The 45,638-nt window shown below is 42.7% G+C and carries 56 protein-coding genes, 2 tRNA genes and 1 pseudogene (1 of these 59 cut by a window edge); 13 read left to right on the top strand and 46 right to left on the bottom strand.

Annotation, left to right across the window (positions count from 1 at the left end; translation table 11 throughout):
* Nucleotide 1 precedes the first annotated feature (1 nt).
* Both F993_RS00375 and F993_RS00380 read right to left on the bottom strand, forming a co-directional pair.
* Nucleotides 2-78, bottom strand: a tRNA-Arg gene (locus F993_RS00375).
* A gap of 11 nt (nucleotides 79-89) precedes the next feature.
* Nucleotides 90-179: transfer RNA gene (locus F993_RS00380), tRNA-Ser, on the bottom strand.
* Between the two features lie 260 nt (nucleotides 180-439).
* On the opposite strand from F993_RS00380, the gene rnr reads away from it, so the two are divergent.
* Nucleotides 440-2,875 (top strand): ribonuclease R, encoded by a 2,436-nt coding sequence (rnr, locus tag F993_RS00385; protein ID WP_004657759.1) that lies wholly within the window; start codon nucleotides 440-442, stop codon nucleotides 2,873-2,875.
* Nucleotides 2,876-2,928: 53 nt separating this feature from the next.
* On the opposite strand, the gene F993_RS00390 is transcribed toward rnr, so the two are convergent.
* The gene (locus F993_RS00390) at nucleotides 2,929-3,384 is read right to left on the bottom strand and encodes a WapI family immunity protein (RefSeq protein WP_004657756.1); all 456 of its coding nucleotides are present in this window, start codon (nucleotides 3,382-3,384) and stop codon (nucleotides 2,929-2,931) included.
* 143 nt (nucleotides 3,385-3,527) lie between these two features.
* On the opposite strand from F993_RS00390, the gene F993_RS00395 reads away from it, so the two are divergent.
* Genes F993_RS00395 through F993_RS00405 form a run of 3 tightly spaced genes read left to right on the top strand, consistent with a single transcriptional unit; the run spans nucleotide 3,528 to nucleotide 6,278 of the window.
* A complete protein-coding gene (locus F993_RS00395) occupies nucleotides 3,528-5,567 on the top strand; it encodes a M3 family metallopeptidase (protein ID WP_032812791.1) in 2,040 nt (679 codons plus the stop codon).
* A gap of 38 nt (nucleotides 5,568-5,605) precedes the next feature.
* On the top strand, nucleotides 5,606-5,812 hold the full coding sequence (locus F993_RS00400; protein WP_004657752.1) for a YheV family putative metal-binding protein: 207 nt from the start codon (nucleotides 5,606-5,608) through the stop codon (nucleotides 5,810-5,812).
* Between the two features lie 10 nt (nucleotides 5,813-5,822).
* Nucleotides 5,823-6,278 (top strand): hypothetical protein, encoded by a 456-nt coding sequence (locus F993_RS00405; protein WP_004657749.1) that lies wholly within the window; start codon nucleotides 5,823-5,825, stop codon nucleotides 6,276-6,278.
* 47 nt (nucleotides 6,279-6,325) lie between these two features.
* On the opposite strand, the gene F993_RS00410 is transcribed toward F993_RS00405, so the two are convergent.
* Nucleotides 6,326-7,240, bottom strand: a complete 915-nt coding sequence (locus F993_RS00410; protein WP_004657747.1) for a DMT family transporter — start codon at nucleotides 7,238-7,240, stop codon at nucleotides 6,326-6,328.
* Between the two features lie 117 nt (nucleotides 7,241-7,357).
* On the opposite strand from F993_RS00410, the gene F993_RS00415 reads away from it, so the two are divergent.
* Nucleotides 7,358-8,137, top strand: coding sequence for an AraC family transcriptional regulator (locus F993_RS00415; RefSeq protein ID WP_004657746.1), 780 nt, complete (start codon nucleotides 7,358-7,360; stop codon nucleotides 8,135-8,137).
* A gap of 89 nt (nucleotides 8,138-8,226) precedes the next feature.
* On the top strand, nucleotides 8,227-9,114 hold the full coding sequence (locus F993_RS00420) for a DMT family transporter (RefSeq protein WP_004657744.1): 888 nt from the start codon (nucleotides 8,227-8,229) through the stop codon (nucleotides 9,112-9,114).
* A 2-nt stretch (nucleotides 9,115-9,116) separates the two neighbouring features.
* Here F993_RS00420 and F993_RS00425 read toward each other — a convergent pair whose 3' ends face one another.
* The 8 genes from F993_RS00425 to F993_RS00460 all read right to left on the bottom strand — a co-directional run bounded on the left by F993_RS00425 (nucleotide 9,117) and on the right by F993_RS00460 (nucleotide 17,762).
* Complete coding sequence (locus F993_RS00425) at nucleotides 9,117-9,425, bottom strand: hypothetical protein (protein ID WP_004657730.1); 309 nt, start codon at nucleotides 9,423-9,425, stop codon at nucleotides 9,117-9,119.
* Between the two features lie 64 nt (nucleotides 9,426-9,489).
* The gene (locus tag F993_RS00430) at nucleotides 9,490-11,694 is read right to left on the bottom strand and encodes a TRAP transporter large permease subunit (RefSeq protein ID WP_004657728.1); all 2,205 of its coding nucleotides are present in this window, start codon (nucleotides 11,692-11,694) and stop codon (nucleotides 9,490-9,492) included.
* Nucleotides 11,695-12,196: 502 nt separating this feature from the next.
* The gene (locus tag F993_RS00435; RefSeq protein ID WP_004657726.1) at nucleotides 12,197-14,407 is read right to left on the bottom strand and encodes a TRAP transporter large permease subunit; all 2,211 of its coding nucleotides are present in this window, start codon (nucleotides 14,405-14,407) and stop codon (nucleotides 12,197-12,199) included.
* Between the two features lie 156 nt (nucleotides 14,408-14,563).
* Nucleotides 14,564-15,133 (bottom strand): rhombosortase, encoded by a 570-nt coding sequence (gene rrtA / locus F993_RS00440; RefSeq protein WP_004657724.1) that lies wholly within the window; start codon nucleotides 15,131-15,133, stop codon nucleotides 14,564-14,566.
* 76 nt (nucleotides 15,134-15,209) lie between these two features.
* Nucleotides 15,210-16,349: a hypothetical protein gene (locus tag F993_RS00445; RefSeq protein WP_004657723.1), complete on the bottom strand. Its 1,140-nt coding sequence runs from the start codon at nucleotides 16,347-16,349 to the stop codon at nucleotides 15,210-15,212.
* Between the two features lie 359 nt (nucleotides 16,350-16,708).
* A complete protein-coding gene (locus tag F993_RS00450) occupies nucleotides 16,709-16,915 on the bottom strand; it encodes a hypothetical protein (RefSeq protein ID WP_004657716.1) in 207 nt (68 codons plus the stop codon).
* A 207-nt stretch (nucleotides 16,916-17,122) separates the two neighbouring features.
* Nucleotides 17,123-17,512 (bottom strand): protein YgfX, encoded by a 390-nt coding sequence (locus F993_RS00455; protein WP_004657714.1) that lies wholly within the window; start codon nucleotides 17,510-17,512, stop codon nucleotides 17,123-17,125.
* The gene (locus F993_RS00460) at nucleotides 17,505-17,762 is read right to left on the bottom strand and encodes an FAD assembly factor SdhE (protein ID WP_004657712.1); all 258 of its coding nucleotides are present in this window, start codon (nucleotides 17,760-17,762) and stop codon (nucleotides 17,505-17,507) included. The genes F993_RS00455 and F993_RS00460 overlap by 8 nt, the downstream gene beginning before the upstream one ends.
* Before the next feature lie 188 nt (nucleotides 17,763-17,950).
* On the opposite strand from F993_RS00460, the gene F993_RS00465 reads away from it, so the two are divergent.
* The gene (locus F993_RS00465) at nucleotides 17,951-19,123 is read left to right on the top strand and encodes an acyl-CoA dehydrogenase family protein (RefSeq protein WP_004657709.1); all 1,173 of its coding nucleotides are present in this window, start codon (nucleotides 17,951-17,953) and stop codon (nucleotides 19,121-19,123) included.
* 44 nt (nucleotides 19,124-19,167) lie between these two features.
* Here the strand turns inward: F993_RS00465 and F993_RS00470 are convergent, their stop codons facing one another.
* From F993_RS00470 to F993_RS00620, 32 genes and pseudogenes are all read right to left on the bottom strand, one after another.
* A complete protein-coding gene (locus F993_RS00470; RefSeq protein ID WP_004657706.1) occupies nucleotides 19,168-19,668 on the bottom strand; it encodes a DUF2059 domain-containing protein in 501 nt (166 codons plus the stop codon).
* Nucleotides 19,669-19,792: 124 nt separating this feature from the next.
* The gene (locus F993_RS00475) at nucleotides 19,793-21,283 is read right to left on the bottom strand and encodes a flavin-containing monooxygenase (protein ID WP_004657704.1); all 1,491 of its coding nucleotides are present in this window, start codon (nucleotides 21,281-21,283) and stop codon (nucleotides 19,793-19,795) included.
* A 330-nt stretch (nucleotides 21,284-21,613) separates the two neighbouring features.
* The gene (locus tag F993_RS00480; protein WP_004657702.1) at nucleotides 21,614-22,111 is read right to left on the bottom strand and encodes a GNAT family N-acetyltransferase; all 498 of its coding nucleotides are present in this window, start codon (nucleotides 22,109-22,111) and stop codon (nucleotides 21,614-21,616) included.
* A 159-nt stretch (nucleotides 22,112-22,270) separates the two neighbouring features.
* Nucleotides 22,271-22,636 carry a 50S ribosomal protein L17 gene (gene rplQ, locus F993_RS00485; RefSeq protein ID WP_004641032.1) on the bottom strand — a complete coding sequence of 122 codons (366 nt, stop codon included), beginning with the start codon at nucleotides 22,634-22,636 and terminating at the stop codon, nucleotides 22,271-22,273.
* Between the two features lie 18 nt (nucleotides 22,637-22,654).
* Complete coding sequence (locus F993_RS00490) at nucleotides 22,655-23,662, bottom strand: DNA-directed RNA polymerase subunit alpha (RefSeq protein WP_004657700.1); 1,008 nt, start codon at nucleotides 23,660-23,662, stop codon at nucleotides 22,655-22,657.
* A gap of 18 nt (nucleotides 23,663-23,680) precedes the next feature.
* The gene (rpsD, locus tag F993_RS00495) at nucleotides 23,681-24,307 is read right to left on the bottom strand and encodes a 30S ribosomal protein S4 (protein ID WP_004657698.1); all 627 of its coding nucleotides are present in this window, start codon (nucleotides 24,305-24,307) and stop codon (nucleotides 23,681-23,683) included.
* Between the two features lie 12 nt (nucleotides 24,308-24,319).
* Nucleotides 24,320-24,706 carry a 30S ribosomal protein S11 gene (gene rpsK / locus F993_RS00500; protein ID WP_004281491.1) on the bottom strand — a complete coding sequence of 129 codons (387 nt, stop codon included), beginning with the start codon at nucleotides 24,704-24,706 and terminating at the stop codon, nucleotides 24,320-24,322.
* A gap of 19 nt (nucleotides 24,707-24,725) precedes the next feature.
* Nucleotides 24,726-25,082, bottom strand: a complete 357-nt coding sequence (rpsM, locus tag F993_RS00505; RefSeq protein ID WP_004657696.1) for a 30S ribosomal protein S13 — start codon at nucleotides 25,080-25,082, stop codon at nucleotides 24,726-24,728.
* A 107-nt stretch (nucleotides 25,083-25,189) separates the two neighbouring features.
* Entirely contained in the window at nucleotides 25,190-25,306 is a 117-nt protein-coding gene (gene rpmJ / locus F993_RS20300; protein ID WP_000867907.1) for a 50S ribosomal protein L36, read from the bottom strand.
* Between the two features lie 21 nt (nucleotides 25,307-25,327).
* Nucleotides 25,328-26,647 (bottom strand): preprotein translocase subunit SecY, encoded by a 1,320-nt coding sequence (secY, locus tag F993_RS00510; protein ID WP_171066090.1) that lies wholly within the window; start codon nucleotides 26,645-26,647, stop codon nucleotides 25,328-25,330.
* A 45-nt stretch (nucleotides 26,648-26,692) separates the two neighbouring features.
* Nucleotides 26,693-27,133: a 50S ribosomal protein L15 gene (gene rplO / locus F993_RS00515; protein WP_004657691.1), complete on the bottom strand. Its 441-nt coding sequence runs from the start codon at nucleotides 27,131-27,133 to the stop codon at nucleotides 26,693-26,695.
* 3 nt (nucleotides 27,134-27,136) lie between these two features.
* Nucleotides 27,137-27,313, bottom strand: coding sequence for a 50S ribosomal protein L30 (gene rpmD, locus F993_RS00520; RefSeq protein ID WP_003653652.1), 177 nt, complete (start codon nucleotides 27,311-27,313; stop codon nucleotides 27,137-27,139).
* A gap of 6 nt (nucleotides 27,314-27,319) precedes the next feature.
* Nucleotides 27,320-27,817: a 30S ribosomal protein S5 gene (gene rpsE, locus F993_RS00525; protein ID WP_004657688.1), complete on the bottom strand. Its 498-nt coding sequence runs from the start codon at nucleotides 27,815-27,817 to the stop codon at nucleotides 27,320-27,322.
* Nucleotides 27,818-27,819: 2 nt separating this feature from the next.
* The gene (rplR, locus tag F993_RS00530) at nucleotides 27,820-28,170 is read right to left on the bottom strand and encodes a 50S ribosomal protein L18 (protein ID WP_004641044.1); all 351 of its coding nucleotides are present in this window, start codon (nucleotides 28,168-28,170) and stop codon (nucleotides 27,820-27,822) included.
* 14 nt (nucleotides 28,171-28,184) lie between these two features.
* On the bottom strand, nucleotides 28,185-28,718 hold the full coding sequence (gene rplF, locus F993_RS00535; RefSeq protein WP_004657685.1) for a 50S ribosomal protein L6: 534 nt from the start codon (nucleotides 28,716-28,718) through the stop codon (nucleotides 28,185-28,187).
* Nucleotides 28,719-28,731: 13 nt separating this feature from the next.
* Nucleotides 28,732-29,127 (bottom strand): 30S ribosomal protein S8, encoded by a 396-nt coding sequence (rpsH, locus tag F993_RS00540; protein WP_004657684.1) that lies wholly within the window; start codon nucleotides 29,125-29,127, stop codon nucleotides 28,732-28,734.
* 11 nt (nucleotides 29,128-29,138) lie between these two features.
* Entirely contained in the window at nucleotides 29,139-29,444 is a 306-nt protein-coding gene (rpsN, locus tag F993_RS00545) for a 30S ribosomal protein S14 (protein ID WP_004641050.1), read from the bottom strand.
* Between the two features lie 9 nt (nucleotides 29,445-29,453).
* Complete coding sequence (rplE, locus tag F993_RS00550) at nucleotides 29,454-29,990, bottom strand: 50S ribosomal protein L5 (RefSeq protein ID WP_004657683.1); 537 nt, start codon at nucleotides 29,988-29,990, stop codon at nucleotides 29,454-29,456.
* Nucleotides 29,991-30,005: 15 nt separating this feature from the next.
* A complete protein-coding gene (rplX, locus tag F993_RS00555; RefSeq protein WP_004657681.1) occupies nucleotides 30,006-30,323 on the bottom strand; it encodes a 50S ribosomal protein L24 in 318 nt (105 codons plus the stop codon).
* A 9-nt stretch (nucleotides 30,324-30,332) separates the two neighbouring features.
* Nucleotides 30,333-30,701 (bottom strand): 50S ribosomal protein L14, encoded by a 369-nt coding sequence (rplN, locus tag F993_RS00560; RefSeq protein WP_004657680.1) that lies wholly within the window; start codon nucleotides 30,699-30,701, stop codon nucleotides 30,333-30,335.
* A gap of 92 nt (nucleotides 30,702-30,793) precedes the next feature.
* On the bottom strand, nucleotides 30,794-31,051 hold the full coding sequence (gene rpsQ / locus F993_RS00565) for a 30S ribosomal protein S17 (protein ID WP_004657679.1): 258 nt from the start codon (nucleotides 31,049-31,051) through the stop codon (nucleotides 30,794-30,796).
* A complete protein-coding gene (gene rpmC, locus F993_RS00570) occupies nucleotides 31,048-31,245 on the bottom strand; it encodes a 50S ribosomal protein L29 (protein WP_000849927.1) in 198 nt (65 codons plus the stop codon). Before rpmC ends, rpsQ begins: the two co-directional genes overlap by 4 nt.
* Nucleotides 31,245-31,658 carry a 50S ribosomal protein L16 gene (gene rplP / locus F993_RS00575; RefSeq protein WP_004657678.1) on the bottom strand — a complete coding sequence of 138 codons (414 nt, stop codon included), beginning with the start codon at nucleotides 31,656-31,658 and terminating at the stop codon, nucleotides 31,245-31,247. The genes rpmC and rplP overlap by 1 nt, the downstream gene beginning before the upstream one ends.
* Nucleotides 31,598-32,414, bottom strand: a pseudogene (rpsC, locus tag F993_RS00580) (30S ribosomal protein S3). The gene rplP and the pseudogene rpsC overlap by 61 nt, the downstream one beginning before the upstream one ends.
* A 1-nt stretch (nucleotide 32,415) precedes the next feature.
* Nucleotides 32,416-32,745 (bottom strand): 50S ribosomal protein L22, encoded by a 330-nt coding sequence (rplV, locus tag F993_RS00585; protein ID WP_004657676.1) that lies wholly within the window; start codon nucleotides 32,743-32,745, stop codon nucleotides 32,416-32,418.
* An 11-nt stretch (nucleotides 32,746-32,756) separates the two neighbouring features.
* The gene (rpsS, locus tag F993_RS00590; RefSeq protein WP_004641066.1) at nucleotides 32,757-33,032 is read right to left on the bottom strand and encodes a 30S ribosomal protein S19; all 276 of its coding nucleotides are present in this window, start codon (nucleotides 33,030-33,032) and stop codon (nucleotides 32,757-32,759) included.
* A 13-nt stretch (nucleotides 33,033-33,045) separates the two neighbouring features.
* Nucleotides 33,046-33,870, bottom strand: coding sequence for a 50S ribosomal protein L2 (gene rplB / locus F993_RS00595; RefSeq protein WP_004657675.1), 825 nt, complete (start codon nucleotides 33,868-33,870; stop codon nucleotides 33,046-33,048).
* An 11-nt stretch (nucleotides 33,871-33,881) separates the two neighbouring features.
* Nucleotides 33,882-34,202, bottom strand: coding sequence for a 50S ribosomal protein L23 (gene rplW / locus F993_RS00600; RefSeq protein WP_004641070.1), 321 nt, complete (start codon nucleotides 34,200-34,202; stop codon nucleotides 33,882-33,884).
* The gene (rplD, locus tag F993_RS00605; RefSeq protein ID WP_004641072.1) at nucleotides 34,199-34,801 is read right to left on the bottom strand and encodes a 50S ribosomal protein L4; all 603 of its coding nucleotides are present in this window, start codon (nucleotides 34,799-34,801) and stop codon (nucleotides 34,199-34,201) included. The genes rplW and rplD overlap by 4 nt, the downstream gene beginning before the upstream one ends.
* An 11-nt stretch (nucleotides 34,802-34,812) precedes the next feature.
* Complete coding sequence (gene rplC, locus F993_RS00610) at nucleotides 34,813-35,451, bottom strand: 50S ribosomal protein L3 (protein WP_004657674.1); 639 nt, start codon at nucleotides 35,449-35,451, stop codon at nucleotides 34,813-34,815.
* Between the two features lie 63 nt (nucleotides 35,452-35,514).
* Nucleotides 35,515-35,826, bottom strand: coding sequence for a 30S ribosomal protein S10 (gene rpsJ, locus F993_RS00615; protein ID WP_000070912.1), 312 nt, complete (start codon nucleotides 35,824-35,826; stop codon nucleotides 35,515-35,517).
* 228 nt (nucleotides 35,827-36,054) lie between these two features.
* Nucleotides 36,055-36,783, bottom strand: coding sequence for a type 1 glutamine amidotransferase (locus F993_RS00620; protein ID WP_004657673.1), 729 nt, complete (start codon nucleotides 36,781-36,783; stop codon nucleotides 36,055-36,057).
* Between the two features lie 167 nt (nucleotides 36,784-36,950).
* Between F993_RS00620 and F993_RS00625 the strand changes: the two genes are divergently transcribed.
* From F993_RS00625 to F993_RS00650, 6 genes are all read left to right on the top strand, one after another.
* On the top strand, nucleotides 36,951-38,144 hold the full coding sequence (locus F993_RS00625; RefSeq protein ID WP_004657672.1) for a PLP-dependent transferase: 1,194 nt from the start codon (nucleotides 36,951-36,953) through the stop codon (nucleotides 38,142-38,144).
* Between the two features lie 19 nt (nucleotides 38,145-38,163).
* Nucleotides 38,164-39,711: a helicase HerA-like domain-containing protein gene (locus F993_RS00630; RefSeq protein WP_004657671.1), complete on the top strand. Its 1,548-nt coding sequence runs from the start codon at nucleotides 38,164-38,166 to the stop codon at nucleotides 39,709-39,711.
* Between the two features lie 142 nt (nucleotides 39,712-39,853).
* A complete protein-coding gene (gene hmpA, locus F993_RS00635; RefSeq protein ID WP_004657670.1) occupies nucleotides 39,854-41,065 on the top strand; it encodes an NO-inducible flavohemoprotein in 1,212 nt (403 codons plus the stop codon).
* Nucleotides 41,066-41,144: 79 nt separating this feature from the next.
* Nucleotides 41,145-41,597 (top strand): RrF2 family transcriptional regulator, encoded by a 453-nt coding sequence (locus F993_RS00640; RefSeq protein WP_004657669.1) that lies wholly within the window; start codon nucleotides 41,145-41,147, stop codon nucleotides 41,595-41,597.
* An 85-nt stretch (nucleotides 41,598-41,682) separates the two neighbouring features.
* Nucleotides 41,683-42,459: a ribosome biogenesis GTP-binding protein YihA/YsxC gene (gene yihA / locus F993_RS00645; RefSeq protein ID WP_004657667.1), complete on the top strand. Its 777-nt coding sequence runs from the start codon at nucleotides 41,683-41,685 to the stop codon at nucleotides 42,457-42,459.
* 129 nt (nucleotides 42,460-42,588) lie between these two features.
* Nucleotides 42,589-43,533 carry a metal-dependent hydrolase gene (locus F993_RS00650; protein WP_004657664.1) on the top strand — a complete coding sequence of 315 codons (945 nt, stop codon included), beginning with the start codon at nucleotides 42,589-42,591 and terminating at the stop codon, nucleotides 43,531-43,533.
* A gap of 53 nt (nucleotides 43,534-43,586) precedes the next feature.
* Here F993_RS00650 and F993_RS00655 read toward each other — a convergent pair whose 3' ends face one another.
* Together F993_RS00655 and F993_RS00660 are read right to left on the bottom strand one after the other, a co-directional pair.
* Nucleotides 43,587-44,828 (bottom strand): dicarboxylate/amino acid:cation symporter, encoded by a 1,242-nt coding sequence (locus F993_RS00655; RefSeq protein ID WP_004657662.1) that lies wholly within the window; start codon nucleotides 44,826-44,828, stop codon nucleotides 43,587-43,589.
* A 130-nt stretch (nucleotides 44,829-44,958) separates the two neighbouring features.
* Nucleotides 44,959-45,638, bottom strand: the 3' portion of a protein-coding gene (locus F993_RS00660) for an acyl-CoA thioesterase (RefSeq protein WP_004657660.1). The gene runs 193 nt beyond the window's last position; only the last 680 of its 873 coding nucleotides appear in the window; its start codon lies off the right edge, out of view — the gene reads right to left on this strand; the stop codon is at nucleotides 44,959-44,961.

Genomic DNA, 45,638 nt, shown 5'->3' with positions numbered 1-45,638 from the left:
TTGGTGCGCTCAGAGAGATTCGAACTCCCGACCCCTTAGTTCGTAGCCAAGTGCTCTATCCAGCTGAGCTATGAGCGCTTTAAGTAAAGTGGCGGTGAGAGAGGGATTCGAACCCTCGATACAGTTACCCGTATGCATCCTTAGCAGGGATGTGGTTTCAGCCACTCACCCATCTCACCGTAACACGAGCGCAATAATACAAACTAAAACCGCATTACACAAGGGATGTTCCTGTTTTTTTCTGCTTTTTCAGTTCAATCAAATACTTTTTAATCAATTTCCGCATATTTTCAGCATTTTTTAACGCTACGCTTGTTAATATAGGCTTATCTCCTTTATTTAGATCGGCACAATAAACAGAATCTTGCAATCTTTGACGTGCAGTTAGAGTTTGGATGACTTATGCTAAACCGATCTGCCAGATGTGAAATGAAACGATATGACTAAAAATTGGGCCGATCCCGAAGCAAAAGCAGAAGCGCAACGTTACGATAATCCTATTCCTAGCCGAACTCTTATTCTAACTACACTAGAACAATTAAAAACTGCACAATCACATGCAGAGCTGGTTGACCACTTTAATATCCCCGATCAAAAAAGTATTGATGCCTTGAATCATCGCTTAAGTGCCATGGTTCGCGACGGACAATTGATGAAGGATGGTTTTAAATACCAGCCTGCAACCGATTTACCGAGCCATGAAGCAACGGTCTATATCAATAGTAAAGGTCTAGGTACAGCCAATATCTCAGGTCAGGATGATATCTTGTTACCTGAACGTGAGTTACGTCTGGTGTTTAATGGCGATCGCGTTAAAGTCCGTCAAACCTCTGTAGACCGTAAAGGTAAAGCTTGGGGCTTTATTACTGAGGTGGTACAACGTCGCGTCAAACAGATTATTGGTAAAGTTGCGGAACATGAAGGTGAATACTTTATTCAGCCGAGCAATCCGAATCAGCATCAACCGATTACCCTCGAAAAAGAATTAATTCAACACGCCAATGCCAAAGTGGGCGATATGCTGCGTGTTGCGATTGATGACTATCCGACCCGCGAAGAGCTGGCGACAGGTCACATCGTTCAATCGATGGCAGACAAAGCCGATACCGAGATTATTATTCCACAGACCATCTTAGAGTTTGGTCTACCTTATGAATTCCCTGAGGCCGTCATTAAAGAAGCTGAAAGTTTTAAAGAACCTTCGGCGAAAGATCTTAAAGGCCGTGTCGATTTACGAGACTTGCCATTGGTCACCATTGATGGTGAAGATGCGCGAGACTTTGACGATGCCGTATTCGCAGAGAAACGCGCAGGCGGTGGTTACCGTGTCGTGGTCGCGATTGCAGATGTAAGCCATTATGTTCGTTTAGACTCACCTTTAAATGAGGAAGCTGAAGAACGTGGTACATCGGTTTATTTCCCACACTTTGTTTTGCCAATGCTGCCAGAAGCATTGTCGAATGGGTTGTGTTCTCTCAATCCACATGTTGATCGCTTGTGTATGGTCTGCGATTTAAAACTGTCACGTGCAGGTAAAGTCACAGGCTATGAGTTCTACCCTGCGGTGATGCATTCAAAGGCACGTTTGACCTATACTCAAGTAGGACAATATTTTGAGGGGGCAACCCATGCCATCCCTGAAGATAAGACCATTCATAAATCACTGAATACCTTATTCCAACTGTATCAAACGCTAAAAGAATTGCGCGCCAAACGTCATGCAATGGAATTTGAAACCATTGAAACCTACATGACCTTTGATGAGTTAGGCGGCATCAAAGAAATCTTGCCACGTACTCGTAATGATGCGCATAAACTCATTGAAGAATGCATGTTGTTGGCCAACGTTGCCGCAGCTGAATACTCGTTAGAACATGATATTCCAATGTTATATCGTGTGCATGAGGCACCTGAATTCTCACGTATTCAAAAAGTACGTGATTTTGTCAAATTGCTCGGTTTGCCATTCCCAGAACAACCTACTCAAGCCGATTATCAAGCGGTGATTGAAGCGACCAAAGATCGTTTAGATGCGCCAAGTATCCATGCGGTGCTGTTACGTTCAATGATGCAAGCCTATTATGGTGCAAACAATGCCGGACATTACGGTCTTGCTTATGAAGCCTATACGCATTTCACTTCACCAATTCGTCGTTACCCAGATTTATTGTTACACCGTGCCATTAAAGCCTATCTCGCTAAGAAACCTTACCCATTGTCTGGTGCTGCTTTAGATGATGCGGGCGAGCATTTCTCACAAACTGAACGTCGTGCCGATGAAGCTTCACGCAGCGTGACGACTTGGTTGAAGTGCCATTATATGCAACAGCATTTAGGTGATGAGTTTGTTGGTATCATTAGTGCGGTGACAGAATTTGGTCTATTCGTAACGCTCAAAGACCTGTATGTCGATGGCATGATTCATGTCAGCCAGCTCGGTGAAGACTTTTTCCTTTATGATCAAGCCAGCCAAAGTTTGATTGGTCAGAATCGTGGACAGTCATTCAGCCTTGGCGATGAAGTGAAGATCCAAGTAGCAGGCGTAAATCTGGAAGAACGTAAGATTGACTTTCAGTTGGTTCAGCAATTAACGCATTTAGGCCGTGTGATTCGTCAAAAAGCTCCACGTACTGCGAATCCTTCTAGCTCGAATCGTGCTTCAACAACTGAAGAAGTATTTGGCAAACAGCCCTCTACTCAATCTAAAGTCAGTGAAGATGGCGAAAAACCTGTGCGTAAGAAAAAGGATAAGAGCAAACCAAGTTCTTATAGCAAAAAGCCTGCGAAGAAAGCCTCGACTAAGCCTGAAAGCAAAGAGAAAGCCAAGAAAAAAGTGAAAAAGAAAAAGTCGAATGCGAAAGCTAAACAAGACTAATTCAGGTAAGGGCAAGTTCAGTCATGAACTTGCCCTATAATAAAACTATGTATTCAACCTAGTTTTAAAATATTAGCCAATTCTTTTTCTAAACCATCGATGAAGTCATTCAATAAAGAATCATTGATTACAAAAATTATTGCTTCTTCATAGCCTGCACTTTCTGCACCATAATATATTCCAGATGGAAATTTAACCGACCACTGTATGCCTATATCATCAGGAACATCAAATCGCTCTATCTCAAAAATGAAATACATATCTACGGGATAAAAGGAAACCTCTTTTACTTCTTTTAAATGTAATTGCTTTAGCTCATTCAGTAACGATTCTAATGCAATTTTCCACAAGATTAGATCAATATGATTTCTATAAAAATAAGTTCTATGAGGGGTAGTCACTTTAAAATCAATCTGGATGACTGTTTGCCCCAGATTTTCATCATAGAACGATTTAAGTAACTCCAAATTTAAAGAAATATTTTTAAACGTATTAAGCAATAAACTCATGACCTTCCCTCACCTCGATTAATTCATACAATATCGCTCTTTATCATTAGAAAATTATACAAACAATTAAACAAACCTTGATTTCCCCATCTCAAACCCCTACATCTATAACTATGTTTAAAGATGAATATGGCAAAAATACAATGACACTCCAGCAAGCGACACTTCCCGTTCCTCAATTTGATCAAATTCAACTTGCCGATTTAAAACAACAGATCGAACAAACCATTCAAAACGGTCAAAATTTCTTAAATCAACTCAATGAAGTTCCGCAAGGCACCGAAGCACAACTGGCGACCTTGAGTGAAGTCGATCAGCTTGAAAATAATATGAGTGAGTCTTGGGGTATTTTGTCACACCTCAATGCGGTCATGAACAATGCCGAAACCCGTGAAGTCTATCAAGCCCTGTTACCAAGTTTAAGTGAATACTATACGCAGCTTGGACAACACACGGCGCTGTATCAAACCTATCAACAGATCCATGACAGTGCCGTATTTCAAACCCTGAGCGAAGCACAACAAAGTGCCATTAAACTCGCACTACGTGATTTTAAACTGTCTGGTGTGGCTCTCGAAGGCGAAGCTAAAAAGCGTTATGCAGAAATCTCGGCACGTTTATCACAACTGTCTTCAGACTTCTCTAACCATGTACTCGATGCAACCCAAGCTTATTTCAAGCCACTAACAGAAGCGCAACTTAAAGGCCTTCCACAAAGCAGTGTTGAACTGTTAAAACAATATGGTCAACAGCGTGAGCTTGAGCAAGCCGTTGCCACACTCGACTTCCCGGCTTATTTTGCGATTATGACCTATGCTGAAGATCGTGAGTTGAGAGAAGAGCTGTATAAAGCCTATGTCACTCGAGCCTCAGAACAATCTGATAAAACTGAATTTGACAATACCCCAGTGATGGAGGAAATCCTGAGCTTACGTCAAGAAATGGCGCAACTGCTCGGCTTTAACAACTTTGCGGAATATTCACTGGCCAGCAAAATGGCGCCTGATGTGGAAACCGTAGATAAATTCTTGGTTGATCTGGCAGAACATGCGCGTACGCCTGCACTTGCTGAAATTGCAGAACTCAAGGCGATTGCACAACAAGAGGGTATTGAAGAACTCAAACCGTGGGATGCAACTTACTATTCTGAAAAGTTGAAACAACAACAGTTCAATCTTTCTCAAGAAGCACTAAAACCGTATTTCCCTGCACCGAAAGTGGTTCAAGGTTTATTCCAAATCGTACAACGCCTTTACGGTATCCAGATCATCGAACGCCAAGCGCCTGTGTGGCAGAATGATGTGCGCTATTTCGAAATTGAAGACCAAGGCCAAGTGGTGGGTGGTTTCTACTTCGACTTATATGCACGTAACGGCAAACGTGGTGGTGCATGGATGAGCGGTTTCCGTTCTCGTGTACAAACGGTCAATGGTCTACAAAAACCAATTTGCTACATGGTGTGTAACTTTACCCCACCGATTGGCGATCAACCTGCGCTGCTGACTCATGATGAAGTGATTACTTTGTTCCATGAGTTTGGTCATGGTTTACATCATATGCTTACCGAAGTGGATAACATCTCGGTTGCAGGTACTCACGGCGTGGCGTGGGATGCAGTAGAGTTACCAAGTCAATTTATGGAGTTCTGGGCATGGGACAATGAAAGTTTAGATGTACTCAGCGAGCACACTGAAACCAAACAGACCTTACCACAAGAATTGCTCTCTGCGTTACTCAATGCACGTTTCTTCCAATCAGGCATGCAAACCTTGCGTCAGATTGAATTTGCGTTATTTGACCTGAGCATTCACCGTCAAGCACCAGCTTTAAACAGTCAGCAAATCCAAGCTACACTGGACGATATTCGCGATAAATTTGCCGTGGTTCCTGCTGTAGCTTATAACCGTTTCCAACACAGCTTCAGCCACATTTTTGCAGGTGGTTATGCTGCAGGTTATTACTCGTATAAATGGGCAGAAGTTTTAGCCAGTGATGCATTTGATCGTTTCGAAAGCGAAGGGATTTTTAATACTGAGACTGGAAAAGAGTTTAGAAAGTTTATTCTAGCAGTTGGCGGAAAAGATACAGCGCTTGATGCGTTTCGCAATTTCCGAAAAAGAGAACCAAAAATAGATGCATTATTACGTCATCAAGGTTGGACGAACACCGATAAAACCGCTTAAACTACGTCATTATTGTTCACAGGGTGTAATTAACTGACATGAAAAGACAGTTCATCGCGGGCGCAAAATGCCCGAAATGCGGGGCCTTAGATCGTGTCGTTAAAATCATCACTGTGGATGACGAGTGGATTGAATGTATCGAATGTGCTTATAGCGAAAAACGCCCGACCCACGTGGAACAGGCGCAACCCGCTGAGCCAGATGAAATTGGGGTAATACAATTCAAACCTCGTCATTTTGACTAGAAGGTTAAAAATGATGTCCACATACCAAACAGAAAATTCCAAATTATTATGGATGATAATTGGTGGAATAAGTGTTGCCGTGGTGCTGTTCCTTGCTGTCCAATGGTTTTTATCCCAGAAAGATCAGCAACCAACAACATCTACACCCGCTCAGCCCGTTGCTGAAAAAACCGTTGCTCCAGTACCCACTGAGGCAACAGCTAAGGTTGATGAAGTGACGGCGGCGAGTAGTGATATCGATGCGCCAATCCAATTGGTTGAAGAATCGATTGTAAAAGATCCACTACCAGCAAATGACAGCTTGGCAAAAGAAGAAATTGCTAAACTGGATGATATTCATCAACAACTGCAAGACCAGCAACATGATCTAAAACAGCAAAATAGCGATGTGGATACGTTGCTCAAGCTCAAAGAAGATCAAATTAAGCTCTTGGAAGCCCAGATTGCTGCCCAGAGTAAATCTTAATAAGAAAAGCTTTAACTTCGGTTAAAGCTTTTTTGTTAGTGGCCTTTCTAATCTAAAATTTGCTTTGATGCTGGTTTGAATTGAATCGGCTTCTGAATAGTTTGTGCTATCAGAATTCCAATCAAGGTTAAACCACCGCCTATATAGTGGAACATCTGCAAATGCTCGCCCAGCAAAGCGACCGCAATCAGCGCAGTAAATAAGGGCAATAGATTCATAAAAATACTGTTGCGATTCGGTCCTAAATGTCTCACCCCTTCTATCCATAAATACGACAACAATACTGAAGAAAAAATACTAGCGTAAACGATCAGTGGAATTGTCTGTTGGTTCAGTTGCATCTGCGATGCTGGTAAAAATATAAAGAATGGCAGTACATAAACAATGGCGAAACAGGATTGTACAAAATTCGATTGCCACGCAGGGATCGGCATTTTCCAACGTTTCAGTAACACGCCATATAAGGCATACCCTGCCGCCGCAATCAACATTAAACCATCGCCCAAATGCACGCCTTGCTTCCAGATATTGGTAATTGAACCATGACTCAGCAAATACAAAATGCCATAGAAAGACAAAGCACCTCCGAACAACATGCCATAACTCAGCCGATCTTTCAGCATCACACTGCTTAAGATCATGGTCAGTAAAGGAATTAAGGCGGTGACAATCGCCATATTGGTGGCCGTCGTGGTGGATGCCGCCTGATAAGACAAGAACTGGAATAGAGACACGGACAGAAAACCACCCAATGCCAACTGTTTCCAATACTGCTTGATGGTATGTCGATTATTCCAAACTGGAATCAGCACAAAGGTACTCATCACAGCAAGCGCCAACACCAGTCGATAAAACGTAATCGCGACAGGCGAAATGGCATGACTGGCCATTTTAGACACCACCACATTGCCCGCCCAAAATAAAATCGCGAATAAGGGATAAAAATAAGCTTTCTGAAACATAGGCTAGACCTCTACATTGCGGTATCGATCATGCTAAAAAATAATCAACTTATTGTTTCTCGACAATAAGACGACTACTATCGAGAAATAGACAACTTATTTTTGGACATTGCACACATGGGGAAAAACTTTGAACATGGATTTGTAGATTATCCAGTCTATGCATTTTCAGAAAACTATCCCCATGCACATGTCGAAGACTGGCATAGTCATGATCGAATCCAATTGATTCATACCCTATCCGGTGTGATTCGGGTACAGACCCATGAGGGGATCTGGATTACGCCGCCTGGGCGGGGTGTTTGGATTCCTGCGCATAAACCGCATGCCTTACTCAGTAGTGGTGATGTCAAAGCCCGAGGGATTTTTATAGAAACCTCAGCACAAACCCATCTGAGTTCCGAATGCCGTGTTGTTGCCATTCCTGCTTTACTACGGGAGCTGATGAGTAGTGCGATGCAGATCAAAACAGCGATCCAACCGAATAGTCGTGATGAAAGACTATTGCAGTTAATCTTGGACGAAGTTCGGGTATTACCTGCCCTTGCCTTTAATTTGCCAGACCCTCAAAACCCACGCCTACAATCGCTCTGTCAGCAAATCAAAGACAATCTTAGTTTCAACTGGAATCTGGAAGATACAGCTGAACAACTGCATATCAGCAGTAAAACCTTGGCGCGACATTTTCAAAAAGAGACTGGACTGCATTTCTCCCATTGGGTTCGTCAAGCCAAACTGATGCAAGCCATGATTGATTTGGCTCTGAACAAACCGGTTTTAAACGTGGCCTTAGACTTGGGCTATGACAGCCCCAGTGCCTTTAGCGCTATGTTTAAGCGTGAAACCAGCATGACCCCGAGTGATTATCTCAAACAGTTTGCTGAAACAGCGGCCTAAGCAGCTAAATAGCATTGAGTTGAAAATCGCATTCCTTTCAGCCCTACAGAAGCATAAAATAAGCGCAATCTTCCAATACCCGAATCGCTATGGATGCTCAACCTACCAATCGCAACCTGATGAAGGCGATTGGTTGCCTTACCCTCTCTGCACTGCTTTTTTCTGTGATGGGCATTTGTATCCGTTACGCGTCACACACTGTAGATAACTACACTATTGTGTTTTTCCGCAATGTGGTGGGACTCATCCTGTTTTTACCTTTTATCTTCAAGCAAGGCACCAGTTTTGTAAAAACAGAAAAACTGTGGATGCATACATGGCGTAGTATTGTTGGGCTTGCTGCCATGTATGGTTTTTTCTATGCCATTGCACATTTAAAACTTTCCAATGCAATGGTGTTTACCTATTCTTCTCCCATTTTTATTCCTTTGATTGCTTGGCTGTTTCTCAAAGAAAAAGTCACGACGGCGATGCTTTGTGCCGCGGGACTCGGCTTTATTGGGGTGTTCTGTGTGGCTAAGCCTGATCAAGGTTTATTGAACTGGATTTCTATTGTCGGGATCAGTTCCAGCCTGTTGGCTTCAATGGCCTTTGTCACCGTGCGTGCCCTCACCCAAACCGAACCTCCTGAACGCATCGTGTTTTATTTCTGCTTGATTGGTTCTTTGCTGTCCGTGATTCCAATGTTTTGGGTATGGCGACCTTATCATTTACAGGAATTATTGTTTTTGATTGGTGCGGGTGTACTGGCCAATGTCAGCCAGATTTTTATGTCGCATGCCTACCGTCTTGCCCCTGCTGGACAGATTGCACCCGTCAACTATATCGCGATTATCTTCGCAGGGCTTTGGGGCTTTTTACTGTGGAATGAAGTGCCTGATTTATACAGTGTGATTGGTTTTGGCATTATTCTCTCAGCGATTTTGTTATGTAGCCCATTGATAAAAGGATCAAAGTCAAAAAGGTTAGTACTGTAAGCTCAATGCTTTGGGTAAGGGTGCAAATCTAGTACATAATGACCTAGAATTTCCCGTTTTGGCTTATCAACAACGATAACAAGATAAGTGTTATCTAAGGGCACTGGAATATTAAGATGCTGGAATTGCCCGTCTCGGCTTTCATAAATATGTTTTACATACCATTCCCATGCAGTGCAGGAGTGATACAGCTGTTCAATCACAGGATCAGCATAGCCCCATAAATCTACAATTTCCTCCGCACTCTCCGTGACATCTAACATAGCAGGGGAAAAAGTTGCTTGGTACTCTGTCTGACTCAATGCTTTCATAGATTAACTCCTTCAATAAAATAATAATAAAAAAGCACCCGAAGGTGCTTTTTTATTTCAACTGTTAGTGCTTATACCAGCCAAACATCTGGAAGATATACGGTGCATAGGTCACCAACACCAACGATGAGAACAATACGATAATTGGCAAGATCCAACGTTCATAGCGGAAGTAGAAACTGGTGTATTTCTCTTTCGCTTCCTTATCGGCAGCCGAGACCTCCTCGTCCCCGACGGAGAGTCGCGTCAGCAAGTGGTTCAAAGCGACCGGCGGCGTTACATAACCAAATTCGAATGCCACCAATACGATCATCCAGAAGTGGATCGGATGGATACCATTCTCGTAGGCGACAGGCGCAACCGTTGCAGCAACCAGAATCACCGCTCCAAATGGATCAGTTGTCATCCCAATAATCGCAAGTAATAACGCAATGAAGGCAAGTGAAATATAGATATTACCCAAGTGAGTCGGTAATAACTCAACCACTTCAGCACGTTCGATTAGACCACCCACGCTTGCAGACAAGGCCATCAATAGGATTAAGGCACCAATGTGACCCACTGTTTCCGAGGTTGCAAAACGAAGTGCACCACCAAAACCAAAGCTCTTGCTGCCATGAGGATCATGTGATTTCAAGAATTCTGATTTTTTCTCATGTTCACGAACCAAAGCTTCATGCTTAGGATCTACTACTGGTGCAGGTGCAAGTTTTGACGCAAATAATTTGTCAAACAAGATCATTGCAATCAACACCAACGGTAAAATCATTGGCGCAGTAAACTCATTGATTGACGTATCTAAAGCAAGCTTATAGAACATCACCACAGCAAAACCAATGATCACATAAGGAATCACAGGTACGCAGGCACGTAACATGCCTGGCACGGCGATTTTAGGCGAGTTCACACGGAATTTTTCTTCAGCAAGAATCAGAGAAACACCCAAGAAGATGAACGCTGTTAACCAGAAGACATAGATACCGTGATCAAATAATTCCGTCGATGTTACATGACGGCTGTCCAGCATCGAGATCAGGATGACGAGTAAACATGGACGAATCACCACACCTAAAGAACCTGACATTGCCGATACAGCTAAGGCGTATTGACGACGTGCACCAGAGTTCCAGACTTCTTTATAGATGATCGCACCCGCTGCAATAACGAAAATCCCCGAAGCACCCGTATAGGCTGTTGGAATCGCAGCTGCAATCAAGATTAACCAGGTTAAGGTTTCAGGTGCCAAGTTCCATGGACGTAAGATATTTAAGAATAAATCCATGACACGGGTCTGGGTCAGTAACATACCTGCCCAGATGAACAATGCCAGATTTAAGAAAATACCCGAGAATTCAACCAAGATACCCAAGTAAATCCCTTGCCCCATTGGATAATCCATGAAGAAGGTAAATACAATCCCTGTCACCAAAGACATGAAGGCATACAACGGCACGCTGAGTAAGGCTAAACCAAAGTTACCTTTCGGTTGTGCTGTTTTTGGAATAAAGATGAACTGGAAAATACTGATAATGGTCAGAGACACAAACAGTGCAATCCACAGCCAATATAAGACAGCCGTTTTACCCGCAACCTCAACCCCAGAATTCAAGACTGAATGATATTGACTGACGACGGAGTAGCTAAGTAGAGCATTACCCGCAACCATTAACGCCGAATAAACACGGAAGTCAATTTTGGTTTTTGGTGCACGCAAACCAATGTGATGGTAACGTAAAGACGCTGTAATTGAAGCAAACAGTACCATCACCAACAAAATAACAGTTTGGTTTTCAGAACCGAGTTTAAAGATACCGAAGAAGGTAGTTTCAACTTTACGATAGGTACGAATACTTGGATGCGCTTCCAAATGTTTCATTGCTTTATCGTAGAATTGGTATTTTTCTTCACACTGTTGTTGTGCTGCCAATAAAGACGCACGCACATCAGCTTCAGAAGCTGCACCAAACATACTCGCAAATTCATCGGCAGCATTGGCTTTCATCTGCTCTTGAACTTGTGCATCAATGTTTGGATGTCGATCACAAGATGGTTTTTCAGGTTCAGCACGTAAAAACGAGTATTGCATCCCTGTTGTTTGATCACCGTATAAACGCTCCCCCATACGAAGCATCTGACCGTGAATCATTTCGCCTGTACCAATAAGCAAAGTCATTAGCAACAAAGCAAGAATAATGAAGGTTGATATCCAGTCATTCCAGATATAGCCTAACCGGGCTAATCCAGTCTTATTCTCTTGATCATTTTGCATGTCTATTCCAATTTATTGTTATCAACATCCATCCAAAGATGTTGAATCATGCGATGTCCATGGTTGATAGATAAATGAATTTACCCTTTGAATCACCAATCCCTTTTTAAACCGCTTAAATTTGCAGCAAACTTTTAGAAAAAAGAATGACTGCAATCACTTTTTTGTTGGTTGTTTTTATCAATTTATATGTACTCTCGACTGCCCTCTAATTTCATCCTTATTTTAATTAACAATTTAGCGCACTAAATTGTCTTTTTACCGTTCCCTCTATCATAAGATAAATTCGCCCTAAACTAAGCTACTCCATCTTTTTCGTCTATTTATAGCATAACTACTTCGATCTCAAAATGTTATTTTAATCACATAATAATCATCACTAGTCTAAATTCATCTATTGTACTTTTTTCACCCGAATTTTATCTCCCTAACAGTCAATCCTGTTTCTCTTACAAAAAACAAGCACCCTCAGGTGCTTGTTTTGATCTTTAACGTCTTACACCTAGCTATACCAGCCAAACAATTTAAAGGTATAAGGAACATAGGCAATGATCAGAATTGCAGGCACCATCACCAGTAACGGTAAAATCCAGCGCTCATAGCGATAGAAGAAGGACAAATGACGTACTTCAGCATCCGCTTCTGCCACTTCGGCATCACCAATCGACTGTCTGGCCAATAAATGATTCAGTGCAACTGGTGGCGTGACATAGCCCAATTCAAAACCAATCAATGCAATCATCCAGAAATGCACAGGATCAATGCCATACTGATAAGCCACTGGCGCAACGGTTGCAGTAATTAAAATCACCGCCCCAAATGGGTCCATAATCATGCCCACAAAAATCATCAACAACACAATCAGTGTGATCACCACATAGGTGCTGTTAATATCTTGCGGGAAAGTTTCCATGATATGGATCTGTTCAAGGAAACCACCCACACTCACCGAAAGTGCCATGAGGATCACCAAAGCCCCAATATGCCCAACCGTCTCACTGGTCGATACATGCAAGGCTTTACCAAAAGAAACACGGCGCACAGGATTACGCGGATCATCTGCGGGGTTGATTGGCGCAGCAGGTTGAGAACCATCCGCCGGAATGGTGTAACTATTCAAGGTACTGTCCCAATGCCCAACGGGTGCTAAGGGTGCAGGTTCTTTACGTAATTTATCAAACAACACCATCAGTAATAAAATCACTGGCATCATTACAGGTGCAGTAAATTCATTCAGATCTGTGGCCAAAGCATGTTTATAGAACAACCAGATCAGAATGAAAATCACGATATAAGGTGATACAGGCACAAATGCACGTAACGACTTTGGCAAGGCAATTTTGAACGGTGCAATTCTAAATTTCTGTTCGGCAAAAAACAGCGCAATCACCAAGAATAAGGTTGAGGTTAATAAGAAGGTGTACATGCCATATTGATACAGCAGGTCAGTGGTCACTTCTTTATTCAATGACGCCACAACCACGATCAATAGACATGGACGAAGCACCACCCCAAGCGAACCTGACAGTGCAGTTGCAGCCAAAGCAAATTGGCGACGCCCACCTGCATTCCAGACTTCTTTATAAATAATTGCACCCGCTGCAATAACGAAAATACCCGAAGCGCCGGTGTAGGCCGTCGGTAAAGCCGCAGCAATTAAGATTAACCAAGTTAATGTTTCAGGTGCCAGATTCCACGGACGCAAGATATTGAGGAATAAATCGACAATGCGCGTCTGTTTTAACAGCATGCCCGCCCAAATAAACAGGGCCAGATTTAAGAAAATACTCGAGAACTCAACCAACTGCCCTAAATAAATCCCTTGCCCCATTGGATAGGCCATGAAGATGGTAAAGGCAACCCCTGTAATAATCGCCATATAGGCATAAAGTGGTACGCTAAGGAAGGCTAAACCAACACTTCCCCCTTCTCGGGTTGGCGTAGGTGACTTAATCAACTGATATAGACTGATCAAGGTCAGTACTGCAAATAAAATCATCCATAACCAATAAATCAGCGTCATTTCCAGACTGATCGGAACACCAGAGTTCATCACAGATCGATATTGACTCATCACCGATGAAGTCAACAAACTATTCCCGATCAGCATCGCAATGCTATAGATACGGAAATCAATTTTCGTGGCTGGACTGCGTAAGCCAATATGATGAGTCTTTAAAGTGGCAGTGATTGCCGCAAACACCACCATAATCACTAAGAATAAAGCACGGTTTTCTGTACCAAATTTAAAGATACCAAAGAAACTGGTTTCAATCTGACGATAGGTCCGCACACTTGGATGTGCCTCGATATGCGTCATTGCCTTATCATAAAATTGATATTTTTCTTCACATTGTTGCTGCGCCGCCATCAAAGAAGCGCGTACATCAGATTCAGAAGCCACGCCAAACATGCTGGCAAATTCATCGGCAGCATTCATCCGCATCTGCTCTTGAACTTGTGCATCGATATTGGGATTTCGGTCACAGGTGGGTTTTTCTGGTTCGGCGCGAAGGAATGAATACTGCATTCCAATCGCAGGGTCACCATACAAACGTTCCCCCATGCGTAATAACTGGCCGTGGATCATTTCTCCCGTGCCAATAATCAATGTCATGAGTAATAAGAAAAGGATAACAAAGGTTGATATCCACTCGGTCCAAATATAACTCAGTAGACCTAATCCAGTTTTTTTCTGTTGATCATGTTGCATATCTATTCCAGTTTATTGTGATCAACACCCCTCCGAAGATGTCGAATCTTGCAATGTACATGGTTGATAGAGAATACAATTATCCTCGCTATAACCAATCCCTCTTTGTACCCATGGAATTATTGTTAAGCTTATTCATCAAATGATCATTATTTTTTAATTTTTTATCTTTCTTATTAATAAGTAACTCAAACCGCAGAGCAAACCACCGATAGCGCCAATCAAATGCGCCTCGGTCAATACTGGGCTTCCAATTAACTGGGCTGTTCCTGTTTGCCCAAAGGTATTTTCCCAAATCAGTTTTACCGCAATCAATGCTAAGACCAAGATTGCAAATTTTCGTTCGTTCTTATATTGCAAATACACGACGCCGACTGCGGTATAAAGACCATGCAAAACCCCAGATAGCCCAGCATAGGCATCAATATAAGGCAAATAAAAATAAAAAATAAAACTAATAAACGGGGGCAGAATTAAGAGTAATGCGCCTAAATGCCAATTACGCACATGCGGAAAAATAAAAGGCAAACAGGCAAAGGCCATCATATTCAGTAGAAAATGAATCCACCCCACATGCACCCAATGTGCGGTCCAGATACGCCAGAACTCAGTGAGTAAGATAGGCCGCCAATAAATAAAATGATCCGCAAACACCTGTAGACAAGCCGATATGGAAATACATATCGCGATCAAAATGATTTTCCTTATCCATATTTGATCTTTCATCTAGCATTTACCTCTTCAAAAAACAGACCTTTTACAAGTTTAGATGTTTCACCCGTAAAAGGTCGTTTAATTCAGGTTACTCAGCTGGTGTTTCTTGTGCTGGCGCAGTTTCTTCCTGTGCTGGGGCGGCTTGGTCTTGTGCTGGGGCAGCTTGATCCTGCGCAGGAGCTCCGTCACCACCGCCATCAAACAATGAGTCTAACTCTGCCGAGCTTTCTTGTTTGTCATCCCAGAATGTGGTTAAGCCTTCATCGCTCGCTCTAACACCGGTATTTTCAGTCCAATAACGATCTGCGATACCACGAACCATCAAACCGGCCATTTTATCAATCAATCTGAACTGTGGATTTGCAGGTTTATCTTCACCTGTTGCTGCAGCATATGAGCGGAAAGCATCACGGAGTTTGGCATCATCACCACTGGCTTGTGCAGCAACTGCATAGAGTGCATGTGCTAAACGAACACCCTTCTTCTCACCAATGGCCATAGATTGCTTCATGGTGGCATAAGGTTCAGGTTTACCGTCACCTGCGCCTGGTAATAAGGTCCAAATGACCGCGCGGGTTGCCATTGGCGCACCCCAGAATTTTTCATTGTCTAAACACGCCATACCACGTTCAACAATACCTGCAATATCTTTAGGTACATTGATCGCACCACCCGAGTTAATATCGTTGGTCATGGCTTGTAAACCACTCACCATACCAAGTAAATAAACGGTTTGGTCTAGATCATTACGCATGGTTGGGCATGAGTCGCCTAACTTATATTTGTATTTAGTTTCCCAACGATTGGCAAAAAGTTGATAGCCTGCATATTGACGCTCAGCTGCAATCCCTGCCCAACGTTTCTGTTCAATACGAGCATCTTGTGCTTCTGAAACCTGACCGGCTTTAGAGGCACGTAGATAACGTAATTCGGCTTCCAAGGCTTGGTTTTCAGCACAAACACCGGCAGCAGTATAAAGTAACACAGCCATACGGGTCGGATCAGCCCCCATATCTTTGGTGGACATCACAGCAGGGGTTAAAGCATTGCCTGAGTTACACACCATTTCAGCATCATCCATCGCCAAAATTGGTGGAACAATATGGTTTTCACCAAAACCAAGTGCCACATTGGCACCTGTTTTAATCACATATGAACATCCTGATAGCATCGATGTTGTCAATACAGCAACCGCCACACCTTGTCCAATTTTCTGGAGTTTAGACATACTTCCTGTCCCTCTAATAATTTGTTTTTTCCTTTTAGCTGTACATTATCAGATGCAAAACCTGAATTAAAGAGTAATTGCTCTAATTTTAACCTGGACATTTTGACACAAATCACAAAGGAATGAATTGACACTTGGGCGGGGTAACAGAAATTTCAGGCAAAAAAAAGTAGCATTGCGACGGTTCAGCACATGCTACTTATTAACTGGTAAAATCGTGAAACTCTTTATATTTTAGTTTTGTTGAAAATAATCCTTGAGTAATGTTCCAGCTCTTCCTACTACGATCGCCATAACGATTGCAATTACTAGAAACATCCACATTGAAATCTCCATAGAGACCTCCTACACTTGTGTATCTACTTTTGGTAGATACTAGATTGGCGTTCATCATCGATATTCACGGGAGAGTGATATATTGACGACACTTTCAATCTCTTTCTCTTGGTCACTGCAACTTGGGGTTGACGTGATTCAAGATATTCCCTGAGTAAAGTTCCTGCTCTTCCTACTACAATCGCAAAAATAATTGCGATCACCAGAAACGACCATGTTGGAATTTCCATTTAGGACCTCCACCACCCTTTACGTTGGTGTTTGTACTTTAACGAAAATAAATCTGACTTGATCGCCAGATTGTCTGACAATCATAATTTTCACGATTTTTTAGAGCATTTAATCTAACAATTTAAGAAAAATGATAACCAAAAAACATTAAAATATTGAAATTTATATTTTTATTAATTTTATACAGTTGTAGAATTGTCAAACAATCAGCTTAGTTTTGCATGTACTTTTAGCTTTTTCCATTGCGAATGTGACAATTGATCCCACCAAATAATGCAGGGTTTATGCTTTTTATGAGAAAAATAGAGGGCAATATAGAGCTGGTGATCCAATATTTTGACAATCTGTCTACGCTGAATTTTCAAGGTCGGATCAGAAAATTCGAATGAACAGTCTTGGTGATCTAAGTATTCAAAACGCCTAATTTGGGGTTGCCGCAAAAACGATAACCATGCGATGGTCATCATCGCAAAGCTCAGTAACCACCACCAAAATGTAACTAATGAATAAACTAAGCCCACAATAAAGAGAAACAACAAGAGTTGCAGTACAAGCGCAAAACGACTGTATTGCAACTCAAAAGCAGAATTAGCCATGCACATAATGTTTGAGTTTGAGAATAAACTCTTTTAACTCAATACGCGGTGGCTCACCCACTTCCATAAACCAATCCAATAAATCTGGGTCTTCTTGATCGACGAGCTCGGCAAATAAGGCTTTTTCAGCAGCATCAGCAGTTAAATAGTAGTTTTTAACGTACGGGTCGAAATACACATCGATTTCTTTTAAACCACGACGGGCACGATATACAACCTTACGCTCTTCCAGTGTCATTTCATCAGACATCATTGGTTCCATACTGGCTAACAATTTGATTGCTAGTGTACCCGATCCCCCTCTAAGTTCGCAGCGTTTTTTCTCAAGTGACCAAATACATCAAGCAAATTGAGCATTGATCACATTGTTCACTATTTTCAATTTCTTGTATGGTGATCAAGATGATTTAAATTCAATACACTAGGGAAAAATAACAAATGCAATCAGGTGCTATTCGTCCAGTTCCAAACATGCTGCCACGCAAACTGTTTACTTCAGACCACGAAGCATTCCGCGAAACCGTGCGTAAATTCTATGAAAAAGAAGTGGTTCCGAATATTGAAAAATATGAGAAACAACAGCATGTTGATCGTGACTTATGGAATAAAGCCGGTGAACTTGGCTTACTGTGTACCACCATGCCAGAGCAATACGGTGGTTCCGGCGTGGACCGTCTTTACAGTATGATTCTGATCGAAGAGCAAGCTTATGCCATGGATTCAAGCACGGGTTTCTCTCTGCATTCAGACATCGTTGCCAATTACATCAATAACTTTGGTAATGAAGCACAGAAACAACAGTGGTTACCGAAAATGGCCACAGGCGAAGCAGTCACTGCGATTGCCATGACTGAACCAGGTACAGGTTCTGACTTACAAGCTGTTCGTACTACTGCGGTACTGGATGGCGATGAATATGTCATTAATGGTTCAAAAATCTTCATTACCAATGGTTATCTCTGCGATATGGCCATTGTGGTGTGTAAGACAGGTAACAATGAAAAAGGTTCAGCCAATTTATCCTTACTGATTGTCGAAGCAGATCGTGCAGGTTTTAGCAAAGGTAAACCACTGAACAAAATTGGGATGAAAGGCCAAGATACCTGCGAATTGTTCTTTGATAATGTCCGTGTCCCGAAAGAAAACCTATTAGGCATGGAAGGTATGGGCTTTATCATGCTGATGAAAGAATTGGCGTGGGAGCGCATGTTAGTGGCAATTATCTGCCAAGCAGGCGCAGAAGCGGCCTTTGCTCATACTGTACAATACACCAAAGATCGTAAAGCCTTTGGCAAAGCCATTAGTACCTTCCAGAATACCCGCTTTAAGTTGGCAGAATTACGTACTGAGATTGATTTTTGCCGCACCTATCTCGATCGTTGTATGGAACTCCAACTCGAAGAAAGTTTAGGTGTGGATGCCGCAGCCGCAGCCAAATACAAGATTTCAGACATGTTCTCAAAAGTGGTTGATGATTGCCTACAATTGCATGGTGGTTATGGTTATATGTTGGAATATCCAATTGCACGTGCTTATATCGATAACCGTGCCAATCGTATCTATGCGGGCACCAATGAAATCATGAAAGAACTGATTTCACGTACGCTCTAATCTCTCCAACCATAAAAAAGATCGTGCAGAATGCACGATCTTTTTTATTTCTGCTCTTTCTTTTCAACTGCTGGAACAGGCTGTGGATTCATCCTTGCCATCAGTTGCTTAACAGTTGGATGATCAATATGTTGTTGCATGGTGGTATTCAACGCGGTACGGGCATTTTGCGTAGTGAAATGTGCGACTTCACTGCCCACATCACTGGCTTTCTTTGCCCATGCCTTGCCTTCGGCAGATTGATAGAAGTTCAACGCCGCCTGTAATTCTTTTTCACTAAAGCTCTCCGCATAGCGCTGCACAATAAATTGCTTACGCTGTTCACTATTCAAATTCTTGCTTAAATCAGTATAAAAGCTTTCAGGCAGATCTTTGGGCAAACGCATACGTATTTGTTCTAAAATCATCTTATCGGTGTTTTGCAAACCTTGCTCTGTCCCATCAACAGATACCAGTTTTTGTGCAATGATTTGTTTTTGTTTGACCTCATCAGCAAAGGCCAATGTAGTGAAAAATAACGTCCCCAAGATGAGTAATTGTTTCATCGAATTATCCCTAATCTAAATTTTCTAATCTGCTCAATATACGCGATATTCATCTGATTAAAACCTAGCACAGATAAAAAAACCCTATGTATCAACATAGGGTTTAAATCATTTCAAGAGATAATTACGATACCAATTTTGGCTTACGATTCACTTGCTCACCACGTTTATGGAAGTGTAAAACCTCATCACTGAATGATGCATCTTTCAATTCTTTACGGTCTGCAAGATAGTTATTGGTAATTTTCCACGGTGCTTTTTTACCTTGTTTCGGCATCACATTGGCCGCACGTGCGATATAACCTGAAGACATTTTGCCCATAATGGTATCGTGTTCGCGTAATGCTGGATCAGCATGTGCAATCACTTCATCATAGCCATTTTTGTCCATGTGATTAAGCAAACGACAGATATAATCCGCTGCAATATCAACCTTTAAGGTCCAAGACGCGTTGATATAACCAATGATCATCGCCATATTCGGTACATCACTGACCATCACACCTTGATACAGCATGTGCTGAGAAGTATCCATTGGCTTACCATCAATCGTGCCTTTTACACCACCCAAGATTTGGATTTCCAAACCTGTCGCTGAAATTACGATGTCTGCTTCAAGGTGTTTACCTGATTTCAATTGAATGCCATTCGCTGTGAATTTTTCAATTTGATCAGTTTCAACATTGGCATGACCTTCACGTAATGCCTTGAATAAATCGCCATCTGGCACGACACACAGACGTTGATCCCAAGGATTATAGCTCGGCGTAAAGTGTTTCATATCCACTTTACCTTTTAGCTGTAACTCAATGCCTTTCAACAATAAGCGACGCACTGTTTTTGGATATTTCTGTGCCAATGCATAGATACCACGTTGCATACCGATGTTACGTGCACGGGTAAATTTATATGCGGTTTCTTCAGACATAAATTTACGGGTTTTTTCATAAATAAAGTCAATTGAGGGAATTGTCGCAATATAAGAAGGAGAACGCTGTAACATGGTTACATGCCCTGCACCGCCTTTCACCATTGAAGGAACCAGTGTAATTGCAGTGGCACCACTCCCAATAATCACCACTTTCTTGCCTGTGTAATCTAAGTTCTCTGGCCAATGTTGTGGATGGATCAATTGACCTTTAAAGTCTTCTTGCTTTGGAAATTTCGGTGCATAACCTTGGTCATAGTTATAGTAACCGGTACAACCCATCACAAAGTTTGCTGACCAAGTTTGCTTTTTCTTGTTACTGTCTTCGATTTCAACAGCCCATTTTTTCTTTGCCGAATCGTAGTTTGCAGAAAGAACACGATGACCAAAATGAATTTTATCTTTTAACTGATTTTCACTGATGACATCGCTCAAATAACCTTTGATCTCAGCACCACTGGCCAATACTTTGTCTTTTGCCCATGGTTTAAAATTAAAACCAAAGGTTGACATATCTGAGTCAGAACGAATACCAGGGTAACGGAATAAATCCCATGTTCCGCCAAAACTATCACGACGTTCTAAGATTTCAAATTTACGTTGTGGACAGTTCTTAGAGAGATGCACAGCTAACCCAATCCCAGAGATACCTGCGCCAATAATTAATACATCAACTTGCTTTTCCATTTTTTTTATACCCTGTATAAACCATGACTTTATTAAAGCACAAATTTGACAATACGCAATGTCAAGTTTGGTCATTCATCGGTTTTTTCATATCACTTCGGGACATCTTTAAGAAATTGAAGGCTAAAAAAACCTGAGATTTTTGCTTGGATTTATTTTGTCAGGGGGCTATTCAAACGATAAGTCACCTATCGTCATGAAATACTTAAAGAGATACCCCATTCAGAATCAAGTATGAAAATATTTAAGCAATAGCTCTATTACTTGAAAATATCCCTGTAAACAGCTTCACGGAATAACTTGATATCAGACAGAAGATAGACATGTGTTTTAGGGTAAAAAAAGTTTCATCAAAATCTCATCCGTATATTCTGCGTTATTTTTTAATGCTTTTGACTCTACCCCATAAGTTTGAAAGCCAAACTTTTTATAAAGCTTAATTGCTGGCTGATTATCATCAGCGACAATAAGTAAAATTTGTTCTAGATATTGTTTACTATGTTCAATAACAGTTGTAAGCAATCTATTTGCAATTCCTAGCCCTTGAAATTCAGGTTCGATAAATACGCTTGATAAATAAGCCTTATGAGAAAGCTTTGTTGCCGTCTCTCGGGTTAAAGTCGCTAAACCAATAATTCTGTCTTTGTGATAAACACCAAAGATCGTAGAACTAGATAAGCAACGCTCAAAAAAACTTAATGGATTCACTACTTCTATACTATAAGTAGAACCAAACATTTCCGGGGCTTTTGCTAATGCTGAAAGTCTGATTGCTCTAAAATCATTCAGCACGTTAACACCAAGAATTTTAATCTCAATATTTAACATATTTGTCTATTTAAATTTTTATAATCGAGCGATCTAATAATTTAGCAGAATACTCAATCTAAAATTATGTGCAAAAGTAATTAAAAATAAACAATAAAAAAAGACCGGTTATTACACCGGTCTTTTTTGGAACAACTGACTGTTCTACACGTAGAAGTATTATTTTACTTCACGGTCAACGAGTTCAACGTAAGCCATCGGTGCAGCATCACCTGCACGGAAGCCCGCTTTAAGAACACGAAGATAGCCGCCGTTACGTTCTTTGTAACGAGGGCCAAGAACGGTAAATAATTTACCAACAGTTGCTGCAGAACGAGTACGAGCAAACGCTAAACGACGGTTTGCTACTGTATCGTTTTTAGCTAAAGTGATTAAAGGCTCAGCAACGCGGCGAAGTTCTTTCGCTTTAGGTAAAGTTGTTTTAATTAACTCGTGCTCAACTAAAGCATTCGTTAAATTTTGGAACAACGCCTTACGATGGCTGCTTGTACGGCCTAATTTCACACCACTATTACGATGACGCATGGTGATAGTCCTACTTAATTAACGGCTACGATAGGCAAAACGGTCATCCATACGGAGACTAGCTGGTGGCCAGTTCTCTAAACGCATGCCGAGTTGTAAACCTTTCGATGCCAAAACATCTTTGATCTCTGTTAACGATTTTTTACCTAAGTTAGGAGTTTTTAACAACTCAACTTCAGTACGTTGAACAAGATCACCAATGTAGTAAATATTTTCTGCCTTCAAACAGTTAGCAGAACGAACAGTAAGCTCGAGATCATCTACTGGACGAAGCAAGATCGGGTCAACTTCTTCGCGAGGTTCTTGAGCAACTGGAGTTTGATCTTTCTGAAGATCAACAAAAATTGCAATTTGTTGTTGCAAGATTGTTGCCGCTTTGCGGATTGCTTCTTCTGGATCAACAGTTCCGTTAGTCTCAAGATCGATCACTAACTTATCAAGATCGGTACGTTGTTCAACACGAGCATTTTCTACTGTGTATGAAACACGCTTGATTGGGCTATAAGAAGCATCTAACTGTAAACGACCTACAGGACGTGTTTCGCCTTCAGGGAAACGTGAGTCAGATGTTTCATAACCACGACCTTGAGCAACTTTCAGGCGCATTTTTAATGAACCTGTAGAACTCAAAGTACCGATTAAATGATCAGGGTTAACCACTTCAACATTATGAGGTAAACGAAGGTCAGCTGCAGTTACGTCACCCGCTCCTTGTTTCTCTAATGTCAAATATGCTTCATTTTGATCGAACAGCTTAATAGACAATCCTTTTAGGTTCAGCAAGAGCTCGACGATGTCCTGCTGCAAGCCTTCTAAAGTACTGTACTCGTGCTCGACACCTTCTATTTCTACTTCAACCACAGCAGCGCCAGGTAAAGAAGACAATAGAATGCGACGTAAAGCATTACCTAGAGTATGACCAAAGCCACGCTCTAAAGGTTCCAGAATCACTTTTGCCGAGGTCCCGCTCACCGCTTCGACCTTGATCGCTTGCGGAGTTAGAAACTCGTTTGCAGTACGCGTCATTTATTGCTACCTCAAGGATTATTTAGAATACAATTCTACAATCAAGCTTTCGTTGATTTCAGCAGGTAAATCAGAACGATCTGGTGCAGCTTTAAACGTACCTTCTAACTTAGAATGGTCAATTTCCATCCAAGCAGGGATACCACGTTGAGCAGCTAATTCAATTGCGTTTTTAATACGTAATTGTTGTTTAGCGCCTTCGTGTACTGCAATTACATCACCAGCTTTAACTTGGATAGATGCAATGTTAACACGACGACCGTTCAAAGTGATGCTACGGTGAGATACTAACTGACGAGCTTCTGCACGTGTAGAACCAAAACCCATGCGATAAACAACGTTATCAAGACGGCTTTCAAGCAATTTCAACAAGTTTTCACCTGTTGCGCCTTTCACACGAGCAGCTTCTTTGTAGTAGTTACTAAATTGACGCTCTAACACACCGTACATACGACGTACTTTTTGTTTTTCACGTAATTGTAGTGAGTACTCTGATTGTTTGCTACCACGAGCTCCGCCATGTTGGCCAGGAGCTTTAGCATGTTTTTTAGTCTTAACGTCAAACGGTTTAACGCCAGATTTTAATTGCAGGTCTGTCCCTTCGCGGCGAGAGAGTTTGCATTTTGGACCAATATAACGAGCCATGAATGTTTCTCCTTACACGCGACGTTTTTTAGGTGGACGGCAACCGTTGTGCGGAATTGGAGTCACATCGGTAATGCTGTTAATTTTATAACCCACTGCACCTAATGCACGAACCGCAGATTCACGACCAGGACCAGGACCTTTTACAAGGACGTCCAAGTTTTTCAAACCGTAGTCTAAAGCAGCTTTACCAGCAACTTCAGCAGCTACCTGAGCAGCAAACGGTGTTGATTTACGTGATCCACGGAAGCCTTGTCCACCTGAGGTAGCCCAAGCCAATGCATTACCTTGACGATCGGTAATCGTAACAATGGTGTTATTAAAAGAAGCGTGAATGTGTGCGACACCTTCAGAGACGGTACGAGTGACCTTCTTGCGTGCGCGAGTATCTTTAGCCATCTTTTAGCTTCCAGAAATCTTATTTCTTAATCGGTTTGCGCGGACCTTTACGGGTACGTGCGTTAGTTTTGGTGCGTTGTCCGCGAACAGGCAAGCTGCGACGATGACGAAGACCGCGGTAGCAGCCTAAATCCATTAAACGTTTAATGTTCATGGAAATTTCGCGACGTAAATCACCTTCGGTCGGAACCTTAGCAACTTCTGCACGAATCGCATCAAGCTGAGCATCATCTAATTCACGGATTTTAGTAGTTTCAGTGATACCTACAGCAGCCAAGATGTTCTTAGCAGTGTGGCGACCTACACCAAAAATATACGTGAGAGAGATAACAGCATGCTTGTTATCCGGAATGTTTACACCGGCAATACGAGCCATTCAATTTTCTCCAAAAAGGCAGTCAAGATAATCAACCGCCCCACAAAAATCTTGAGGGGCGGATAATAACCTAATTAGCCTACTGAAATCAACAGGTCTTAATTAAATTAACCTTGACGCTGCTTATGACGAGGTTCTGCGCTACAAATTACGCGAATTACCCCATTACGACGGATAACTTTACAGCTACCACAAATTTTCTTTACAGAAGCTTGTACTTTCATGATGAAACCTTCTAAGTGCGCTTATCCCTTAGGATGAGCAGTCGTTTTTCTCATTAACGTTTGATTATCATATTGATGCGAAGTAAGGTGCGCTTGGAGTTGCGCCATAAAGTCCATTACGACTACCACTACAATCAGTAAAGATGTTCCACCCAAATGGAATGGAATACCAAACGAACTTTGTAGCACCATTGGCATTAAACATACCACGGTAATGTAGATTGCACCGATGAAGGTCAAACGGTTAAGGATATGATCTAAATAACGAGCCGTTTGCTCACCTGGACGGATACCAGGCACATATGCCCCGCTACGCTTTAAATTCTCTGATACTTCTTTCGGGCTAAATACAAGCGCCGTATAGAAATAACAGAAGAAGATAATTAACGCGCCAAAGAGCATTAGATACAACGGCTGTCCAGGCGATAACACCAATGCCAGATCTTGTAGGCTACGCTTCACAATCCCTGCATTTGGATCAGCACTTCCTAACCATTGTCCCAAGCTCGCTGGAAATAATAACAATGAGCTTGCAAAAATTGCTGGAATCACACCTGCCATGTTAATTTTTAACGGCAAATGTGTTTGCTGTGCAGTAAATACACGACGACCTTGTTGTTTTTGTGCGTAGTTCACTGGAATACGACGTTGTGCTTTTTCAATAAACACGATCGCAGCTAAAACGGCTAATGAGAGTAAACCGAATACAGCTAAACCAATTAAACTACCCTGACCATTCTGTACAGACGTAAACGACTGAATCACAAGATTTGGCAAACCTGCCACGATTCCTGCGAAAATGATCATCGAGATACCATTACCAACACCACGTTCGGTAATTTGCTCGCCCAACCACATCAAGAACATCGTTCCTGCAACTAACGAAGTCAGTGCTGGAACGTAGAATGCCAAGCCTGACGTTAAGGTAATACCTTGACTAATCAAACCAGCACACATCCCGATACCTTGCACGAGTGCAAGAAATAAGGTGCCATAACGTGTATATTGATTGATCTTACGTTTGCCTTGCTCGCCTTCTTTTTTCAAAGCTTCTAGCGAAGGAATTACAGTCGACATCAACTGCACGATAATCGATGCAGAAATGTACGGCATAATTCCCAATGCCAGAATCGACATGCGTTCTAACGCACCACCAGAGAACATGTTAAATAAACCTAAGAAGGTACCTTCATTAGCTTTAAAAAACTGTGCTAGCGCTACGTTATCAATCCCCGGCAACGGAATATGCGCTCCTAGTCGAAAGACCAATAACGCGCCAATCAAGAACATTAATCGACGAATAATTTCACGGTATTTCACATGAAATGGTTGGCCTTTCATCATGTTGACATGACCTGAAGAACTAGGAGTCATAGACACTCGAGATTACTCCTCGACTTTACCGCCAGCAGCTTCAACAGCAGCTTTAGCGCCTTTAGTCAACACAACACCTTTAACAGTGAATGCGCGAGTGATTTCACCAGAAAGAACGATGCGAGCACGAATTTGGTCACGACGAACAACATTCGCAGCTTTTAAAGTTTCAAGGCTAACAACATCACCTTCAACTTTATTGAGCTCAGACAAACGTACTTCAGCAGTTTTCAAAGCGATTTGGCTAGTGAAACCGAATTTAGGTAAACGACGATATAACGCAGTTTGACCGCCTTCAAAGCCCGGACGAGTACCACCACTTTTACGTGAGTTTTGACCTTTGATACCACGACCACCAGTCTTACCAACGCCAGAACCGATACCACGGCCTAGACGACGGTGTTCACGCTTAGCACCTTCTGCAGGTGCAAGTTCATTTAAACGCAGAGTCATGGCTTATTCCTCTACACTAACCATATAGTAAACTTTGTTGACCATACCACGGTTAGAAGGCGTATCTTGCACTTCTACAGTATGACCAATACGACGCAGACCTAAACCTTGAAGGCAAAGTTTGTGATTTTTCAAACGATGCGATGAAGACTTAGTCTGGGTAACTTTAATCGTTTTCATGATTGATTACCCTTGAATTTGTTCTACTGAAAGACCACGTTTCGCAGCGACTTTCTCAGGAGAAGTCATATCACGCAAACCTTTGAAAGTTGCGTTTACTACGTTAGCAGCATTTGTAGAACCATAACATTTAGCAAGTACGTTATGTACACCTGCAGCCTCAAGAACAGCACGCATAGCGCCACCAGCAATTACGCCAGTACCTTCTGAAGCAGGTTGCATGTATACACGGCTTGCGCCATGACGAGCATTCACAGGGTGTTGTAAAGTAGTACCCGCAAGGTCTACAGTGATCATGTTACGACGAGCAGCTTCAAGTGCTTTAGAAATAGCAGCTGGAACTTCACGTGCTTTACCACGACCAAAACCTACACGACCATTACCATCGCCCACAACAGTTAATGCTGTGAAAGAGAAGATACGACCACCTTTAACAACCTTGGCTACACGATCAACGGCAACCAGCTTTTCAACGAGACCTTCGTTTTGTTCAACTTTCGCCATGATTAGAACTCCAAGCCGCCTTCACGAGCAGCATCAGCCAAGGCTTTGATACGACCATGATATTTAAAACCAGAACGGTCAAATGCAACTTTGGTAACACCAGCTGCTTTAGCACGTTCTGCGATCAAAGCACCAACTTTCGTAGCCGCTTCCACGTTACCAGTAGTACCACTACGCAAAGATGCATCTAAAGTTGAAGCTTGCGCTAAAACTTTGCCACCATCTGCTGAAATAACTTGCGCATAGATGTGACGCGGAGTGCGGTTTACACACAAACGAGTCGCACCCAATGCACGAATGTGCAAGCGTGTGCTTTTCGCACGACGCAAACGGGTTTGTTTCTTTTCGTTCATAAGAACCTCGCGCCTTATTTCTTCTTAGCTTCTTTACGAAGAATAACTTCATCCGAATAACGAACACCTTTACCTTTATATGGTTCAGGAGCACGGTATGCACGGATTTCCGCTGCCACTTGACCTAACAACTGCTTGTTTGCTGATTTCAAAATGATTTCAGTCGCAGTTGGAGTTTCCGCTGTTACACCTTCAGGTAAAGCGTAGTCAATTGGGTGTGAGTAACCAAGGTTAAGGTTTACAGAAGTACCCTTAACCGCAGCTTTATAACCAACACCAACAAGCTGTAACTTACGTTCGAAGCCTTCGCTAACACCTTTTACAAGGTTGTTCAATACAGCGCGAGCAGTACCAGCTTGCATCCAAGCGTCTTTCGACTCTTTAGCTGGAGCAAGTTGAAGTTTACCTTCTTCCTGTTTTAGCTCGACCAGCGCATGCAGGTTGAAAGACAATGTACCTTTGCTGCCTTTCACTTCGACCTGCCGGCCGTTCTGAGTAACTGTTACACCATTAGGTACAGTTACTGGGGCTTTAGCCACACGAGACATGAGGAATCACCTATTAAGAAACAAAAGCAATAACTTCACCACCGACGCCCGCAGCACGTGCAGCGCGATCAGTCATGATGCCTTTGCTTGTAGAAACAATTGCAATACCTAAACCTTGCTTAACGCTAGGAATTTTATCTTTACCGCGATATTGACGTAGACCTGGACGGCTTACGCGTTTAACGGTTTCGATAACAGGCTTGCCTTCGAAATATTTTAAAGTAATTGTCAGAGTAGCTTTTGTCTCTTCTTGAGCAACTGCTACGTCTGAAATATAACCTTCTTGTTGAAGTACGTTTGCAATTGCAACTTTCAACTTAGAAGAAGGCATAGAAACAGTTTGTTTCTTCGCCATTTGTGCGTTACGAACACGTGTTAACATGTCGGCAACGGTATCTTGCATACTCATTTAGTCGCTCCTTACCAGCTTGCCTTAACAACGCCTGGTACATCACCCTGCATTACTGTGTCACGTAATTTGTTACGGCTTAAACCGAACTTACGGAAGTAACCATGAGGACGACCAGTTAAACCACAACGGTTACGAAGACGTACTGGAGATGCGTTACGTGGCAATGCCTGTAACTTTAATGTCGCTTCGAAACGTTCTTCGTCACTTGCATTTACATTTGCAATCGTTGCTTTTAATTCAGCACGTTTTGCAGCGTATTTAGCAACTGTCTTTTCGCGTTTCAATTCGCGATTAATCATACCTTTCTTAGCCATATCGACCTCTTATTTGAACGGGAAGCCGAATGCACGCATAAGCGCACGGCCTTCGTCATCGCTACGAGCAGTTGTCGTAATAGTGATGTCTAAACCACGGATACGATCAATCTTGTCAAAATCGATTTCAGGGAAAACGATTTGCTCTTTTAAACCCATAGAGTAGTTACCACGACCATCAAATGATTTCGCAGAGAAACCACGGAAGTCACGGATACGAGGGATTGCGATCGAGATCAAACGATCCAAGAATTCGTACATTTGGTCGCCGCGTAAAGTAACTTTACAACCGATCGGCCAACCATCACGGATTTTGAAACCAGCGATTGATTTACGAGCAAGTGTCACAACTGGTTTTTGACCAGCAATGAGTTGCATATCAGCAACAGCGCCATCTAATAATTTCTTATCAGTTGCAGCTGCGCCTACACCCATGTTAAGAGTGATTTTTGTGATGCGAGGAATATCCATCACATTCTTAACGCTAAGTTCTTCTTGTAACTTTGCTTTAAGTTCGTCGTTGTAACGTGCTTTAAGTCTGGCCATTGCCTATTCAACCTATTACTTCGCTACCGCCACTGATTCACCATTTGATTTATAAACACGAGTTTTCGCGCCTTCAATCACTTGGTAACCAATACGGTCAGCCTTTTGGGTTGTAGCATTAAAAATTGCCACGTTTGAAATATGAAGCGTAGCCTCTTGAGTAACGATGCCGCCTTCAGCGCCAGTTACACGGTTTGGCTTTTGATGCTTCTTCACTAAGTTAAGGCCTTCGACCTTAACTCGATCTTCAGAAACAGACAAAACGATACCTTGTTTGCCTTTTTCTTTACCTGCGATCACAATTACTTGATCGCCTTTTTTAATCTTAGCCATGATTGCCTCTTATAGAACTTCAGGAGCCAATGAAATGATTTTCATGAACTGTTCAGTACGAAGTTCACGAGTCACTGGTCCGAAGATACGAGTCGCAATCGGAGCTTTGTTGTTGTTCAAAATAACAGCTGCGTTATCGTCGAAACGAATAACTGAACCGTCTGGACGACGGATGCCGAATTTTGTACGAACAACTACAGCATTCATCACGTCACCTTTTTTAACACGTGCGCGTGGAATTGCTTCTTTTACAGTAACTTTAATAATATCGCCAACTGAAGCATAACGACGGTGTGAACCACCAAGTACTTTAATACATTGTACGCGGCGTGCACCACTATTGTCTGCTACGTCGAGCATACTTTCGGTTTGAATCATTGCCCTACTCCAAAACCGAGCATCACCGGTCACAATTTCGAAAGGCTCAAAGAGTACTCGAAATTGTCCGATGATGCAACAAGAACGTCTAATTACTCAGCAGCAGCTTCAACTACTTCCACTAAAGTCCAAGCTTTAGTTTTAGAAATTGGGCGGCTTTCTTTGATGGTTACCAAGTCGCCTAATTTAGCAACATTGTTCTCATCATGAGCGTGTAATTTAGTTGAACGGCGGATTGATTTGCCATACAACGGGTGTTGAACGCGGCGTTCAATAAGCACAACAATAGACTTGTCCATTTTGTCGCTTACGACTTTGCCGGTTAACGTGCGGACTGTTTTTTCACTCATTGTCCGTTCCCCTGTTTTTCGGTAAGGAGTGTCTTAATACGAGCAATTGTCTTACGAGCAATTTGCACTTCATGCGATTTGCCTAATTGACCAGTTGCTTTCGCCATACGAAGACGGAATTGGTTAAGCTGTTGCTCATCAAGCAAAGCTTTCAACTCTTCTACCGACTTTTCACGTAGATCTTTAGTTTTCATTACATCACCGTCCGAGTCACGATAGTGGTTTTAAACGGGAGTTTAGCAGCAGCTAAAGCAAAAGCTTCACGCGCTAACTCATCGCTAACACCTTCAATTTCGTACAGGATCTTACCTGGCTGGATCTGACAAACCCAGTATTCCACGCTACCCTTACCTTTACCCATACGAACTTCTAATGGCTTTTCGGTAATTGGTTTGTCTGGGAATACGCGGATGAAGATTTTACCACCACGTTTGATACGACGGCTAATGGTACGACGTGCAGCTTCAATCTGACGCGCAGTCATACGACCACGTTCAGTTGCTTTAATTGCAATCGAACCAAATGATACTGTACTACCACGATGCGCTAGACCAGTGTTACGGCCTTTGTGCACTTTACGGAATTTGGTACGTTTAGGTTGCAACATGGATTATTCTCCCTTGTCAGCAGCACGGTCACCGCGACGACCACGACGCTCTTGACCTTCACCACGACCACGACCGCGTTTAGCTGGACGCTCTTCAGCAGGAGCAGGGTTCATGACTTGTTTCATGCCACCTAAGATCTCACCACGGAAAATCCAAACTTTAACACCGATCGTACCGTATGTTGTTTCTGCACGCATAGTAGCATAGTCGATGTCAGCACGAAGCGTATGCAAAGGTACACGACCTTCACGATACCACTCAGTACGAGCGATCTCTGCACCACCTAAACGGCCAGAAACTTCAACTTTGATACCTTTAGCGCCAGCACGCATTGTGTTTTGAACCGCACGCTTCATAGCACGACGGAACATAACACGCTTTTCTAATTGAGAAGCAATCGCTTCAGCAACTAAACGTGCGTCCAAGTCAGGGCGATCAATTTCATTGATGCTAACTTGAGCTGGAACACCCATAATGTTGGTGAGTTCGCGCTGTAATTTCTCAATATCTTCGCCTTTTTTACCGATAACGATACCAGGACGAGCAGTGCTAATTGTTACCTTAGCAGCGCCAGTAGGACGTTCGATAAGAATATTGCTGATCATCGCGTTTTTAAGTTTTTTGATTAAAAACTCACGAACTTGAAGATCTTTAAGCAAGTATTCAGCGTATTGTTTCGGATTCGCATACCAGTTAGCGTTATGGCGTTTCACAACACCTAGGCGGATACCGATTGGATGAACCTTCTGACCCATATCAAACCCCTACCTTAACGGTGATGTGACAAGTACGCTTAGTAATACGATCTGCACGGCCTTTAGCACGTGGCATGATACGTTTAAGGCTCATGCCTTCATCAACGTAAATCGTAGTTACTTTAAGGTCATCAACATCTAAGCTGTTGTTGTGTTCAGCATTCGCGATTGCAGATTCAAGTGCTTTTTTAACAAGCACAGCTGCTTTCTTGTTGCTGAAGTTCAAAATGTCTATCGCACGTGCAACCGACTTACCACGGATCAAATCAGCAACTAAACGTGCTTTTTGTGCCGAGATAGCGGCACCGCGTAATTTAGCAGTTACTTCCATCATAGCACCTATTAACGTTTAGACTTCTTATCAACACCGTGACCACGATAGGTACGAGTTGGCGCGAATTCACCCAATTTATGACCAACCATGTGTTCAGTAACAATTACTGGAACGTGGTTACGGCCATTGTGAACAGAAATTGTTAAACCAACAAAGTCTGGAAGGATCATTGAACGACGTGACCATGTTTTGATCGGCTTACGGTTGTTAGCAGCAATCGCAGCTTCAACCTTAGCGAACAAATGCGCGTCGACGAATGGACCTTTTTTTAATGAACGAGGCATTATTCAGATTCCCTTACTTGACGCGACGGTCGCGAATAATCATCTTAGTCGTACGCTTATTGGTACGTGTCTTGTACCCTTTAGCTTTTTGACCCCATGGGCTTACAGGTTGAATACCTTTGCTACGCCCTTCACCACCACCATGCGGGTGATCTACTGGGTTCATCGCCATACCACGAACGGTAGGACGAACACCACGCCAGCGCGCAGCACCAGCTTTACCCAATGAACGAAGGTTGCTTTCTTGGTTAGAAACTTCACCAATTACAGCGCGACATTCAACATGGACTTTACGCATTTCACCAGAACGTAAACGAACGATAGCGTAAGAACCATCACGACCCAACAACTGAACTGAAGTACCAGCAGAACGTGCTAATTGAGCACCTTTACCGATTTTAAGTTCAAGGTTATGCAGGGTAGAACCGATTGGCATGTTGCGAAGTGGCAAGCAGTTACCTGGACGAATTGGAGCATCGTTACCAGATTGAACTTTATCACCAGCACGTAAGCCTTTAGGTGCAATGATGTAACGACGTTCACCGTCAGCATATTTCAATAAAGCAATATGAGCTGTACGGTTAGGATCGTATTCAATGCGCTCTACAGTCGCCGGAATACCATCTTTGTTACGTTTAAAGTCAACAATACGGTAGTTTTGCTTATGACCACCACCCACGTGACGTGTAGTGATGTGACCATTGTTATTACGACCACCAGTACGTTTTTTAGCTTCTACCAACGGTGCATAAGGCGCGCCTTTGTGAAGATGGTCATGAACCACTTTCTCTACAAAGCGACGTCCTGGAGACGTTGGCTTACATTTTTGAATTGGCATAATTCTCGTCCTTATTCCGCTGCGTTTTCAGCGGTATCGCCCAAGTCAGCCATTTCTACATCTTGGCCAGCTTTCAGGGTGACGTATGCTTTTTTCACATCAGAACGACGTCCTAATGTTTTACCAAAGCGTTTTGTTTTACCTTTAGTGATCGTTGTATTGATTTTTACAACTTCAACACCAAAGAGCTGCTCAACTGCTTTTTTGATTTCAAGTTTGTTTGCATTTAATGCAACTTTGAACACTTGAACACCAGCAGTATCACCTAAAACTTGTGCTTTTTCTGAGAATACTGGTCCTAATAGGACTTGATAGATACGTTCGTTGTTCATCCGAGTTCTACCTCAATTTTCTTAGCAGCAGCTACAGACATTACAACTTTATCAAATGCGATCAAGCTAACAGGATCAATAGCAGTAGCATCAACCACATCAACGTGTGGAAGGTTGCGAGCTGCAAGATACAAGTTCTCATCTACAGCATCTGTAATGATCAATGCGCGAGTTGCATTCAAGTCTGTAAGTTTTGCAAGCAATTCTTTAGTTTTTGGAGCTGCAACAGCAAACTCTTCAACTAATACAAGACGATCTTGGCGAACAAGTTCAGCTAAGATACATTGCATTGCACCGCGATACATCTTACGGTTTACTTTTTGAGACCAATCTTGTGGGCGAGCAGCAAAAGTTTTACCACCACCAACCCAGATTGGGCTACGAATAGAACCCGCACGAGCGCGACCAGTACCTTTTTGACGGAATGGCTTTTTACCACCGCCAGAAACATCTGCACGTGATTTGTGAGCACGAGTACCTTGACGACCACCAGCTAAGTAAGCTGTAACAACTTGGTGTACAAGAGCTTCGTTAAATTCACGTCCGAAAGCAACTTCAGACAATTCAACAGCAGAGCCGGAAACAGTTTTTAAATTCACAGTATTTCCCCTCAGGCCTTGATGGTAGGACGTACGATAACGTCACCGCCAGTTGAACCAGGAATAGCACCCTTAACAACTAAAACAGAACGTTCAGCGTCAATAGATACGATTTCAAGACCTTGAACTGTTACGCGTTCGTCACCTAAGTGACCAGCCATTTTCTTGCCTTTGAACACGCGACCAGGTGTCTGGTTTTGACCTGTAGAACCTAATACACGGTGAGATACAGAGTTACCATGAGTAGCATCTTGCGTACGGAAATTCCAACGCTTAACACCACCTTGGAAGCCTTTACCTTTTGATTGACCAGTTACGTCAACAATTTGACCAACTGTGAACAAATCAACACCGATAGAAGCACCAACTTCACGGCCTTCAAGCTCAGCTTCAGTAACACGGAACTCTTTAACTAAACGACCAGCAGCAACACCCGCTTTCGCGAAGTGACCTTTCTGAGCGTTAGTTACGCGCGATTCGCGACGTTCACCAGTAGTTACTTGAATTGCTTGATAACCATCAGTTTCAAGTGTTTTGATTTGCGTAATGCGGTTTGGATCGACTTCGATAACTGTAACAGGTACAGATACACCAGCATCCGTAAAGACGCGAGTCATACCACATTTGCGACCGACTAAACCAATAGCCATGTGCATAAACCTCTAATAAAGCGGCCTAATCAACTTATAAATAAAGCTAATTAACCGAAAGCCTTAACCCAAAGCGATCTGAACATCTACACCAGCAGCAAGATCCAACTTCATCAATGCATCAACAGTTTTATCTGTTGGTTGAACGATGTCGATCAAACGTTTATAAGTGCGGATTTCATACTGGTCACGAGCGTCTTTGTTGACGTGTGGTGAAGTAAGAACGTTGAAGCGTTCGATGCGAGTAGGCATCGGGATTGGACCACACACTTGTGCGCCAGTACGCTTAGCGGTTTCTACGATCTCTTGAGCAGATTGATCAATCAGACGATGATCAAAAGACTTCAAACGGATACGAATTCTCTGGTTAGACATACCAGTAAACTCCAAGCCAAATATATAAAGAATCACCCATGACGCACCTCACCTTTTGGTAAGTGTCAAGGGCAGTGAAAATCACTATGGTCGTGATCGATGCCACGACTGTAATGCGTTAACTACTTTCTTCGTAGTGAACGCCCTCCATTTGAGGGTCGCCCATTATAACGATTGTTTAAGTCTTATGCAATTCTTCTTTTCTTTTTTTAATCAAATTACGTATTGCTAGGCGCTCACCACATAATCAATTGCCTGATTGAGCAATCGATTCCCTTGTTCAAATTTACTTTTTAAAGTTCTTTTTAATTCAGACATCGGCTGGACGTAGTCGCCATTGAATACCGCCATGTCCTCTTCATTTTCAATCAGCAGTGCCAGCGCATGTGGCGTCATTTCAGGATGAAACTGAAACCCCAAAACATTACGTCCAATTTGGTACATTTGGTTCCGACACACCTTATTCTCTGCCAGACGAATCCCCCCTTTCGGAATCTCAAAGGTCTCACTATGCCATTGCAAAATATTTAACTGTTCTGGGACTTGAAAATAGTCTTCAGGGACATGCGAAGCACGCCCAACATCCATCCACCCCAATTCCTGATGCGGATTACGACTCACAGCTGCACCCAAAGCATTGGCAATCAATTGCCCACCCAGACACAGACCAATCGCTGGTTTGCCTGCGGCGAGATAGCGGCGTAACCATCTTTTTTCTAGTCTCAACCAAGGATAGTTTGCCTCATCATTCACGCTCATAGTGCCCCCCATAATGATCAGTAGATCTACCTCATCTACACGTGGCAGAGCTTCCAATTCCAGAGGTAGATCAACTGGCAAAGCAAAAAACTCAGTGGCGGTAATCTTTGCTTTGTGTGCTTTTAAAAAGTCATAGCAACTGCCAAAACCCTCGCCAGCAATGTGCTGAAAATAATGCACTCTTAAATGCGACTTCATGCGCTAAAACCTATTGTAGTTAGAATGATACTTAGTCTTAGCAAAAATAAAGCCAGTTTTAGATGATGAGCCAAATCTGTACGGATTCTGTACAAAACCTGCAAAGCACTGGCGACTTTGCTGATTTTCTCTTACCCTAACTCATTATATTGATTTGATTTTGCCCCATGACAACACACAATAAAGCACAGACCCAACTGATTCACGCACCAAGAAAAGCCGCTCAATACATTGAAACCATCCAGCCTCCCTTATTTCGTGCATCCACGATTATTTTTAAAAGCACAGCGCACCTTTTTGACCGCCATTGGACCGATGCTTATGACTATAGTTATGGCACACACGGTACACCAACAACGTTTACATTAGGGGACAACATTGCCCAAATTGAAGGCGGCCGCTATTGTCTGCTTGCACCAAGTGGATTATCAGCGATTAATCTCGTGAATAGTGCCATTTTAAGTACAGGCGATGAGGTCTGGGTCGCCGATAATATTTACGGCCCCAACCTTGAACATTTAAACCATCTGCAAGATCGTTACGGCATCACAGTTAAAATTTATAATCCGATTGATGCCAATAGTTTTCAACCGACTGAAAAAACCAAACTGATCTGGCTCGAAGCAGCTGGCTCAGTCACGCTAGAGTTTCCAGATTTAAAAAATTTGGTAAAAAAAGCGCAGCAAGCCAACGTGCTCACCGCACTGGATAATACATGGGGCGCTGGGCTGGCTTTTAATGCCTTTGATTTTTCAGATGAACATCTAGCCATGGACATCAGCGTACATGCACTGACCAAATATCCAAGCGGCGGCGGTGATATTCTAATGGGGTCAGTCGTGACCCGTGACCAAGCACTCCATCATAAACTCTACCGGATGCACGCCATTCAAGGGATTGCTGTTTCAGGTGATGATACCGCACAGATCCAACGTAGTTTGGCGCATATGTCCTTACGTTATGAACAACAATCACAAAGTGCCCTGACCCTACTCAACTGGCTCAAACAACAACCACAATTTAATCAAGTCCTGCATCCAAGCGATCCTGATGCAGCAGGCCATCAATTCTGGACAGAAGTTTGTCGTACTGGAAAAAGCGCAGGCTTAGTCAGTGTCATTTTCAAACCTGAATATGATCTCAATGCGATTCGAAAGTTCTGTGACAATTTCAGCCTGTTTAAATTGGGATTTAGTTGGGGTGGCCCCGTTAGTCTGGCCATGCTATATGACCTCAAACAAATGCGTACGCTGGAAAATACACATTTACAACAAGGTTTATTGGTTCGCTTCTGTATAGGACTAGAACATCCAGAAGATTTAATTCAAGATATCCAAAACGCATTAAAACAGCTCGATTGAGATTAAAAACAGGTGAAGAATGAGTACGCCAATCGTTATTGCTAAAAAAACCACAGATACAACACAAGAGATTGTTTTACATTCTAAATTTGCCAACCGACACGGCCTGATTGCCGGCGCTACAGGAACAGGTAAAACCGTCACCCTCAAAGTGATGGCCGAGAGTTTTTCCCGTATTGGTGTACCCGTGTTTCTTGCCGATGCTAAAGGTGATGTTTCCAGTCTGGCCAAAGCAGGTAGCAGCAATCCCAAGTTTGATGAACGCCTGAAAAGCCTGCAATTGGATACAGTGCCTTTTGCCGCATCCCCTGTTATTTTCTGGGATCTATTTGGGCAACAAGGACATCCGATTCGCACCACTATTTCAGAAATTGGCCCCCTATTATTGGCGCAAATGCTGAATCTGAATGACACACAGGAAGGTGTGCTTTCGGCGGTGTTCCGTGTTGCCGATGATCAAGGTCTATTACTGATTGACTTTAAAGACCTAAAGGCCATGCTGACCTATGTCAGTGAAAATGCAGCCAGCCTCAAGGCTGAATATGGCAATCTTTCTCCTGCCAGTCTGGGTGCAATCCAACGCAACTTGCTGGCATTAGGTGATCAGGGTGGCGAACAGTTTTTTGGCGAACCAAGCCTGAATATTCTCGATTTCATCCAAACTGACACCAATGGTCACGGCTACATCAATATCCTAGCTGCTGATAAATTGATGAACACACCAAAGCTTTATGCGACCTTCCTGCTCTGGATGATGTCTGAATTGTTTGAACAGTTGCCTGAAGTCGGTGATATGGACAAGCCAAAGTTGGTGTTCTTTTTCGATGAAGCGCATTTACTGTTTGATAATGCCAGCCCTGCTTTGCAACAAAAGATTGAGCAAGTGGTACGTTTGATTCGTTCTAAAGGCGTGGGGATTTATTTCATTACCCAAAACCCTCTGGATTTACCCGAAAGCGTATTAGGGCAATTGGGGAACCGTGTGCAACATGCTTTACGTGCATTTACTCCGAAAGATCAAAAGGCGGTCAAAACTGCAGCGGATACTTTCCGTGCCAACCCTGAGTTTAAAGTCGACCAAGCCATTACCGAACTGGCTGTTGGTGAGGCACTGATTAGTTGCCTAGATGAACAAGGAACACCACAGATTGTGGAACGCGGCTGGGTGATGCCTCCTTACTCCTCCTTTATCCCGATCACGCCTGAAGAACGCCAAGTGATTATTGGGCAAAGTATTGTGGCGGGTGTCTACGACCAAGCCGTAGATCGCGACAGTGCCTATGAAATGCTGCAGAAAAAAGTATTGCAACAATCCCAACAAAAAGAAGCTGACGAATTAGCCAAACAACAAAGCAAAGAGCAAGATGCTTTGGCCAAGCAACAGGCCAAAGAACAAGAACGCTTTGCCCGTGAGCAGCAAAAAGCCGCAGAAAAATCACAGCGTGATCGTGAAAAACTCACCCAAGATATCGTCGGTACTTTTGCAAAAAGTGCAGCACGCAGCCTTGGTGGTAGTACAGGACAAAAGATTGTGCGTGGTTTACTGGGTTCACTGTTTGGTAAATAAAAACCTTATCTTTCTAAAAATTAAGTGATATTTTAATATCCCTTAATTTTTTTATGGCTTTTATTTAAATATGCATTGCAAATACACCTTATAAGATGTATTTTGAATACATCTTATAAATGATAGCCAAGAGAGATCAAACATGACTCCGCAGCAAATTGACCTAGTAAAAGCCACTGTTCCTGTTCTGCGTGAAAATGGTGTCGCATTGACTGGATACTTTTATAACCGCATGTTGGGTAATCACCCTAATTTAAAAGAAACCTTTAATATGGGTCATCAACGCAGTGGTGCACAGGCCCAAGCACTCGCAGGCGCAGTTTTGGCTTATGCAGAAAACATTGAAGATCCATCGGTACTTCTACCTGTGGTCGAAATGATTGCGCATAAACACGTGAGCTTGAATATTCAATCACCAGATTACGGCATTGTCGGTGAAAACCTCTTACATTCGATTAGTGAAGTACTGAATATTTCAATGGAAGATCCATTAATTGCGGCATGGGCTGCGGCTTATGGTCAATTGGCTGATTTATTTATTAGCACCGAAAAAGCGATTTATGATCAACACCAACAAACACAAGGCAGTTGGTTAGGCTGGCGCAACTTTAAAATTGCCAAAAAAGTGGTGGAAAGTGATGAAATTACCTCATTCCACCTCGCGCCTGTAGATGGCGGTGCATTACCGCATTATGAAGCAGGCCAATATATTTCAGTCCGCGTGTTTGTACCTGAACTCAACTTAAGACAGCCGCGTCAGTACACACTTTCAACTAGCCCACAAGCAGACTATTTACGTATCTCAGTGAAACGTGAAGATGAAAAAGGTGAACTCGCAGGTGGCTGGGTATCTAGTACCTTACATGGTTTAGCTGAAGGTTCAGAAATTGAAGTATCTGCACCAACAGGTAATTTCTATCTGATCGATAGTAGCAAGCGCAATGTCTTTATCAGTGGTGGTGTTGGTCTAACCCCAATGATTGCGATGTTAAACCAATTGGTGACCTTGGATCTGCCGCAACCCGTGAATTTCATTCATGCCTGTCGTAGCAGCCAAGTACATGCCATGAAACAACACATTCAGGAACTTAAAACCAAGTATCCACGCTTAAGCACATTTACGGCGTATGAGTTTCCACACGAAAATGATAAGCTCGGTGAAGACTATGATGTTGCTGGACGTTTAGATTTAAATAGCATCGATGCTGCACTATTACCAAGCAATGCCGATTATTATCTATGTGGACCAATGCCATTTATGGCAGCACAACATCAGGCACTGCTTGCTCGTGGTATTCCTGCAGCCAATATTCATAGTGAAGCCTTTGGCACAGGTGGGGTTAAACTCAGCTAATCCACACTGCATTTTGCATAGGGCTAGTCTATGTTAGACTGGCCCTTTCTATTTCAAGCAATCGATTGAGTGAAAATACATGCAACTCAATAAATTTACCGATTATGCACTCAGAATTCTGATGTATGTCGCTCGCCCGAGTGATGTACCGTATACCATTGCAGATATCGCCCAAGACTTGCATGTGTCGCAAAACCATTTGGTCAAAGTCGTTCACTTTATGGGAAAACAGCAGTGGATTGTCACCATTCGCGGTAAAGGCGGTGGTCTGTATTTAAACCCAGAAGCGAAAAAGCTGAAACTTGGTGAGATTGTTCGAATCCTGCAAGGCAATCACCAAATTGTTGAATGTAATACCCCACCCTGCGTTTTACGTTCACATTGCGGACTGAAGGGCATCTTGGATCAAGCACTCGAATGTTTTTACCAAAGTCTGGATCAATATACGCTTGGTGAAGTCGTGCAACAGGGCATTATTCCTTCTTCCCCACGCTCAAATATTGACTTTTTAGAGCTGATTCAGAAAGCTTAAACATCGCATACAGATGAAGGATTCGCGCGAACGCCTCACATCCTTTATAATGGTCGTTGCTATTCCTATTCAAAAGTAAGCTTCTATGCGTCGCAGTGAAAAATCGAAAGACACCAAAGCCAAACTCGCACCGAAACAAAAAATCAGTTATGAAAAAAAGACTGATCCTGCAATCACTGAATATGCAGTACAGTCTTTAACTTGGTTACGCCAAGCTGAATTTTTGATGAGTGCGCCAAAACTGGCTTTATGCGTAGAAGATACGGGTTATGAAATCGCATTTGCAGGCCGTTCCAATGCCGGTAAATCAAGCGCAATTAATACCTTAACCAATCAAAAGCAACTGGCACGCGCCTCTAAAAAACCTGGTCGTACCCAAATGATCAACTTTTTTAGTTTGGGTAATCCTGATCAGCGCTTAGTTGATTTACCTGGTTATGGTTATGCAGCGGTTCCTGAAGCCATGAAAATTGTCTGGCAGAAAGAATTGGAAAATTATTTAATCCATCGTAAAAGCTTACAAGGCTTGGTACTGTTGATGGATATTCGCCATCCTTTACAACACTTTGACTTGATGATGTTGGAATGGGCCCATTCACGTCATTTGTTTGTGCATATCCTACTCACTAAAGCGGATAAGCTGAACCGTGGCCCAGCCAACAAAGTGTTGTTAGAAGTGAAACAGCAATTGAAAAAGATGAAATTGGATTTCTCGATTCAATTATTCTCTTCACTCAATCGTATTGGCCTAGAGGAACTTGCCAGTGTAATGGCAGGCCGTCTGAATTTCACACTGGATCAACCTGTTGAATTTGACCTGAGTCAGATCCCAGAAGCCTCAGAAACCGACATCCAAGAATAAAAAGTGCATTTTATGCAACTTGATGCATAAAATAATTTTTAATTGTCCCGAATTGCTAAACACAAACACTAGGTAGTTTTCATATACTGCTTAGTGTTGGTTCATTGCACTATCGATTAGGACTAAACGATGAAATTACTATCATTTGTGAAGAACAAAGTTCTTGGTTCTTCGATTGACTATAAAATCCTCCCGCGCAAAGTAAAATTTGACTGGGAAAATACACCAGTGGATTGGATTCCAAACCAACCTTTCGCCAGCTATTTTATTAATGAAATTAACAATATTTTACCTGCTGGTGAGTTTTGGTTTTGCCGTTTATATAACAAAGTCCTTCCTCAAATTACCGATGAAAAATTAAAGCAAGACGTTCAAGCCTTTATTCGCCAAGAAGCAATGCATGCGGTTGCGCATACCTCTGCCAATAAAGAATATTTGACGCAGCGTAATATTGATATCCAGCGTAATCTCGACATCATGGATTTCTTATTTACCAAGGTCTTGGCAGACAAGCCTTTCGATAAAGAAATTCCGAAAGCACTCGAGCATCAGTGGGATTTATTCCGTCTAGGTGTGATTGCAACTGTTGAACACATGACCTGCGTACTCGGCAAATATGCCCTGTATAACAAGCGTTGGGAAGAACTCGGTGCAGATCCAGAAATGATCGATCTGATTAAATGGCATGGTTCTGAAGAAATCGAACATCGTACCGTTGCATTTGATCTTTACCGTCATTTGGGCGGTGGTTATATCGCACGTTACTACATGAGTGTTGCTGTGATTATTGGTGTACTCGGCCTTTGGGTCGATGGTGCAGCACATATCATGAGCCAAGATCCTCGTTTTGCCGACAAGAAACCAAGTCTGTTTAAACCATGGATCTGGATTGAATGGTCGAAGATTGCATTAAAAGACGCGAAAATTTTGCCAGGCCCAGCATGGCTGGTTGCACAACAAATTGATTACCTCATGCCGTGGTATGACCCGGTCAAAGAAGGCAATACCCAAGACGCTGTGAATTATCTCAATAATTCTCCTGCCGCAAAGCGTGCCTTACAACAAGCTGCTTAAGCTTTGAATATAAAAAAGCAGGAATTCTCTCCTGCTTTTTTATATGTATAAAATTAACTAGACTCTGCTTCCGCCTGTTTTGCATAACGATCAACCACCACACTGATCATCATGTCACCTTGCACATTGACCACCGTACGCACGGTATCTAAGACACGGTCAATCGGCAATAAAATCGCAATCGCTTCGGCAGGTAAACCAACCGACTGTAGCACCATGATCATGGTAACCATCCCAGCACTTGGAATTCCCGGTGCACCTAAGGATGCAATCATGGCAGTTAAGCAGACAATCAATTGTTGAGTCAGACTCAAATCCAAACCCATCAAGTTGGCAATAAATAAAGCTGCTGCCGCTTCATAGAGTGCGGTACCATCCATATTCAACTGCGTACCCAATGGGATCACAAAGCCAGCCGTTTGCGGTCGCACTCCTAAATTTTCCTGCGCACACTTCATACTCAATGGCATGGTGGCTGAACTGGAACTGGTGGCAAATGCTGTGACCAAAGCTGTTCGGGCACCTCTAAAAAAGGTAATTGGATTCATCCGTCCAAAAATCCACAACAAGGCCGGTAACACCACCACCCCATGGAAAATGGTCGTGCCTGTCACCACCGCAGCAAACTCAACCAAACGGCTGAGTACCGACAGATCTTCAGTCGCAATCAACTTTGCTAAAAGTGCAAAAATCCCGATCGGTGCCAGTTTCATCACCCAGCCCACTAACATCATCATAATGTCAAAGAATTGCTGACTGATGTTGCGGACCAAAGCGAAACGCTCTCCACCTTTGACCAAAGCCACACCAAGAAATAAAGCAAATACCACCACAGCCAGCACATTACCGTCACTAAAGGCCTTAAATGGATTGATCAAGGTATTCTGGATAAAGGTGGTGAAGAAACTAGATGGCGTTAAGGTATCAGGGGTTTGATGGCTATCCATTGCGGCCTGGAATAATTGAATATCCACCCCTTTGCCCACTTCAAACAGATGTGCGCAGCTGATTCCCAGAATCAAAGCCAAGGTGGTGGTGGTCAAACAGCTTAATGCAGTAATTTTCCAGACTCGACCAAATTGACCACCCGCCTGCAAATTGGAAACCCCAACTACAATCGAGCTAAAAATCAGTGGAATCAGCAACATTTTCAACAAGCCAATGAAAATGCTACTTAAAATACCCAAGCCATATAAACTGTGATCAACAAATGCAGTCTGGGGATAGGCTAGCAATAAAAAACCAAAGGCCACGCCAAGCACAGCTGCAATCAAAATTTGCGTATTTAAATTCATTGTAAATGGATAAAAGGTTTTAACTTAGCCGTACTATGGCACGCTCATGTTGAAGAATCGAGCAATTTTTTGTCACATCCTTATGATAAAAAAAGCCATCAGAATGATGGCTTTAGTGTTGATTCATTTTTCACTGGGTTTCGATTTCTCTGAGCCGAATCAAACCTTCTTGCACGGTACTACACACCAGTTGTCCATTTTGCCACATACGCCCAAAGTTCAAGCCACGGGAACTGGCACTAATGGTCGCTTCCATATCGTAAAGCATCCATTCATCTGCACGTAGTGGACGATGGAAGTAAATGGTATGGTCGATACTGGCACACTGTAAATTCGGTGAAATCCAAGACAAACCATGTGGGCGCAGTGCCGTGGTCATCAAGGTAAAATCTGAATAGAAAGCAACAATCGCCTGATGCAGCGAGATTTCATCTAAATCTGCTGGAATCGCATCATGAGTTCGAATGTAATGCGCATAGAACGGCGCTTCTGGCTGCGGCTGGAACGGATTAATCAACTGAGTCGGTCTGATTTCTACATGACGTTCGCGCATAAAACTGGCACGTACATTTTCTGGGACAAAATTAATCAGACTTTCTTTCAGTTCGTTCTCAGACTTTAATGTGTCTGGTTCAGGGTACTCAGGCTCTTTATGTTGATAGTTCAAGCCTTCTTCTGGATTGGCAAAAGAGACCATCGCAGAGAAAATGGTACGACCATGCTGGATCGCTCGAACTTGACGGCTGGCAAAGCTTTTACCATCTCTGAGCGGATCAACTTCATAAATGATCGGTGCATTCACATCGCCCC

Source organism: Acinetobacter proteolyticus (assembly GCF_000367945.1).
Classification (GTDB): Bacteria; Pseudomonadota; Gammaproteobacteria; order Pseudomonadales; family Moraxellaceae; genus Acinetobacter; species Acinetobacter proteolyticus.
This window is presented reverse-complemented; position numbering and strand designations above follow the sequence as displayed.

Coding starts and splice junctions, on each gene's coding strand:
- rnr (WP_004657759.1), top strand. CDS start 440: ATGACTAAAAATTGGGCCGATCCCGAAGCAAAAGCAGAAGCGCAACGT.
- F993_RS00390 (WP_004657756.1), bottom strand. CDS start 3,384: ATGAGTTTATTGCTTAATACGTTTAAAAATATTTCTTTAAATTTGGAG.
- F993_RS00395 (WP_032812791.1), top strand. CDS start 3,528: ATGACACTCCAGCAAGCGACACTTCCCGTTCCTCAATTTGATCAAATT.
- F993_RS00400 (WP_004657752.1), top strand. CDS start 5,606: ATGAAAAGACAGTTCATCGCGGGCGCAAAATGCCCGAAATGCGGGGCC.
- F993_RS00405 (WP_004657749.1), top strand. CDS start 5,823: ATGATGTCCACATACCAAACAGAAAATTCCAAATTATTATGGATGATA.
- F993_RS00410 (WP_004657747.1), bottom strand. CDS start 7,240: ATGTTTCAGAAAGCTTATTTTTATCCCTTATTCGCGATTTTATTTTGG.
- F993_RS00415 (WP_004657746.1), top strand. CDS start 7,358: ATGGGGAAAAACTTTGAACATGGATTTGTAGATTATCCAGTCTATGCA.
- F993_RS00420 (WP_004657744.1), top strand. CDS start 8,227: ATGGATGCTCAACCTACCAATCGCAACCTGATGAAGGCGATTGGTTGC.
- F993_RS00425 (WP_004657730.1), bottom strand. CDS start 9,425: ATGAAAGCATTGAGTCAGACAGAGTACCAAGCAACTTTTTCCCCTGCT.
- F993_RS00430 (WP_004657728.1), bottom strand. CDS start 11,694: ATGCAAAATGATCAAGAGAATAAGACTGGATTAGCCCGGTTAGGCTAT.
- F993_RS00435 (WP_004657726.1), bottom strand. CDS start 14,407: ATGCAACATGATCAACAGAAAAAAACTGGATTAGGTCTACTGAGTTAT.
- rrtA (WP_004657724.1), bottom strand. CDS start 15,133: ATGAAAGATCAAATATGGATAAGGAAAATCATTTTGATCGCGATATGT.
- F993_RS00445 (WP_004657723.1), bottom strand. CDS start 16,349: ATGTCTAAACTCCAGAAAATTGGACAAGGTGTGGCGGTTGCTGTATTG.
- F993_RS00450 (WP_004657716.1), bottom strand. CDS start 16,915: ATGGAAATTCCAACATGGTCGTTTCTGGTGATCGCAATTATTTTTGCG.
- F993_RS00455 (WP_004657714.1), bottom strand. CDS start 17,512: ATGGCTAATTCTGCTTTTGAGTTGCAATACAGTCGTTTTGCGCTTGTA.
- F993_RS00460 (WP_004657712.1), bottom strand. CDS start 17,762: ATGTCTGATGAAATGACACTGGAAGAGCGTAAGGTTGTATATCGTGCC.
- F993_RS00465 (WP_004657709.1), top strand. CDS start 17,951: ATGCAATCAGGTGCTATTCGTCCAGTTCCAAACATGCTGCCACGCAAA.
- F993_RS00470 (WP_004657706.1), bottom strand. CDS start 19,668: ATGAAACAATTACTCATCTTGGGGACGTTATTTTTCACTACATTGGCC.
- F993_RS00475 (WP_004657704.1), bottom strand. CDS start 21,283: ATGGAAAAGCAAGTTGATGTATTAATTATTGGCGCAGGTATCTCTGGG.
- F993_RS00480 (WP_004657702.1), bottom strand. CDS start 22,111: ATGTTAAATATTGAGATTAAAATTCTTGGTGTTAACGTGCTGAATGAT.
- rplQ (WP_004641032.1), bottom strand. CDS start 22,636: ATGCGTCATCGTAATAGTGGTGTGAAATTAGGCCGTACAAGCAGCCAT.
- F993_RS00490 (WP_004657700.1), bottom strand. CDS start 23,662: ATGACGCGTACTGCAAACGAGTTTCTAACTCCGCAAGCGATCAAGGTC.
- rpsD (WP_004657698.1), bottom strand. CDS start 24,307: ATGGCTCGTTATATTGGTCCAAAATGCAAACTCTCTCGCCGCGAAGGG.
- rpsK (WP_004281491.1), bottom strand. CDS start 24,706: ATGGCTAAAGATACTCGCGCACGCAAGAAGGTCACTCGTACCGTCTCT.
- rpsM (WP_004657696.1), bottom strand. CDS start 25,082: ATGGCTCGTATTGCCGGTGTAAACATTCCGGATAACAAGCATGCTGTT.
- rpmJ (WP_000867907.1), bottom strand. CDS start 25,306: ATGAAAGTACAAGCTTCTGTAAAGAAAATTTGTGGTAGCTGTAAAGTT.
- secY (WP_171066090.1), bottom strand. CDS start 26,647: ATGAAAGGCCAACCATTTCATGTGAAATACCGTGAAATTATTCGTCGA.
- rplO (WP_004657691.1), bottom strand. CDS start 27,133: ATGACTCTGCGTTTAAATGAACTTGCACCTGCAGAAGGTGCTAAGCGT.
- rpmD (WP_003653652.1), bottom strand. CDS start 27,313: ATGAAAACGATTAAAGTTACCCAGACTAAGTCTTCATCGCATCGTTTG.
- rpsE (WP_004657688.1), bottom strand. CDS start 27,817: ATGGCGAAAGTTGAACAAAACGAAGGTCTCGTTGAAAAGCTGGTTGCC.
- rplR (WP_004641044.1), bottom strand. CDS start 28,170: ATGAACGAAAAGAAACAAACCCGTTTGCGTCGTGCGAAAAGCACACGC.
- rplF (WP_004657685.1), bottom strand. CDS start 28,718: ATGTCTCGTGTGGCTAAAGCCCCAGTAACTGTACCTAATGGTGTAACA.
- rpsH (WP_004657684.1), bottom strand. CDS start 29,127: ATGAGTATGCAAGATACCGTTGCCGACATGTTAACACGTGTTCGTAAC.
- rpsN (WP_004641050.1), bottom strand. CDS start 29,444: ATGGCTAAGAAAGGTATGATTAATCGCGAATTGAAACGCGAAAAGACA.
- rplE (WP_004657683.1), bottom strand. CDS start 29,990: ATGGCCAGACTTAAAGCACGTTACAACGACGAACTTAAAGCAAAGTTA.
- rplX (WP_004657681.1), bottom strand. CDS start 30,323: ATGGCTAAGATTAAAAAAGGCGATCAAGTAATTGTGATCGCAGGTAAA.
- rplN (WP_004657680.1), bottom strand. CDS start 30,701: ATGATTCAAACCGAAAGTATGCTCGACGTAGCAGACAATAGTGGTGCA.
- rpsQ (WP_004657679.1), bottom strand. CDS start 31,051: ATGAGTGAAAAAACAGTCCGCACGTTAACCGGCAAAGTCGTAAGCGAC.
- rpmC (WP_000849927.1), bottom strand. CDS start 31,245: ATGAAAACTAAAGATCTACGTGAAAAGTCGGTAGAAGAGTTGAAAGCT.
- rplP (WP_004657678.1), bottom strand. CDS start 31,658: ATGTTGCAACCTAAACGTACCAAATTCCGTAAAGTGCACAAAGGCCGT.
- rplV (WP_004657676.1), bottom strand. CDS start 32,745: ATGGAAGTAACTGCTAAATTACGCGGTGCCGCTATCTCGGCACAAAAA.
- rpsS (WP_004641066.1), bottom strand. CDS start 33,032: ATGCCTCGTTCATTAAAAAAAGGTCCATTCGTCGACGCGCATTTGTTC.
- rplB (WP_004657675.1), bottom strand. CDS start 33,870: ATGCCAATTCAAAAATGTAAGCCAACGTCTCCAGGACGTCGCTTTGTA.
- rplW (WP_004641070.1), bottom strand. CDS start 34,202: ATGAACAACGAACGTATCTATCAAGTCCTATTAGGACCAGTATTCTCA.
- rplC (WP_004657674.1), bottom strand. CDS start 35,451: ATGGCTATTGGTTTAGTCGGTCGCAAATGTGGTATGACTCGCGTCTTT.
- rpsJ (WP_000070912.1), bottom strand. CDS start 35,826: ATGTCTAACCAGAGAATTCGTATCCGTTTGAAGTCTTTTGATCATCGT.
- F993_RS00620 (WP_004657673.1), bottom strand. CDS start 36,783: ATGAAGTCGCATTTAAGAGTGCATTATTTTCAGCACATTGCTGGCGAG.
- F993_RS00625 (WP_004657672.1), top strand. CDS start 36,951: ATGACAACACACAATAAAGCACAGACCCAACTGATTCACGCACCAAGA.
- F993_RS00630 (WP_004657671.1), top strand. CDS start 38,164: ATGAGTACGCCAATCGTTATTGCTAAAAAAACCACAGATACAACACAA.
- hmpA (WP_004657670.1), top strand. CDS start 39,854: ATGACTCCGCAGCAAATTGACCTAGTAAAAGCCACTGTTCCTGTTCTG.
- F993_RS00640 (WP_004657669.1), top strand. CDS start 41,145: ATGCAACTCAATAAATTTACCGATTATGCACTCAGAATTCTGATGTAT.
- yihA (WP_004657667.1), top strand. CDS start 41,683: ATGCGTCGCAGTGAAAAATCGAAAGACACCAAAGCCAAACTCGCACCG.
- F993_RS00650 (WP_004657664.1), top strand. CDS start 42,589: ATGAAATTACTATCATTTGTGAAGAACAAAGTTCTTGGTTCTTCGATT.
- F993_RS00655 (WP_004657662.1), bottom strand. CDS start 44,828: ATGAATTTAAATACGCAAATTTTGATTGCAGCTGTGCTTGGCGTGGCC.